General features: G+C 66.9%; 19 protein-coding genes (1 of these 19 cut by a window edge). 16 read left to right on the top strand and 3 right to left on the bottom strand.

The features are described from left to right. The 3 genes from dnaG to NTY77_02415 all read left to right on the top strand — a co-directional run. Positions 1–1,533: DNA primase (gene dnaG / locus NTY77_02425; protein ID MCX5794338.1), on the top strand; the 1,533-nt coding region annotated here is incomplete at its 5' end. 17 nt (positions 1,534–1,550) lie between these two features. Then, complete coding sequence (locus NTY77_02420; GenBank protein ID MCX5794337.1) at positions 1,551–3,266, top strand: sigma-70 family RNA polymerase sigma factor; 1,716 nt, start codon at positions 1,551–1,553, stop codon at positions 3,264–3,266. A gap of 2 nt (positions 3,267–3,268) precedes the next feature. Beyond that, positions 3,269–3,574, top strand: a complete 306-nt coding sequence (locus NTY77_02415; GenBank protein MCX5794336.1) for a hypothetical protein — start codon at positions 3,269–3,271, stop codon at positions 3,572–3,574. Positions 3,575–4,042: 468 nt separating this feature from the next. On the opposite strand, the gene NTY77_02410 is transcribed toward NTY77_02415, so the two are convergent. Continuing rightward, positions 4,043–4,717, bottom strand: coding sequence for a hypothetical protein (locus NTY77_02410; protein MCX5794335.1), 675 nt, complete (start codon positions 4,715–4,717; stop codon positions 4,043–4,045). Between the two features lie 206 nt (positions 4,718–4,923). On the opposite strand from NTY77_02410, the gene NTY77_02405 reads away from it, so the two are divergent. The 6 genes from NTY77_02405 (at position 4,924) to NTY77_02380 (ending at position 33,214) form a co-directional block, all read left to right on the top strand. After that, entirely contained in the window at positions 4,924–6,471 is a 1,548-nt protein-coding gene (locus NTY77_02405; GenBank protein MCX5794334.1) for a FecR family protein, read from the top strand. Next, positions 6,468–7,712 (top strand): hypothetical protein, encoded by a 1,245-nt coding sequence (locus NTY77_02400; protein MCX5794333.1) that lies wholly within the window; start codon positions 6,468–6,470, stop codon positions 7,710–7,712. The genes NTY77_02405 and NTY77_02400 overlap by 4 nt, the downstream gene beginning before the upstream one ends. 1 nt (position 7,713) lies before the next feature. Further along, a complete protein-coding gene (locus NTY77_02395) occupies positions 7,714–8,181 on the top strand; it encodes a cyclic nucleotide-binding domain-containing protein (protein ID MCX5794332.1) in 468 nt (155 codons plus the stop codon). A 68-nt stretch (positions 8,182–8,249) separates the two neighbouring features. Continuing rightward, the gene (locus NTY77_02390) at positions 8,250–23,822 is read left to right on the top strand and encodes a right-handed parallel beta-helix repeat-containing protein (protein MCX5794331.1); all 15,573 of its coding nucleotides are present in this window, start codon (positions 8,250–8,252) and stop codon (positions 23,820–23,822) included. A 1,491-nt stretch (positions 23,823–25,313) separates the two neighbouring features. Continuing rightward, complete coding sequence (locus NTY77_02385; GenBank protein ID MCX5794330.1) at positions 25,314–32,267, top strand: hypothetical protein; 6,954 nt, start codon at positions 25,314–25,316, stop codon at positions 32,265–32,267. After that, positions 32,264–33,214 carry a PorV/PorQ family protein gene (locus NTY77_02380; protein MCX5794329.1) on the top strand — a complete coding sequence of 317 codons (951 nt, stop codon included), beginning with the start codon at positions 32,264–32,266 and terminating at the stop codon, positions 33,212–33,214. The genes NTY77_02385 and NTY77_02380 overlap by 4 nt, the downstream gene beginning before the upstream one ends. Positions 33,215–33,238: 24 nt before the next feature. Here the strand turns inward: NTY77_02380 and NTY77_02375 are convergent, their stop codons facing one another. Together NTY77_02375 and NTY77_02370 are read right to left on the bottom strand one after the other, a co-directional pair. Beyond that, entirely contained in the window at positions 33,239–33,727 is a 489-nt protein-coding gene (locus NTY77_02375; protein MCX5794328.1) for a hypothetical protein, read from the bottom strand. 133 nt (positions 33,728–33,860) lie between these two features. Beyond that, a complete protein-coding gene (locus NTY77_02370) occupies positions 33,861–34,952 on the bottom strand; it encodes a hypothetical protein (protein ID MCX5794327.1) in 1,092 nt (363 codons plus the stop codon). A 262-nt stretch (positions 34,953–35,214) separates the two neighbouring features. On the opposite strand from NTY77_02370, the gene NTY77_02365 reads away from it, so the two are divergent. The 7 genes from NTY77_02365 to NTY77_02335 form a co-directional block, all read left to right on the top strand. Next, positions 35,215–36,687 carry a phosphoglucomutase/phosphomannomutase family protein gene (locus NTY77_02365; protein MCX5794326.1) on the top strand — a complete coding sequence of 491 codons (1,473 nt, stop codon included), beginning with the start codon at positions 35,215–35,217 and terminating at the stop codon, positions 36,685–36,687. A gap of 1 nt (position 36,688) precedes the next feature. Next, entirely contained in the window at positions 36,689–37,987 is a 1,299-nt protein-coding gene (eno, locus tag NTY77_02360) for a phosphopyruvate hydratase (GenBank protein MCX5794325.1), read from the top strand. 102 nt (positions 37,988–38,089) lie between these two features. After that, entirely contained in the window at positions 38,090–38,386 is a 297-nt protein-coding gene (locus tag NTY77_02355) for a septum formation initiator family protein (protein ID MCX5794324.1), read from the top strand. After that, entirely contained in the window at positions 38,383–39,018 is a 636-nt protein-coding gene (locus NTY77_02350) for an MBL fold metallo-hydrolase (protein MCX5794323.1), read from the top strand. Before NTY77_02355 ends, NTY77_02350 begins: the two co-directional genes overlap by 4 nt. A gap of 3 nt (positions 39,019–39,021) precedes the next feature. After that, positions 39,022–39,813, top strand: a complete 792-nt coding sequence (locus NTY77_02345; protein ID MCX5794322.1) for a prolipoprotein diacylglyceryl transferase — start codon at positions 39,022–39,024, stop codon at positions 39,811–39,813. After that, positions 39,798–40,583, top strand: coding sequence for a prolipoprotein diacylglyceryl transferase (locus NTY77_02340; protein MCX5794321.1), 786 nt, complete (start codon positions 39,798–39,800; stop codon positions 40,581–40,583). The genes NTY77_02345 and NTY77_02340 overlap by 16 nt, the downstream gene beginning before the upstream one ends. Next, positions 40,580–41,141 carry the 5' portion of an RluA family pseudouridine synthase gene (locus NTY77_02335; protein ID MCX5794320.1) on the top strand. It continues 377 nt past the right edge of the window, so the window shows 562 of its 939 coding nt (coding positions 1–562); its start codon is at positions 40,580–40,582; its stop codon lies beyond the right edge, outside the window. The genes NTY77_02340 and NTY77_02335 overlap by 4 nt, the downstream gene beginning before the upstream one ends.

Raw genomic sequence — 41,141 nt, 5'->3', positions numbered from 1 at the left:
TTCGCCTTCCTGATGAAGATGGAGTCCCTGAGCTTCACCGAGGCGGCGGAGAAGCTCGCGGGGCGCGCCGGCGTGAAGATCGTCAAGAGCGAGGAGGCCCTGGGCCCGGCCGAGCAGGAGCGCCTGAAGATCAGGGAGCTCCTGGAGCTGGCGGCCGCTTTCTACCACCAGACCTTGCTCAAGTCCGCGGCCGCTGCCGCCGCCCGGAAGTACCTGGCCGAGCGCAAGGTGTCCGCCGAGAGCCTCGCGGCCTTCCGCCTGGGCTATGCCCCAAAGGACGGCGACGTGGCGGCCCGGGCCCTGCGCAAGGGCTTCGCGCCGGAGCTCGTGGTCAAGGCCGGGCTGGCCCGCAAGACCGAGCGCGGCGGCCTGCGGGACTATTTCTTCGACCGGGTCCTCTATCCCATCCAGGACGCCAAGGGCTCGGTGGTGGGCTTCGGAGCGCGGGCCCTGGGCGAGGCCATGCCCAAGTACCTCAACTCTCCCGAGTCCCCCGTGTTCTCCAAGGGGCGCGTCCTTTACGGACTTTTCCTCGGCCTGCCGGAGGTGCGCAAGCAGCGCCGCGTGGTCCTGATGGAAGGCTACATGGACGTGATGGCCGCGCACCAGCACGGCCTCAAGACCGCCTGCGCGCCGCTGGGCACCGCCCTGACTGTGGACCAGGTCGCCTTGGTCAAGCGCTACGCCGGCGAGGCGGTCGTGGTCTTCGACGCCGACCAGGCCGGCGAGAACGCCGCCCTGCGCAGCGCGGAGCTGCTGCTGGCCGAGGGGCTGGGCGTCTGCGTCGCGACCGTGCCCCAGGGCAAGGACCCGGACGAGTTCCTGCATGCCCACGGCCTGCCGGCCTTCCAGAAGTGCCTGGCCGGGGCCGTGGACCTCGCCCAGTTCCAGACCGAGCTGGCTTTGAAGCGCCGCCCCGGCGCCCTGGGTCCGACCGAGAAGTCCGCCGTGGCCCGGGAGGTGCTGGAGACCATCAGCCGCTGCCCGGACGAGATCGTCAAGAGCGGGTGGCTCACGCGCCTGGCCCAGCGGCTCAAGATCGACGAGGGCTCCCTGCGCCTGCAGCTGTCCCGGCGCGGACCGGGCGAGCGCGCGCCGCGGTCCGCCTCCCCCGCCCCGGCGGTCCCGAGGGCGGAGCTGGCCGGCGGCGAAGAGGAGATCCTCACCGACGTCTTCATGGAACCGGGACTCTTCGCGCTGGTGCGGGAGGCGGATTTTTCGTCCGAGACCGGCCGGCGCATATGGCGGGTCCTGGCCAAGCTGCAGCCTTGGCCGGGCGATTGGTCCCTGAGAGTGCGCGAGACGCTCGCGCCGGAGGAGAACTCTTTGGTCCAGAGGCTCCTGCTCAGGGCGGATGAGTTCGACCGGACCGAAGTGGCGTCGCGCCTGCAGGCGACGCTGGCCCGGCGTCGGGGACAGACCCGTTGGGAGGAACTCCGCCAGGCTTTGAGCCGCGACGGCAAGCTGGGCGCCGCCGAGCACGCCGAGTACGCGCGGCTGCTGGGGGAATTGAAAGGCTCGCCGAAGAAGTAAACCAGAGGAAAACGATTATGGCACTGCACGCAAGTCAGGCGATGGGCAACCTCATCAAGCTGGGCAAGGAGCACGGCTATCTCACTTTGGAGGAGATCAGCCGCACCCTGTCCATGTCCAACGTGAAGTCCGAGGAGGTCGACGAGCTCATGAGCACGCTCGAGGACCTCGGCATCGAGATCGTGGACCGCAAGAAGTCGGCTTTGGCCCCGGTGGTGGAGAAGGAGCGCTTCGCCGAGGAGTGGAGCGCGGGCTCGGACATCTCCAACTCCATCCGGATGTATCTCTCCGAGATGGGGCGGGTGCCGCTGCTCAACCGCGAGGAAGAGGTCACCTTGGCCCGGAACGTCCGGGAGCGCGAGAAGGAACTGCGCCTGCTGGTGCTGGAGTCGCCGGTCACCCAGCGCGAGATCCGCTCCTGGGAGACCTTGATCGAGGCCCAGGAGATGACGCCCAAGGAGCTCATGCCGCGCGGCCGCAAGACCGCCTCGGAGCTCTCCGGAATGCGCCGGCGCATGAAGTCCGTGGCCGACTTCATCGAGAAGTCCGAGAAGGTGATGAGCGCCCTGCGCGAGAAGCTCAAGAACCCCAGGCTCAAGCCCCTGGCGCGCATCAAGCTGACCAAGGCCATCGAGGCCCGCAACAAGCTGGTCATCGCCAAGATCGTGAGCCTCAACCTCAACCAGGACAAGATCAAGCGCCTCACCAACAAGATCAAGAACCTGGCCGCCAAGATCGAGGAGTGCCATGACGAGCTGGAGCGCTACGACCGGCGCTTCGGGATGAAGTTCGAGCAGCTGCGCGCCTACTACAACCAGGTCAAGAAGGGGCGCATGAAGTCCGACGCCTTCCGGGCCAAGACCGGCTATTCGCCCACGGCGGTGGAGGCGGCCCTGGAGAACATGCAGGGCGTGGCCGACCGCCTGCAGCGCACTCAGCACACCTTGCCCGTGCCGGTGGACAAGTTCCTGGAGCTCAACGACAAGATCGTGGCCCTGGAGGAAACGATCCTGGCCGACAAGCTCAAGCTCATCAAGGCCAACCTGCGCCTGGTGGTGTCCATCGCCAAGAAGCACGTCAACTCCAACCTCGAGCTCTCCGACCTCATCCAGGAGGGAGGGCTGGGATTGATGAAGGCGGTCGAGAAGTTCGAGTACAAGCGGGGCTTCAAGTTCTCCACCTACGCCACCTGGTGGATCCGGCAGTCCATCAACCGCGCCATCGCGGACCAGGCCCGCACCATCCGCATCCCGGTCCACATGAAGGAGCTCATCAGCAAGCTCACCAAGGTGACCCGGCGCTTCCGGCAGGAGCTCGGCCGCGACCCGAACCTCGAGGAGTACACGCGCAGCCTGCACATCAGCATGGACAAGGTCAAGAACGTGCTGAAGATCATGCAGGAGCCGGTCTCCTTGTCCACGCCCATCGGCGAGGACGAGGATTCCTACCTGGAGGACTTCATCGAGGACCGCGCCACGGGCGCGCCGTCCAATTCCGCCAGCACCTTCCTGCGCCGCGGCGAGGTGGAGAAGGTGCTCGCCACTCTGACCGACCGGGAGGCCAAGATCATCAAGCTGCGCTTCGGCATCGACTCGGGCTATCCCCGGACCTTGGAGGAGGTGGGGCGCATCTTCCGGGTCACGCGCGAGCGCGTGCGCCAGATCGAGGCCAAGGCCATCCGCAAGCTGCGGCACCCTTCCCGCAGCAAGTCCCTGCGGGACTATCTGGAGTAGAGATGAGGCGCAGCGAGAACAACCGGCATCCGCTCTTCGAGAACGTCGTCTTCGGCTTGGCGCTGCTTTTGGTCGCCATCCTGGTCTTCTACGCGGCCCGCGGCCTGCTGGCGCGGCGCTTCCAGGTCCCGCCGCACGCTTTGAGCGGCTACACGCCCGAGGCCAGGCCGGCCCAGACGTCGGAGGCGGGCTCGGCGACCGAGACGGCGGTGAGCTCCATCCCGCCCATCAAGCTCTCCCATACGGGCAGCCCGCGCGCCTGGCGCGTGGAGGTCCCGTCCCCGACGGGGAAGAAGCCCAAGAAGTAGGTCCCGGCCGGAGCCGCGCTCCCGCGGCTAGGCCCAATGCCGGTCACTTAGCGGCACGCAGTTTTTGTGCTATGACGAAAGACGGCGACTTGATGTGCCAATCTTTCATATTTTCCTATCACTTCTAGCCCCTCCACCTCCAGCGCTGGAGGTATTGCTAGATTTAGCGTTATTTCATAAATAGAATCAGCATTTCAGGTCGCCATCCGATCACTGAGACTTCGGCCCAATACTCTCTCTTCGTGCGCTCGCGGCGCTTGGCGCCGCGAGCCGCGCGCGCCCCATTCCGCCTGCGCGCGCGACTTCATGAAGATCCAAGGGATGGGGAAGTGACTCAGCACTCAGAATCCTCATAGGGTCGGCGCGACAGAGGAATATCGTCGCGCCGGCCTCGGAACCCCTACGGGGTTCCGAGGGTCTTAACGGCAGCGGCCGACGGAAGCGGACCTTAAGTGACCGGCATTGCGGTTAGGCCTTCCGGTCGAGCAGGTCGCGCAGGATCTCCGCTGCCACGTCCTTGCCGCCGATGCCGAAGGCGATGGCCGCGGCCAGGCCGACCGAGCCCAGCAGGATCTGGATGGCGGCGGAGATGAAGTTGAGCTTCATGCCCAGCTGCTCCATGGCGGTCATGGCGGAGAACACCACCACCAGGATGTAGGCGGCGTGGGCCAGGACCCTGCCGCCGCGCACGTTGTTGGCCGCCGCGGCGTTGAGCACGATCTCGTTGAGGAAGCGCGCGAAGAGCAGGCCGCCGAAGAGGATGAGCAGGGCGCCGATCAGGATGGGCAGGAAGAGCGCGAAGCGCTCGAGCAGCTCCGAGACCACGTTGAGGTTCACGGCGTTGGCCGCGGAGACGAAGAAGACGAAGAGCACGAACCAGTAGGCCAGGAAGGAGAAGATGTAGACCGGGGACTTGCCCAGGCCCAGGCGGGCCACGACCTCGTTGATCCCGACCTTGCTGGTGTAGTCGTCGAGCTTGGCCTGGCTGAGGAGCCGGTCGATGACGGTGCGCAGGACCCGGGCCGTGAACATCCCCAGCAGGAGCAGCAGCAGCGCCGCGGCGATGCCCGGGATGTGCGCCGCGATGCGGCGGTAGGCTTCCACGAACGGGTCCGGCAGGAGGGCCAGAGGGATGTTCTTCATAGAGGGCGATTCTAGCAAATATCCCCGGCGGCAAGCCCGGGGCTCCAGGCCGGTTCCCGGATGTGACTAAAGTCACACTCGATGTGACTGATATTACATTGACAGTAAATAAGGTAACTGTTATCCTAAATGCCAAGCCGTAATCTATGCCGTATTCTCTACACGCCGAGGAGAATAGGCCATTCCGCGGGAGCTACGCCCGCGGAATGGCTTTCATCGTCTGGGCGTTCCTGGGCCTGGCCTCCGCCGTGCAGGCCGCACCCACGGTCTCCGCGCTCTCCGGCAGCGTCTTCATCCTGAAGTCGGGCACCAAGGTCTGGCAGGGGGCCGGCGAGGGCCACGTCTTGTACGCCGGCGACCAGGTGCGCACCGCCTCGGGCTCGAGCGCGACCATCGGCTTCGATGATGGCTCGCGCATCAACCTGGAGGCCAACGGCTCCTTCATCCTCCAGGAGGCCACCTCCGGCGGGACCTCCCTGAAGCTTGCCATCGGCGTCCTGCGGGCCTGGGTGGACAAGGCCCTCTCCCGCCGCTTCGAGGTGCGCACTCCCACCGCGGTCTGCTCGGTGCGCGGCACCGAGTTCTCCGTGGACGTCAACGTCCAGGGGCACACCAGCATCCAGATGTTCTCCGGGATGCTCGCCGTGGCGGACCAGCACGGCAACGAGACCGTGATCCGCGACCAGCAGAGCCTGCGCGTGACGGACCAGGGCTTCACCGCCGGGCAGACTTCCCAGGGCCAGTCCGGCCGGGACGCGCTCAAGGAGCAGGCCAGGCGGGAGGTGGGCCTGGAGATGTCCAAGGAGGCGGTCCAGAGCGCGGCGGCGTTCGAGTCCATGAACGCGGTCTACAAGGAAGGCAAGGCCATCATCGACGTGGGCGGCAACCGCGTGCGCATCGAGGAGTACATCGTGCGGCCCGCTGCGGACCAGTTCAAGCTCGTGGTCCTCAACGAGCGCGAGCAGCGCTTCGATTATTTCTATTACAAAGGCACCTTCAACACCACCTTGCCCGACGACCTCTCCATCGCCCTGCGCCAGCTGCCCGGCTGCATCGGCGCGCCCTGCGGCTATTACTTGAAGGACTATGAGACCGGGCGCTCGAACACCCAGGACAGCATGCTCGAGGTCACCTCGGGCGGGCACCAGGTGGACGTGAACCACGACGGCAACCCGGACGACGCGGTGTCGGCGGCCTTCGACCCGGTGACGAACAGCTTTGTTGCGCTCGCGCCTGGGACGAATTTCTATCAGACGCTCTACGACTACAACAAGCTGACCTTCAATGGCGTGCCCCATGGCGGCTGGGTGCCGGCCAATCCTGCGGATGCCATCGTCAACGGCGGCCCCGGGATCGCCAACTACGGCTCCAAGATCAATTCCGGCTCGGTCCTCCGGGACTGGAGCGATCCGACGAGCTCGTATAGCCCGGCGTCGCTGACCACGGTGCGCAGGTCGCCGGCCTGCGACCCGCCCGACTGCACCTACGACGAGGCGGGCGTGGAGCACTCCGTCGTATACGCGTCCAACGGCGACGGCTCCGTCTGGGAGAAGTACGACAGCTACGTGATCTCGGACGAGGGCCGCGTGGCCAACACGGGCGATTTCGCCGGCTCCTACAGCGGCACGGACTACAAGCAGACCTTGCTGCACTGGAACTTCGAGACCATCGTGACGGCCTCGGAGTTCAGCGGACGCAAGATCGACCTGGCGGTGGAGCCCAAGATCTTCATCCAGTCCGGGTTGATCCAATGAGGAGGGCCGCCTTGATCCTGACGGCGCTGGGCCTGGTCTCGGCGGGGGCCAGCGGGGCGGAGTACGCCCCGGTCTTCAACGCCACGTTGCTCGGCGGGCAGTACTTCTACCAGGGCAGCAACTCCAACGTGGCCGGCAACGCCTCGGTGGTGGCCGGCGCCATGATCAAGGCCAACGAGCGTTGGTCGCTCCTGCCGACCTATGCGGGGAACTACCAGGGCACCAAGGGCGTGACCGACGCGGTCCCGGCCGGCAGCCTCTTCCAGCAGGAGATGGACCACCGGGCCTCGCTGACGGGCATCTATTCCGTGGCGGGCACGAAATGGAGGCTCAAGCCTTCGGCCAGCTACAAATACGAGTTCCTCAAGCAGACCCGCGACGAGACCTGGGGCCACGGGCTCTTCGATTTTGAGAAGATCGCGGTGGGCTTTGAGGCCGAGAACGTGTACAAGGAGCCTTTCTCCTACCGCCTGGGCCTCGACGTGTACCGCATCCGCTTCCCGGACTACCAGTCCTTGGAGTCCCAGGCCCCGACCGACCCCCTGGGCAACCCCTTGAACCGCGCCGGCTTCAACCGCAACGTCCTCGACACCTACAACACCCAGCTCACGGCGGCCGGCACCATGCCTTATCCCGCCAGCGAGCCGGTGCTCGCCCTGCAGGGCAGCTACAGCCTGCTCTACCAGCGCTTCAGCGACCAGAACGTGATCGACGCGCGGGACCAGATCGGCGGCGCGGGCCGGGCCGATTACTGGCAGTCCGTGGGCGGTTCGGCGGGCTATCCGCGCCCGGTGCGGCTCTTCGACACGGACTGCCGCCTGGACTCCAAGCTCAGCGCGAGCTTCGCCTACAACCTGTCCAACCAGAACTACTTCGATGCCAAGACCACGCAGTTCTTCGCCGACGCCTACAGCTACTACAGCTTCGGGATGGGGCCGAGCCTGAGCCTGGCTTGGGGCGAAGCCAAGCATCCGACCGCGGTCTCGGCCTCTTTCAGCTACACGCGGTTCCAGTACGTCGCCCGGCAGGCCCAGGACGGCAACGGCACGTACACGGGCAGCCGCCTGGGCCAGAACCTCTATCAGGCCGGCTTGAGCGGCGTCTATCCCATCGCGCCCGGGTTCTCCCTGAGGGCGCAGGTCAATCTCCTGTGGGCGCGTTCCAACAACCAATTCGAGCAGAGCTATGCGTACAACTACCGCACCGCAAACTACCTAATGGGGTTCACCTATGAATACTAAAATGAGCAGTGATTCCGGAAACGGCTTCGTGACGGTCCCGGTGGGCGAGAAGGAATACCGCTGGCTGGAGAAGGGCCTGCGCGGGCTGGGCTTTTTCGCCCGGCTCGACCTGAGGGCTCTCTCCGGGATCCTCCCTTATGTAAGCCTGGTGGAATTCGCCAAGGGGCGTCCCGTGTGCCGGGAGGGCGACGAGGGCGACGGCTTCTACCTCATCTACCAGGGCGCAGTCGAGGTGCGCAAGGCGGGCTGGGACAAGCCGGTGGCCACGCTGGGGCCGGGGGAGTTCTTCGGGGAGATGGCGCTTCTTTTCAAGCAGCCGCGCAACGCCACGGTGCGGGCGCTGAAGAGCACCAGGCTGTTCTGGCTGCAGACGCGGGACTTCAAGAAGGTGCTGGGCAAGAACCCGAGCGTGGCCCGGACCATCCGCAAGGTGGCCGAGGAGCGGCGCAAGGCGCTGGCGCGGCATTAGGCAGTGTGATGAAGACCACAGGGCCCGGCAGCGGGCTCTGTGGTAAGACGACGGACCCGTAGGAAGCAGTGACGCCGAGAAGAACGCCGAGACTCGCCGCGTTATTGGCCCTGGGAGGGCTCTTTCTGCTCGCCCCCCAGGCGTGGTCCGTCGTCTGCCCGGGCTACACCTACACCGTCAAGCCGTCGTCCTATACGACCATACAGGCCGCCGTCAACACGCTGCCTCCGGTCCTGCCCGCCAACTTCTGCATCAACGTGGACACCTCTCCCCACAGCGAGCAGGTGACGGTCATCGGCCTCAACACCAACAATCACCGGCTCTTCATCCAATTGGACCCCGGCATCTCCTCGGTCAACCCCAGCACCCACACGCCCATCAATCCGCCGGCCTTCTCCACGGCCGCGTTCGTGATCAAGGTCGCGTCCGTGTCCATCTTCGGCTTTGACATCGTCTCCACCAATGCGGTGACCTACGGCATCTTGGCCTCTTCTCCGAGCGTGGATATCTCCAGCCTCAACCTGACGGACTTTGGCGGCATGATCGGGTACGCAGGCGTGAGCCTTTCGGGCGGCAAGCAGGTCCTGGCCTCCACGATATCGGTGCAGAACGCCTACGGCCTCTACCTTGCGGGCTCGGCCCTGACCGTAGTGTCGTCCTGCGCGATCCAGGCCAACAGCACGGCCTTCTCCGCTCTCTATCTCAACAACGCCTCCTCGAACACCATTTCCGGTTCCTTCATCTCGAACCCGCAAGGCAATGGCGCTTATCTTGTCAACGACTCCAGCCAGAACAGCATCACGTACTCCACCATCACCACCAACAGCGGTGGCGCGCCTTCTCTTTACATCGCGTCCTCTTCCGGCAACACGATCTCCTACAACTACATTTACAACGACGGCGGAGGCCCCGGCGGCCGACTGGACGCCAACGCCAACGCCACCAAGATCAGCTACACCGCATTCATGGGCCCCGGCAGCCTGAGCTCAAGGTTGTTCCTGAACGGCGCCTCTTCCAATGTCGTGACCCAGTCTTTCATCAATGGGGTTTCCATCAACAACGACTCCAACGGGAACCTGATCAGCTACAGCACCATGGCCGCCAACGGCACCGGCAGCACGACCTGGGGTCTGAGCATCTCCGGCTCCTCCAGCAACACGGTCAGCAACTCCTTCATATTCAATCCCTCGGCCGACGGCGCCTTTCTGAGCGGCGCCAGCAACAACACCATCACCCTCTCCACCATCACCACCGCCAGCACCTTCGGCAAGCCCGCGGTCGAGTTTTCGATGGCTTCCTCGAACACCATCTCCAGTTCCTTCATCTCCAACCCGCTGGGCCAAGGCCTCTACGGCTATGGCTCCAAATACAACACCATCACCCTCTCCACCATCACCGGCGGCGGCAGCTCCCCGGGCTCCGCCGCGCTTTGGTTCAGCCAGTGCTCCTCGAACACCATCTCCAACACCTACATCCAGGGCTCCACCGGCGTCTTTCTCGGCAACGTCTCCAATGGCACCGTCCTCAAGTCCAATATGATCGTCTCGACCCAGACCGGGGGCGTGGGCCTGCAGTTGGACTCTTCAGGCAACATCAACCTCTTCCTGTCCTCCAACACCATCAGGGGCGGTCCCGGCGGCGCGGCCATCTTCCTGGACCAGGGCAACGCCGGCGCGATCACGCTGTCTTCCAACGTCATCACCGGACCTGCCTCCGGTCCCTACCATGGCCTCGACATCTCCACCCAGGGGACCGGCGGCGTCTTCACCGGCCTCTCCATCGCCAGCATGACCTTTTCAAGCCTGGCCCCCGGCGCCACGGCCATCAATTTCCTGAGCGGGCAGTTCGTCTCCACGTTCTCCAATGTGGCCTTCCTGGATCCCAACATCTCGGTCAACGTCAACGCGGGCGCTCTCTCCTCGGACTCAGCCATCATCATGGCCGACGCCGCGGGCTCGCGGACTGGGCCCCGTTATGCGAATGACCCGAGCGGCCATGTCTATTGGCCCGGCTATGTCGGCGCCGGACTGCCGGGCGGCTGCGGGGCCGGCTTCAACGTCGCCAAGACCGGCGGGGACTATGCGACGATCCAGTCGGCGCTGGACCATCTGCCGAGAAGCCTCGACACGACTGCCTGCGTGGTCATCCGCGACACGGCCACCTACGCGGAGCAGGTCACCGTGCAAGGCTTCACCTTCACGGACCCCAGCTACCGGCTCAAGCTCATGGCCGACCCCAGCTTCGTCAGCTCCGCGCCCGTGGTCAGCCCGCCGCCCTCGTCGAAAGCCGGCTTCGCGATCCTCAACGACAGCGTGACGCTCCAGGGCATCAACGTCGTGGCCACCAACCCCATGTCGTACGGGGTGCAGGCCTCTTCCGCGTTCGTGACCATCTCCAGCGTCAATGTGGACGGCGGTGCGAACCTCGACACGGCCGGGATCGCTCTGGCCGGCTGGGACACCTTGACCGGGTCGAGCGTCACGACGCTGTCCTCGCATGCCATATCCATTTCGAGCGTGGGCAACACCGTGAGCTATAGCACGGCCCAAGCCGGCAACGCCTCAAATTATGGGCTCTATCTCTACCAGACCTCCTCGAACACCATCTCCCATTGCTACATCTCCAACTTATCGGGCGTGGGCGCCAGGCTAGAAAGCGGCTCCACCGACGTCGTCGAATTCTCCACCATCAGCGCCAACGGCCCCAACGCGCTGGAGATATACGACGGCCAGTCCGAGACCATTCGGCAGTGCCTCGTCTCCAACACGGCTGCCAGCGCCGACAGCGCCGCCTTCTTGTCCTATTCCGGGAATACCAGCATAATCCAAAGCACCGTCACTTGCTCGGCTGGGACGAGTTCCGCGGGGGTCTATCTCAACACCGCCTCGAGCAGCAGCATCATTTCCTCCTACATCCAGGCCGTCGACGGTGTGGACATCGCCGCCGGGTCCATCCGCACCAAGGTCAGCTCCAGCACCTTGGTGGGCACGGGCAGCGGCTTGGACATGAAATATGGGAACTCGGACCTCATCATGGCGGGCAACACAGTGAGCGGAGGACCCTCGGGCTACGCGATATACATCGAGAACGCCAACACCGGCCAGGTCAGCCTTTCCTCCAACGTGATCCAGAACTCGTCGTACGGGCTTGAGGTCGCCAACGGGCCGACGGCGGCCTTTGCCATAGATTCCATGACCTTCCTGTCCATGCCGTCGGGTTCCACGGCCATCGACTTCTCGGGGTCTTGGAGCAATCCGTTCGTCGCCACCTTCACCGCCATCAACTTCGCGGACGCCAACATCCAATACAACATCAGGACCGGCTCCCTCCCCTCAGGCTCCAGCATCTCCATGTACGGCTCCACGGGGACCAAGGCCGGCGCCACTTACGCCGACGACACCGCCGGCTACGTGCACTGGCACGCGGCGGCCATCGAGACGCCGACCAGCGTGTATTTCGACGAGATATCCACTTCCGCGATCACGGCCTCGGCCTATGCGCCCACGCCGGCATTCACGGGCCTGGGCGGCGGCACGGCGGGAACCAACGTTTCCATGACCCCCGGCCCGGGCTACGCGGGCTGGCACACCAACGGCAATTCATGGTCCACTATGGCGGCCAGGCCGACTGCGACAGGCGAGACGGCTGGCGTGATCGGCGGCAAACTATACGGCGTAGGCTGGTCCGGCAGCGCTGTGGTGACGGAAGTTTACGACCCGGCAAGCAACAGCTGGACCACCAAGACTCCTATCCCGACCGGGCAGTCGGCTGAGGGGGCGGTGTTAGGCGGGACGCTCTATATTGTCGGAGGGTGCATCAACGCCGACTGCGCCAACTGGACCGACAAGTTGGAAGCATACGACGCGGCGGCCGACGCCTGGACGGCCAAAAAACCCATGCTGACAGCGCGTAACGGCATGGCGGTCGCAGCGATCAACGGCAAGCTCTATGCCGCCGGAGGCCGGATCTTCCCGTCTCAGACCAGAGTCGCTACGCTGGAAGCGTACGATCCCGCCGCCGACGCTTGGGCTACCAAGAGCCCCATGCCTACGGCCAGAGAAGCCTTGGCTGGAGCCGTGGTCAACGATCTATTCTACGTCCTCGGGGGCACCCCCGGCAGCGGGACTCTGGATACGGTCCAGGCCTACGATCCCGCGACCGATGTCTGGTCGACCAAAGCCAGCATGCCGACGGCTCGGTACATCTTCAATGCCGCAGCGCTGGGAGGAAAGATCTTCGCCGTGGGAGGCTCGGCGACGGGGAACACCGCGGTGAACGAAGAATACGACCCGCAGGTGAACGCTTGGGCGACCCGTGCCCCCATGCCTACGGCGCGCTATGGGGCGAATGTGGCTGCCCTGGGCGGCAGGGTCTATGCGGTCGGAGGCAATGCAGGGAGCGCGCAGACGGTCAACGAAGCCTACGATCCCGGCGTGGGGAGGGTCTTTGCGGGCCTGACCCCAAACACCCTTTACAGCTTTAAAGCCAAGGCGCGCGACAGTTCCGGCGTCGAGACCGGAGAATCGCTTGGCGTCTCCACCTACACCCTGGCCGCGGCGAGCTCGCCGCTGGCCGGCACGCCGCTTTTCAGCGCGGTCAACGCCGCCGACATCACGGTCAACTGGTCCTCAGGCACCTATTCGGGCGGGTTCAACGGCGCGGGCGCGAGCTACCTGGTCCAGGCCTCGACCATGCCGGGCTTCGTCCCCGTAATCGCATCCTCCTTCACTCGGAACATCTCCGCCACGCTGACCGGGCTCTCCGCCGGCACGTCGCATTATTTCCGCGTGCAGGCCTACAACAGCCTGGGTGTCAGCAACTTCTCCTGGTTCGTGCTGGGTTCCACCTTGACCCCCGCCATAGAGACGCCGACCAGCGTGTACTTCGACGAGATATCCACATCCGCGATCACGGCCTCGGCCTATGCTCCTAGTCCGGCTTTTACGGGGTTGGGCGGCGGCACGGCCGGGACCGACGTCTCCATCACTCCCGGTCCGGGCTATGCCGGCTGGCACACGGGCGGCGATGCGTGGACGAGCAAGACGAGCATGCCGACGGCGCGGAGCGAGTTGGCCGCGGCCGCGGTTGGAGGCCGGCTCTACGAGGTCGGAGGCCGGGACTTTTCAGGGAACAGGTTCTCGCAGAATGAGGAGTTCGACCCCGTGGCCAACGCCTGGGCGACGCGCGCGGCGATGCCCACGGCCCGCGGCCAGGCTGCCGCCGCGGTCTTTGGCGGAGTGATCTACGTCGCGGGCGGCGCCAACGGCGGGGGGCGACTCGCGGTCAATGAAGCCTACGACCCCGTCGCCAACGCTTGGGCCACGCGAAGTGCCATGCCCACGGAGCGAGGATACCCTGGAGCGGCGGTGTTGGGCGGCAAGATATACTTTGCGGGCGGAGAAGTCGGAGCCGGGATACAAACGAACGAAAATCTGGCCTACGATCCCGCTTCGGACGGTTGGTCGGCCCGGGCCCCGATGCCCACGACGCGCTTCATTCTTGGGCTGGCGGCCCTGCGGGGGAAGCTCTACGCCGTCGGCGGCTCCGGCGGCGGCGCGGGCCAGTCGCAGAACGAGGAGTACGATCCCGCCGTGGATGCATGGACGACCAAGGCGCCGCTGCCGGCGACGCGCGCTGCATTCTTCGCCGTGGTGATAGGCGGGAAGATTGTGGTGGCAGGGGGCAATGCGAACGGGCAGGTCATAAGCCCGAAGCCCTCGACGCTCGAGTACGATCCTGCCACCGACCAATGGACGGTCCGGGCCGTGATCCCCACTGGCCGCGCCAACTACGGCGCCGCCGCCATAGATGGACGGCTCTACGTGGTCGGAGGCGAGCAGTCTGACAATGGCAATCTGCGCGTGGCCACCAACGAATCCTACGACCCCGGCGTCTTCGCCAAGTTCGCCGGCCTGACCCCCAACACCCTCTACACCTTCAAGGCCAAGGCCCGTGACAGTTCCGGCGTCGAGACCGGAGAATCGCTTGGCGTCTCCACCTATACCTTGGCCGCGGCGAGCTCGCCGCTGGCCGGCACGCCGCTTTTCAGCGCGGTCAATGCCGCCGACATCACGGTCAACTGGTCCTCAGGCACCTATTCGGGCGGGTTCAACGGCGCGGGCGCGAGCTACCTGGTCCAGGCCTCGACCAAGCCGGGCTTCGTCCCCGTGCTCGCCTCCTCCTTCACCGGGAACGTCTCGGCCACGCTGAGCGGGCTCTCCGCCGGCACGTCGCATTATTTCCGCGTGCAGGCCTACAACAGCCTGGGCGTCACGGACTACTCCTGGTTCGTGTTGGGCTCCACAGCGACCAGCGGCCCGGCGTATTCCCTGCCGGCGGATTTCATCGCGAGCCAGCGCAGCAGCGGCACCATCACCGTCAGCTGGCACGCCAACGGAAACCCGCCGGGGACGCTCTACGGCGTCGCCATCGGGACCGACCCGGGCTCAAGCTGCATGTGGGTGGGAAGCGGCACGTTCCAGGACAACTTCAACACGACCGGCACGTCGCTCGTCATCTCCGAGATCAACGGCCTGCCCCTGCAGCCCGGCACCACGTACATCATGGACATCTGCAACACCTCCTGGGCCATCGCGGGATCCACCGACGCCTGCACCGGCATGATGAACGTGGCCACGCGGGAGACCAGCTTCGCGGGCACGGAGAGCAATCCCCCGTTTACTGCATGCAGCAGCCAGGGGACATACGGCGAGGCCCTCGGGATAGACGCCTCCGGCAACATCTGGATGGTGAGGGCGAATTCCACATCCGGCTCGCTGGATAAGTACAGCTCAGCCGGCGTGTTCCTGTCCTCAACCTCTTTGCCCGATGCCACGGATAAAGGCGGCTGGAGCGTGCAGTTCGACGCCGCAGGCAACGCTTACGCGGTGGGCGTCGCCTCGGGCCCGCTGACCTTGGGCCGGGATGTGGCGGTCTATAAGGTCGCCGCGGCCGGGACCATCCTGCTCTCCAGCCGGACCTTCGACGACGGCTTCGGGCTCGACGACATGGTGGTGGGCAGCACCGTGGACGCGGGCGGCAACATCATCATGGCGGGCACTTATGCGACCGGTTCGGCTTCGGTCGCCGCCCTTTGGAAGTACGTGTCGGCCACCGGCGTCATCTCCCGGACCGCCTCCTACTCCGGCTCCGGCAATTTCGACGCGTTCTTCGACGTCAGGTTCGCTATGAGCGGCGACCTTTGGACCATGGGCTACTCATCGAATCCGGCTACGTCCGGGGCCAACCGGCTGGACTTGGCGCTCTGGAGGTACGACGGCGCGGGCACCAGCCTCCAGGCCGGGCCGTTCCTCCAGCACGGCTACTTGAAGACCGCCGATGACCGGAACGTTGCCGCGCACCTCGGGGTCAACGGCAACGGCATCTACGTGGCCGCCAGCCGGCTCAACAGCCAGGGCCGGATGGACTCCGCTTTCCTGAAGTACTCGCTGGCCGGCGTCACGCAGGTGGTGACGGGCTGGACCATCCCCGGCTCAGACGAGAACCCCAACGGCTTGGGGTTCGACTCCGCGGGCAACGTCTGGGTCGGGGGCTGGGCCGATGTCTCGGGGAACATCGCGGCGGTCTGGAAATACGACCAAAACGGCAATCTCCTGCGGGCCGAGCAGGCCTCCGGTCATGCCAGCGCCAATGACCTGGCCATCGACTCCAGCAACGGCGTGTGGCTGGCGGACAGCGGCGGGCCCTACCTGTTCAGCTCCGGGCCGAACCTGCCCGGCCGCGCCACCGGCGTGGGGACCTTCGCCGGGAGCTTCGGCACGGCCGGCGGCGCCACTTACGACAACGACGATTTCGACTACGGCAACGGCGTGGCCGTGGACACCTTCACCGTGGGCGGGCCGTACATCTACGAGATCATCGAGTCCTCCCAGGGCGTCGTGCCGCAGGCCATCCTCGCCAAGTACAGCTTCGAGGGGATACTGCTCTCCTCCGCGGCCTTGGGCAGCGGCTGGGGGATGGACGTGGCGGTCAATCCCAACGGGGTCTATCTGACGGTCCAGCAGCCCTCGCCCGTGGGCTGGGCCATCGATCGCTTCGACAAGGACCTGGTCTTCATCTCCTCGTCGCTCTACACCGCGGCCGGCAATTACAGCAACAAGGCCATCACCCTCGACATCCACGGCAATGTGTTCGTGACCGGCTGGTTCCAGGCCGTTTCCAAGAAGTACAGGGTCGTGAAGTACGACAAGGACCTCAACTATGTCACCTCAGCGGACTTCGCTGACGGCACCAACAACGACATGCCCGCTGACGTCGATACCTGCGGCCAGGGCTACGTCTACGTCACGGGCGTGAGCCTGCAGGGGGGGACCACCCGCTACCTGACGGTCAAGTGGGACAACAACCTGAGCCCGAGCCCGATCCTCTCCAGCGTCTACACCACGGGCAATCCGGGCTACGACCCGGCCCACTACATGATGAGCGTGGCGGTCAACAAGGCCAACGGCGACGCGTACGTGGTGGGGACCAACGGCCACTCCGACAGCCTGCTCGCGATCAAGTACGATTACAACCTCAGCCAGATCACCACGGCCACCTACTCCTCCAATATCTACGGCGCGGGCGTCGCGTTCAGCCCGGCCGGAGACGTGTACGCCAGCGGCGCCGCCTACAACGCCGCCACCGGCGACGACGAGGTGATCGTCAAGTTCGACTCGAACCTGGTCTTCCAGTCAACCAAGGACTACGTGGCGGCGGGCGCTGACGAGGCCGGCCGCATCGCCCTGGACGAGGCGGGCCATGCGTACATGGCCTGCGGCGCGGGCGACGCGGGCGCGCCCTTGGAGACCTTCAAGGCGCGGCTCATCCGGTTCGATTCCTTCGGCGGCGCGCTGGTGGGAGGCGCCATAGACTTCACCGGCGCCTTCCCCGACGCATTGCGGGCGGCGAGCTACGCCGGCAAGAACGAGTACGGCGCCTGGCTGGCGATAGACACCGTCACGGTGGGCGGGCCTTTCCTTTATGAGATGTTCATGTCCACCTCGGCCGGCATCTACAGCTCGCCGCAGGACCACTACCTGGTCAAGTACCAGGCGCAGACCGGCAGCATGCTCGCCAATGTCCTCATCAGCACCACCTACGCCCAAGGCTTGGCCGTGGACCGCCACGGCAGCGTGTACGCGGGAGTCTCCGACGTGGTCGGCGGGGGCCTGGGCCGGCTGGTCAAGTACGACTCCGGCCTGAACCTGGTCCAGAGCGCGGACGTTGACCCGGCCGGGGACATCCTGGACATCATGCGCCTGGCCTCGGACGGGGACTTCATCTACGCCAACGTCAACGGGAGAGACCTGGCGGTCTCGAAGCTCATCAAGTACGGCGTGAATCTGGTCGCGGTGGCCACGGCCACCATGCCCTCCGGTTACCACGCGGCCAACGCCGGCGTGGCCGTGACTCCGGACCGCAGCCGGGTGTACGCGGTCACCGCGGACAGCTTCTCCGCTGGAGCCAACAAGAAGATCTTCAAGCTCGATTCCAGCCTGGCCAGCCCCATCGAGGCCACCGTCACCTCCCTCTTCAACGAGGAGGTCGAGCTCGCGGCGACCAACGACGCCGTCTACGCCGCTGAGGCTCGGCTGGTGGCTGCCAGCACCTATGTCTATGTGCGCAAGTTCGACGCGAGCCTGAATTACACCGGGGTATCCTCGACCCGCCAGGTCGTGGGGCCGATGCTGGCCCTGGGCTGCCAGATCCAGGCCGGCCCGGACGGCTACGTCTACGTTTCTGGCGTCGGCTCCGGCGCGGACGCGGGGAAGGCCGCGGTCTTCAAGCTCGATCCGAACAGCCTGACCCAGGTCTCCTCGGCCACGTTCGCGGCCGGCACCCAGGAGTTGGCCATGGGGCTGGCGGTGCTCAGCTCCACGCAGGTCTTCGTCGCGGCCACGTCCTTCAACGGCACCGATTACGACGCCGTGGTCGAGAAGATGATCCTGGGCACGCCGCTCGTCCACGCCAGAGGGCCCAACGAATTCGTCATCACGGAGACCGACGACAACGAGCTGGACGTCAGCGTGGCCTACGGCGGCGGGAAGTTCCTGACCGCCTGGCAGGTCAAGCAAGGGGCGCACCCTGTCGACTTGTCCGGTTACGGCATGCACGCCCGGCTCATGAACCCGGACGGTTCGCTCTACGGGGCGGAGCTCTTGGTTTCCTCAGCCGACGCCTGCGGGGGAGGGTCCCCGGTCGTTGGAAGCAACGGCACGAATTTCCTCACGATTTGGAACACGGGCGGCAACTGCAACTACAACGCCAGGGGAATGGTCGTCAATTCGGACGGCTCGACGGGCTCGATGTTCACCATTTCCATCTCCACGACCAACGACGGCGTGATCGCTTTCGACGGCACGAATTACCTCTACGTCTGGGTGGACAGCCGCACCGGCGACATGGATATCTACGGCCAGAGGGTCGCTCCCGGCGGCACGCTCGTCGGCGGGGAGATCATGATCAGCTCGGGCCCTTACAACCAGAAGGACCCCAGGGTCGCTTACGGCGGCGGCAAGTATCTGGTGACCTGGAACGACGGCCGGCGTCTGGCTTCGGGCCACGGCGAGGATGTCTTCGGGCAATTCATCAACCCCGACGGCAGCCTGGGCGCGCGCATGACGATCGACTCGGATGACGTCCCGAGCGACGACCCGGGCTCGGTCACCTACGACGGGACGAACTTCCTGGTCCTCTTCCCCAACGAGGACGGCGGCTACGGCAGCGGCCGGTGGAACACCTACGGGCGCTTCGTCAGCGCGGCCGGAGCGGTCGGTCCTCGCGCGATCACGATCACCGATGCCGGCGGGGCGGGCGCCCTTTGGGACGGCTCCAAGTACGGGGTGGGTTGGAGCACCGCGGCCGGGACCGCGAACGCGAAGGCGTACCAGCGCTTCTTCGACTCCAGCGGCAACGCGCTGAGTGCTGCCGAGGAGATCGCGGCCCCGGTCAGCGGCAAGGGGCCGTACATCGGGGGGGCGGCGTTCGGCTCCGGCAAGTACCTCGCCGTGATCGACCGGCAGGAGCCCGGCTCGACCGACAACGTGAGCAACAACGACGTCTACGGCCTCTTCCTGAGCAGCGCGAACGTCTCGGGCGGCGGGAGCGGCACCTGGGGCGCGGCCGTGGCCGTGGACTGGGCCGGCAACGTGTGGGAGGTCGCCAAGCTCAACGGACTTTGGCAGCTCGCGAAGTTCAGCTCGGGAGGCGTGTTCCTGTCCTCGACCTCGCTGCCTGACGCCGCAAGCAAGGGCGGCTGGGGCATCCAGTTCGACTCCTCCCACAACGCCTACGCGGTGGGCACGGCCAGCGGGACGAGCACCAACGGGAAGTCCGCGGGGGCCGTATACAAGGTGGCTGCCTCAGGCGACCTCGTGTTGTCCTATTCTACCACCACAGCGGAAGCCGACCAATCCGAGGTCGAGGCCAGCACCCAGGACTCCTCTGGCAACATCTGGATGACCGGCCTGAAGGGGCCGGACTTCGTCACCTACGCGGGAGCCAAGCTCGGCCTTTGGAAGTACGCCGGCGGCCTCATCACCCTGACCACCTCCTACAGCCGCTACTCCGGCGGCTCGGACGCGGGCCTCGGCATCCAGGTCAGCCCGACGGCCATCTGGGTGGTGGGCTTCTCCTCGAACCCGGCCAGCCCCGGGTCCAACAAAGTGGACTTGGCGCTCTGGAAGTTCGCGCCGGCCGGGGCCAGCCTGGTCGCGGGCCCCTTCACCCAGCAGGGCTATCTCCAAGAGTTCGGTAATTACGGCAACGCGGCCACGGCCTTGACGAGTTCCTTCATCTACACCGCCGCCTCCAAGCTCAACGCTCAGGGCCGTTTCGACATGGCCTTCTCGCAGTACGACCTCTCCGGGAGCACCGTCCTGGCCAAGGGCTGGACCGGCTCGGGCTACAGCTTCATCCCCAACGCGATGAGATCGGACTCCTCGGGAAATCTGTTGATCGCGGGCTCCCAGCAGGCTGACGCCGCGCCGCAAAGGACCCTGGCGGCCTGGAAATACGGCGCGGCCGGCGCGCTGCAATCCGCCGACACGGTCAGCGGGGTGGAGGAGGGCAACAGCCTGGCCCTGACCCCGGCCGACGTCGCGTGGCTGGCGGTGGGCTACTCCACCGCGCCCTACCAGTTCAACGCGGGCTCGGCCTCCGTCTTACCCGGCGAGGAAGTGAACTGGGGCGGAGGGATGCAGTTCGCCTTCTCGGGAGATTTCTCGGCCGCGGGCGGTGCGAACATCTCGGCGACGCCGCAGCAGAACGTCTGGGGCTTCCACGTGGCCGTGGACACTCATTCCGTGGGCGGGCCTTACACCTACGTGGCGTTCTTGTCGACCACGGCCTCCAAGGCCGCACCCCCCTGGGTGTCAGGCATCGTCAAGTACGACGTCTTCGGGGTGAAGCTGGCCTCGGCCGCGCTCACGCCGCAGGCCAGCTCCGCCGGCGACGGCTTCACCCTGGACGACAGCGGCAATCTCTACGTGAACGAAGGCGCCGATCACGGCCCCTGGACCATCACCAAATTCAATCCGTCCTTGCAGCGCCAGTTGTCGGTGAGCCCGGGCATCGCCTACGACCCCATGCGCATGCTGGCCTCCGGCGCCTACCTCTATGTGCACTTCGACACCGCGACCATCGCAAGATACGACCTCGCCACCTTGAGCTTGGGGCCCAGCCTGCAGGAGCCGGCGGACTACGTCTATCCCTGCGGCGCCCCGGTTCGGGATGACTCGGGCAATATCTACGTGCTCGTCAGCACGCAGGCCCATGTCGCCGCCGCTGCCACGCTGCTGCGCAAATTCGATGCGGGGCTGACCACGGTCCTGGCCTCCGTGAACGTCGGCGGCCTGGTCAGCGCCACCGGCCCGCTTGAGACATTGGCGTATTCCAATGGCAACATCTACTCGGTGGACGCGAGCACCCATGGCGATTGGGTGGCGGTGCGCCAGTTCGCCGCTTCCAACCTGGCCTATACCGGGCTCTCTTCCACCTTCACCACCAGCGGCGCCATGGGCGCGGTCTCCATCCGCGCGGGCTCGGACGGCAACCTCTACTTGGCCGGGACGGTCTCGGGCGCGGGCGGCGGGAACTACCTGGCTTTGAAGTTCGACCCCGCCCTCAACCTCATGTCTTCCGCCACTTTCAACGGCCCCGCCAACGGCATGGACTCGCCGCTGGGCCTGGCGGTCTTGAACTCATCGACCGTGTTCGTGACCGGAGCTTCCTCCAACAGCGTGGGCAATTTCGACGCGGTGACCGCGCGGCTGGATCTGAGCGGCGGGAGCGTCAGCCCTGTCTTCAGCTTCACCGGCAACATCTTCTCCGGCGGCGCCGTGGTCTCGGCCCCGGGGTTCAACGTCAGCGGCACGCAGGTCCTCATCGACACCATAACGTCCGGCGGGACCTACTACCACATGCTGTTCCTCTCCACCACGAGTCCCACGGGCAGCCATCCCAACGACTCTCATATCGCCAGGTACGGCAACACGGGCGTCTTCATGAGCTCCGTCGCGCTGGCGGGAAACAGCTCCGAGCACAATGCGTTCGCCATGGACAGCACCGGGAACATCTATGTCGGGGACCGGCAGGACCTGCAGCCGGGCGAGAAGTGCTGGATCAGCAAGTTCAGCCCCCAGCTCGTCTTCGTGAGCTCCAGACCGCTCAGCGTCTGCGGCAACCAGATGGTGTCGGACGGCGCTTATCTCTACGGCGCTTACGCCTCGGAGACCGCGCCGCTGGTCAAGTACAACACCAACCTCGTCCCTCTGTCGACCGCGACCTACACGGGCCTCCCGGGAGGCTACGCAGGAGCGCTCACCGTCGATGCGCAGGGATTCCTCTATGTGGTGGTCTCCACGAGCAACGAGAAGGACGCGGGCGCGGACAGGCATCTGCTGAAGTACTCGCCCAGCTTCAACGGCGTCCCTCCGTCCAACGACACCTTGGTCACCGGGTTCGCGACCCTCGATCCGGCGCTGGCCGCGCTGGGCGGTTCCGTGTACCTGGCCTACATGAACGCGGCCGAGAACCAGCTCTATATCCGGAAGTACGATTCGAGCCTCAACTACACCGGCATCTCGTCGACCCGCACGAACGTCGGCGCCACTCAGCCCAGGCTCCGCGCGGGGCCGGACGGGTACCTGTACGCGGTCACGACCGATTCCAGCCCGGTGACGGGCGGGCCCAGCCTGCTGGTCCTGAAGTACGGCCAGAACCTCGTCCTGCTGGGCACGGCGACCTTCCACGACAGCGGCGGAGGCGGATTGGCCGTGGCGGGTCCGGACAGCGTCATCGCGGCGGGCGGCACCTACGGCGGAGCCAATAACAACGCCGCCCTCGTCAGCCTCAATATAACCGCCAGCGGCGCAGGCGGCGGGACCTTCAGCGGGCTGTTCAGCGATGCCTCCGGCGCGGTCTTCATCCCCGTCGCCCCCTTCAATGCCGGAGTCGTGGTCAGCACGGCCACCGGCGACGTCTACGTGGCCGGCGCCAGCTCGTCGACGGGCCGCTCGCTCGGAGTTCTGGTGCGCTACGACTCGCTGGGCAACAAGATCTCGTCCACTACCGTGTCGGGCTCCGCGTCCTGGGGGGGGGAATTCAACAACATCGCCTTGGACCCCGGCTCGGGCAACCTCTACCTGTCCGGCTATTCCTCGACGGACACCCCGCCCTACAGCACGTACTTCGTCAAGAAATACAGCCCGAGCCTGCAAGAGCTGGCCTCCCGTGACTTCAGCGGGCCTGGCGGCGAGCACGAGTTCCGTCAGATCGTCGGCATCAACGGCGGCTTCGTGTACGCGGCCCACTCCTTCGGCCCGCCCTTCTTGCTCGACCTCTACAAGCTCAACCCCCTGGACCTCTCGGTCGCGAACCAGACCTCCTTGAGCCTCCCCTCCACGGACATCTCCTCGCACTCCCAGCTCGGAGGCGGCGCCATGGGCTTCGGCGGCGGCGGCGACGTGTTCCTCGCGCTGGCCCCCGGGGAGTCCAACGAGCAGCCCAATTCCCTGGCGGTGCTGAGGTTCAGCTCCTTGCCGGTGTTCATCTCCTCCGTCGTGCCGCCGCAATCAGGCCTGTCTCCGGAAGGCTCCGCCGGCGTGACGGCCGACCCGGCCAGCGGCAACGTCTACGCCGCTTACACCAGCGGCACCACCGGCTACCTGGCCAAATACAACGGCAGCCTGGGCCTCGTCGCATCCGCCACCCCCGCGCTGCTGCCCAGGGGGATGCTGCTCCTGCCGGACGGGACGATCGGCTTGGGCGGCGATCCGAACTATGCCATGCAGCACTTCGATGCGTATCTCAATCCCTTGGGCGGAGTGATCCAGGGCTTCCCGGCGGGCTCCGCCCAATCCTATATGGGCGGCGCCGCCGCAGTGAGCTCGACCACGGTGATGTTGACGGGCAGGGACTTCGACGGGACGGACTGGGCCTGGCACACCGTGAAGGCCCAGATCTCCGGCGGCGGCGGCATCCAGGGCACGGTCTCCTACTCGGGCACCCAGCCGGGCAGGCTCTGCGTGGCGATATCCACGCAGTCGCCGGACATCTATCCCTCATCCGTCACCTACAGCTCGCAGGCCCTCGCGGCGCAGGGCCCCTTCAGCTTCGCCGGCCTAACACCTACTACATGACGGCCTGGCTGGGCGACGGCAGCTGCGCGGACCACGGCGCCGGCATGCCCAGCGGGGCCTATGGCTCCCTGCACGTCGGAGGCGGCAAGTTCATGTCGGCCCCGCTCCGCCTCGCGGCGGGCGCTACGGCCAGCAACGCCAACATCAACGTCCTCGATTTCGGCCGGATCGAGGGGACCATCGCAGCGTCCCTCGACGGCGAAGTCCTCCTCGCCGCCACGGCCAGCGTCTCGGGCTACCCCTACAGCGAGGTGGATCGGCCTTCGACCGGGACGTACAGCCTCTGGGTCGCGACCAGCCCGGCCCCCTACCAGCTCGCCGCGCTGATGGACCTCGACCATAGCGGCCGTGCGGACTTCGGGGAGCCCTACGCCGCCACCGGCGCGACCATCCCCGTCACCGCGGCCCTGCAGGTCCGCAGCAACGTGAACCTCGGCCTGACTCCCTTCAACGGAGGCGCGCCGGGCTTGAGCTTCACGGGCCAGTTCTCGGCCGCCGGCGGGGCGCTGGCCGCCAGCGCCCTGGGCTGGAACGAGCTGGGCTACCACGTGCTCGTAGACACCAGCTCCGTGGGCGGGCCCTTCGCCTACGTCCTCTTCCACTCCACCCCCGACCCGAACCTCGGCTACCCGATGCTCTCGGGCATCGTGAAGTACGACTCCGCCGGCGTGATGCTGGCCACCGCGGCCTTGCTGGGCGTCGGCAGCGGCGAGGCCTTCGCCCTGGACGAGGGCGGCAACCTCTACACCAATGAGCAGGGGCAGGAGCACGCTCCGAACTACCTGGTCAAGTTCAGCCCGTCCTTGCAGCGCCTCGCGACCGCGGCCGTGAGCTCCGGCCTGCCCACCGACCCCTATCCCACGGCCCTGACCGTGTCCCAGGGCTATCTCTACGCTCACCTCGACGGCGGCAACTCCGGCCAGAAGAACTACGTGGCCAAGTACGACCTTAACTTGAGCCTGGTGGCCAGCAAGCAGGAGGCCTACAGCAGCGCCGGCTTCATCGCCAAGAACGAAGCGGGCGACATCTACACCCTCCAGCTCAGCACGTATCCGACCGCGACCAAGCTGCTCATTCGCTACGACCAGGGCTTGGTCTCGCCGCTGGCCTCCGCGGACGTGACCAGCCTGGCCGCGCCCAGGCTATTCGACGGCATGGCCGCCTATTCCAATAACAGCCTCTTCCTGGTGGACGTGAGCACCCCCGGCGCCTGGCTGGCGGTGCGCAGATTCGACGGCACGACCTTGGCCTACAGCGGGAAATCCTCCACCTACACGATCAGCGGCCTCGGCTTCTCGGCGGCCATCAAGGCCGGGCCGGACGGCGCTCTTTATGTCGCCGGCTCGGGCATGGGCCCCGGCGGCGTGGACTACCTGGTCCTGAAATACGACACCGAACTCCACCTGGTCTCATCCGCGACCTTCCGCGGGGCCGGCCAACAACAACGACATTGGGGTCGACCTGGCGGTCCTGGACCCCGCCACCGTGGTCGTGGCCGGGGCTTCCCACAACGGCCACGACTACGACGCGGCCACGGCGCGGCTGAGCCTCAGCGCGCTCATCCCGGGGTCGCTGGCGGGCGCCGTCACCTATTCCGGCAGCCAGGGCGGAAAGGACCTGGTGGCGGTGTACTCCACCTCCACCATCACGGACGCTGTCCCGCTGCAGACCTACACCCTGCAGGGCTCGTCCGGGCCCTACTTGTTCAGCGGCCTGCCGGGCGGCACCACCTACTACCTCGGCGCATTCGTGGACGTCAACGACAACGGCAGGCGCGACGCCGGCGAGGACTGGGGCGCCTACAGCTCCACGCCCACGGCGGCTCCCGTCTTCCTGCCCTCGGGCCAGGGCCTGAGCGGCTATGATTTCGCGATCCTGAGCTCGACCGGAGGCGGGGTGCACGTGACCGGCGTGGTCTCCTATGCCACCGCCACCGTGGCCCCGCCCCACTTGGAACTCTGGGCCGACTCTTCCTTCGAGGGCCAGCCCATGAAGGTGAAGGTCCTGGCGAGCACGGGCGCCTATGACCTGCAACTGCCGGGCGGGCAGCCGCAGCCGTACTATGTCAAGGCTTGGCTCGACGCGGCGGGCACGGGAGTCTTCGACCCCTCCGACCCGTCGGGCATCTACGCCCCGCACGGCCAGGGCGCAGAGGCCGTGTTCGTCCCCTCCTCCGGCACCGTGTCGGGCATCGATTTGACCGTACAGGATCCCGGCTGGAGCGAGGGCGGGGCGGCGGGCGAGGGCTCAGCCGAGCTGCAGCCCTCCACGGCCGCGGCCGGGGCGCAGGTCTTCAGCGCCACCATCACCTACACGGCCGGGCCCAGCGGCATCCGGCCCAGCGGGCGCATCGGCTTCAGCGTGCCGCCCGGCTTCCCGCCCCCGCTGGCCCAGTACATCACCTTCAGCAGCACCGCCTCGGCCACCAGCTTCTCATCCGTCTCCACCACTCCCGTGTCCGCCTTCGTGACCGTCTTGTCCGGCAAGGTCAAGGCGGGCCAGCAGGTGGTCTTCGTCTACACCGCCGGGCCGGTGCCCTGCGTGCTTTCGACGCAGACCTTCACGGTGGTGTCCGCCTCGACCGCTTCGGCCACGATCCAGCCGCTGGTGGCCGGCTCGCCCGCCCTGCAGGCCGGCCCGGGGAGGCCGGCTTCCTTGCAGCCGTCCAACCCCTACCTCTCGCTCACCTTCGGCGTGCCCTCCGACACCCAGACCTTGGTGGCGCGCGATGTCTGCGGCAATCAGACCCCGGCCACCCAGCCCGTCACCGCCTGGCTCAGCGGCCAGAAGTTCGACGTGGCCGCCAGCACCTTCGTCCCGGACGCCTCGGTGACCCTGTCCACCGGGCCGGCTTTCGCCCCGGCGCTGGCCCTGGAGTTCGCCACCGGGCAGTCCTCGGCCGCCTTCTTCGTCCGGGCCTCGGCCGTCGGAAGCAAGAACTTCGCCTTGACCTCCAGCTTGAACGCGGCCGCGACCTCCTACTACGGCCTGACGGTCCTGCCCGGCAACGCCTTGACCGACGTCTCCGTCTCCACGTTCTCCTACGGGCGCGGGCAGACCACGGCCAACATCGCTCCCTTCAGCGGCGGCGCGGCCATGGCCTACGTCAACTTCACGCTGGGAGACCCGGCGCAGAGCTGGCATGTGCTCATCAGCTCCGTGCCCTTGACGGCCGGCGCCGCGCCCTCCGCGATCTGGGAGAGCTGGGGCAGCGGCCAGCCCAACACGGGCCAGATCGCCTGGGACGGGCGCTACAGCCCGTGGCTCAACGGCGGCGCCCGCGCGCCCACCGGGACCTACTACGGGCTCGTCGAGGTCGCGGGCGGCGGCGTGTACAACAACCAGCTGGTCATCGGGGTGAGCATGCCGCAGCTCTCGGGCCAGTTGTTCGACGGGGGAGTGACCCCCAACCGGCCGCTGGCCGGCGCCCGCGTCCAGGTCTACGGGTCCGCGGGCAATGGCTCGGCCCTGAGCGACTCCGCGGGGGGCTACCTCCTGGTGGGGCTTGCGGACGGGTCCTACAACGCGTTCCTGACCCGGGCGGACTTTCTCGACGGGTTCCTGACTTTGACCATGAGGGCCGGCCGGGCCGAGAACGTCACGGCCCTGACGTCCTCTGTGGCGGGCTCCAGCAACGCGGCGGGCGGCCTGGACATCGTCATGAACCGCGCCGCTGTCCTGCTGGTGCAGCCGTCGCTGAGCGTGAGCTACTCGACGCAGGCCGCGGACGCCTGGGGCAGCCTGCAGATCGTCTCCTCCGGCGCCGCGGCCGGAGCCGAGCAGACCTATTACTCCCCGCTGCGCGTGGCGGCCGGCACGAGCACCCTAGACGACGGCGGGCAGTGGGACGCGAGCGCGCAGAAGTTCATCGCCCACACCTCCATGAAGTTCACCTTGGCCCAGGGGACCTACGCGGTGCAGGCCTCTTTGCCGGGCTTCGTCACCTCGTCGACCGCCATCTTCATCAGCCAGGGCCTGATCACGCTGAGCACGAGCACGACGCCGGCCCTGCCGCCCCTGGCCCGCAAGAGCTCCATCTCGGGCCGGGTGCGAGTGCTGTCCAACCCGGGCGGCATGTTCGTCTCGGTCAACGCCGTGCCGCTGACGACCGCCACGGCCACCAGCGGCGGGGGCGGGGTGTATCTGTACGCGGGAGAGTCGAGCGGGACCTATCTGGTCGCCAACCTCGACGCCGGGACCTACCTCCTGCGCGCCAACGCCAACGGCCTGCCCGCCATCTCCTCGGGGCCCATCACCATCCTCGTTTCCAGCGACGTGACGCACGTGGACTTCGACGACTGGGCCAACGTGGGCTCTTCCGTCAAGGCCGCCATCACCTTCAAAGGCAGCACCGCGGGAGACAACCTGCATGTCTGGGTCAGCGCCTGGTCGCCGGGCTCGCTCGACTTCGGCGCCACCGATTTCTACATGGCCGGCGGCCCCGTCGACGAGTCCACGACCAGCACCATCAGCGGCCTCACCGCGGGCTCGACCTACCAGCTTTACGTGAGCGTCGACGGCCACAGCGGGCCCAGGCTGGAGCTGCAGGGCACGCAGCCCGCCGTGGTCGCGGCCCCGGGGACCGCCAATTTCACCTTCGCCACCACCTCCGGGACCTTGCAGGGAGCCATCCTGTTGGGCGACAAGGATTTCGACAAGGTGACCCTCGCGGGGCAGACCATCGCCTCCGCCAACCACCCCGAGGACGTGGGCCGGCAGTTCGACATCGGGGTCGCCAATACCTTGCCCAACTTCACCTGCCAGCCCAGCGGCAGCCCGTGGCCCTGCGCCGCCGGCGACATCTCTTCGAGCTTCACCGTGACCGGGATGGGCACGGAAACCGACGACCTCACCGCCTATTACAGCACCACCGGCCAGACCAAGAAGCAGCGCGTCTCCGTCGTCAACGGCTCGACGACGACATTGTCCATGGACCTCTCCCTGGTGACGTTCTCCATATCCGGGTCCATCAACAACCAGATCACCAACCCCCTGTTCAACACCAACCCCAGCCTCGTGGCCAACGCCACGAATTACGCTCCGCCGGGCTATCCCACCGACAAGTCCTCGACCACGGCCCGGGTGACCGCGGTCCTGCAAGAGATATCCCAGTTCAAGGTGGCCATCTCCACGGTGTTCAGCCCCGCGACCTCGCGCGTGGGCTTCTTGACCTCCGCCGGGACCTGGACCATCAGCAACGTCCCCTCCGGCGTCTACTACGTCAGGACCCTGGACCTGCGCGCCTGCGCGACCTGCGAGGTGCTGGTGCCCTCCATGGGCCAGATCGTCAACGTGGCGCGCGCGAGCGTCTCCAGCGTGACGCTGACCTTGAGCGACGGCCATTCGCTCAGCGGCTCGATCATGCTCGACAACGGGCTGCAGGACGCGCGCATCTTCGACGTCACCATCCGCAACCAGCGGCAGGAGGTCGTGCGCTCCACCACGGTGTACCTGGGGGACCTCAACCTCGGCATCCTGGCCAATGCGGTCGCCTACGGCTTCGCCAACCTGCCTCCGGGCACCGGCTACACCCTCAGCGCCGCCGGCACGATCTACCCCATCAAGTACGTGGGACGGCCGGTCAAGTTCGACCTGCAGTCGGACCTCGCGCTGGACCCCATCAAGATGCAGCGCGCGGCCTACCTCACGGGCCGGATGCAGGACGCCAACACCGGGGAGCTCATCAACGCCAACAACGCGACCATGCTGGCTCCCAATTTCCAGATCACGGCCGCGGCCAATCCGTGGGTGGAGGGCGGCTTCGCGCAGGCCGCCTCCTCCATGGCCGCGCGCCCGGTGCAGGCGGACGGGACCTTCGTGGTCGGGCCGCTGTTGCCCAGCGTCACCTATGACCTCCGGCTGGCCCAGCTCACCTGGGACCCGAGCTTCCTGGCCGGCGGCAGCCAGATGTACGCTCCGGTCACGCGCTCCGGCCTGACCCCCCAGCCGGGCCAGCTCATGGACGTCGGGGTGATCCAGCTCAGCCAGGGCCAGTCCCTGACGGGCGTGGTGCTCTCCACGGTCACGCGCGCGGCTCTGGGCGGGCTCAAGCTGACCGCCTCGCCCTCGTTCGGCTTCACCCAGATGAACGTGGTGACCATGACCAACGGACAGGGCGGCTATTCGCTCTGGGTCGCCACCGCGATCTCCAGCCAGTTCGACGTGACCGTGGCCCCGCGCGACGGCAACCTCGCCTCGGACGGCATGCGCTACGCGCAGGTCACGAAGCGCAACGTGATCATCTCCACCGCGCCGCTCGACTTCCAGCTCCAGCCGCTCGTGGCCGGGGTGACCGCGCAGGTGACGGTGGTCGATTCCGCCGCGGGCGGGCAGCTCTCCTATCCTTTCGGCGACCAGCGCGGCTATCCGGCCGCCGCGGTCAATCTGCAGCCCTACGGCGCGGACAACGTCAACCCGACCGTGCCGCTCAGCGACCCCCTGGGCGACATCGCGGAGTCGAGCGACGGCTCGGGCTACGTCGAGGTGGCGGGGCTCTCCACGGCCACCTACTACTCCATGAACGTGGCCAGCCTGGGCTACAAGGTGTGCAAGGCCACGGTGGTCTTGAGCAGCACCAGCCTGCGCGGCAGCATCTACGCCGAGACCTACGCCACGGACGGCAGCCGGACCTCGGACTGCGTCCAGCCCGGCAACCAGATCGTGCTCCAGCGGGGCGCGTCGCTCTCCGGCAGCATCGTGAAGTTCGACAACACCGCGCCCAACGACAGCGAGGTCGGCGGCATCGCCGCGGCCAAGTTCACCGTCGACCCGGCTACGAAGAAGTACGTGCGGGAGTACGTGGTGGGCTCGGTGGACTTCGACCCGGTGGCCAAGACCGTGAACTCCTACTCCATCTCCGGCTTCAAGCCCGGCATCGACTACGACATCATGATCCTGCCCAAGGACAAGGGCGGCAGCATCATCCAGCCGCTGGACCCGAACGGCAAGCCGGCCGTGGCGAGCTTCGCCGCGGTCGAGTCGACCGCGACCAAGAGCCTCAATCTGACCTACGTCTCCCCGGACCTGGACTGCGTGCCCGCGTCGAAGAAGTCTTTGGGCAACAACCAGTTCCAGATCAAGATCGATTGCAACAAGGGGCTGCGCAAGAAGCTCGACTCGGATGACAACCTCGACCTCATCGTCTCCGTCTCGACCTGCGACTCCAAGGGCCAGAACTTCACGGCTCCCAACGGGACCGGGCAGATGCTGGGTCAGGAGAAGAAGATGGCCTCCGACCGGCGCTCCATCACGGTCATCTATCGCGCCGTGACCAACGAGGTCAGCTTCAGCCTGCACGTCTCCGCCTACGCACAGGAGATGATCGACCCCAACACCAACTTCTGGCTGGGCCGGCTCCAGGGCCGCTCCTACGCGGACGGCCGGGTCTTCGACTTCTACACGGGCCAGGATTCCAATTCGACCTCCAAGTGCACCAACATCCAGGGCTGTTCCATAGAGCTCGAGCCCACGGGCGACGACGAGGCCAGCGGCAACTCCGAGCGCGCCAAGCTGGATCTGCCGCCCGGTTCCTTCGAGGAGTCCGACGCCAAAGGCGAGACCGAGACCGGAGTCGTGATCGCGACCCGGACCTTGGAGGTCGGCCTGGGCAAGGGCAAGAGCCAGGACCAGGCCAAGACCCTGGCCCTGCGCACCATGGGCTACGTTCCGGACGGCGTCAAGGCGCTCGCCAACCTCTCGGCCTATCCGGCCGAGATGGCCGCGGCCATCGGAGCCTACCGGGCCCTGACCTATTCCACGAGCACGGTGGGCGGCGCCAACCCCATCTCCTCCTTCTATAACATCTTCCTGCCCGCGGGCATCCGCCACCAGCTCAAGCAGAGGGCGGACCTGACCCTCTCCTACCTGACCATCTTCTCGACCAGCACGGTCAACCCGGACAACGTCAACGTCTACTTCTACAACGCGACCTTGGGACGGTTCGTCGCGGAGACCACCAACCGCCGCCTGGATCCGCTCAACCAGACCATCACCGTGAGCGTGGACCACTTCTCCGCCTTCGTGGTCCTCGACGGGGCGCCGGCGATCACCGCTGTCGGCACGGTGGAGACGCCCGAGATCCTCGCCTTCAACTTCCCCAATCCTTCCGACTGCAAGGTCCATTCCGGCATCCAGGGTGACTCGCGCTTCAATTGGGGAGCTTATCCGGGAGGACTCATCCCCGACTTCAGCGGGACCATGATCCGCTACTCCCTGCCGGTGGGCGATGCGGCACAGACGGACATCCGGATCTATGACCTCAACGGCGAACTGGTGCGCAAGATAGACCAGGGCCAGGTGGCGGGCCACGGAACCTATTACTTCCCCTGGGACTGCAAGAACAGCGGAGGCCGCGTGGTGGCCTCGGGCGTTTACATCGGTGAAGTCCAGTGGGGCAAGCAGCGCAAGTTCTTCAAGATCGCGATCATCAAGGGTAGCGGGCTATGAGGAGACTCCTGCTGACGGCGGCGGCCCTGGCGCTGGCGGCGCCGGCTCGGGCCATGAGCACCCAGGCCGGCACGGCCGGGGCGCAGTTCCTCAAGCTCGGGGCCGGGGCCCGCGCCGGCGCCATGGCCGACAACTTCGCGGCTCTCGCCGACGACGCCAACGCCGCCTATTACAACCCGGCCGGCCTGACCCAGCTCAAGAGCACCCAGCTCGCCGGGGCGCACACCGCGCTCTTCCAGGGCATCAGCTACGAGGTGGTGGACTTCGCGGTGCCCTTCGGCCGCGAGGCGGGCTACTCCCGCCATGCGGTCGCGGCCGGCGTCTACTACCTCTCCGTGGGGGACATCGAGCGGCGCACGTCGGATTCGACCGAGCCCATCGGGACCTTCAGGGCCTCGGACGGGGCCTACGGCCTTACCTACGCCCACGCCTTCGACCGCAGGCTCAGCGTGGGCTTGACCGGCAAGTACATCGCCCAGAACATCGATTCCTACAGCGCGCGCAGCTTCTGCGCCGACGCGGGCGTCCTCTATCAGATCAACCCGGACGGCGGCCGGCCCGTGAGCGTGGCGGCTGTGGTCAGGAACATGGGCCAGAGCTCCGGCGGCTACGTCGCCGGCAACAGCGACCCCATGCCCTTGGGCATGACCCTGGCCGGGGCCTGGCGGGTGTCCCCCAAGAAGTTCTCCTTGGACCTGGAAGCCTCCAAATATCGCGACACCGACGTCTTCTTCGGCCTGGGCGCGGAGTACACCCATGCCTTCAACGAAGGCATCGCGGGGGCCCTGCGCGGCGGCTACTCCTCGCTGCGCAAGGACAACGACGGCTTGAACGGCGTCGCCCTGGGCGGCGGCATCAGCTTCTACAAGGCGACCTTCGATTTCGCCTGGCAGCCCTTCGGCGTCCTGGGCGACATCTTCCGCTACTCGCTCATCGTCCGCTTCTAAAGGCGGGTGGGTCCGGTGGGATGTTCAGTCGGCCGGTTCCGTCTCGGCCTCGGGGTCCATCTTGACGAGCTCGGACTTGGCCGCGTCGCCCCAATCCTTCCGGGATTCGTCGATCACTTTGAGCTGAGCCGTCGGCTTGCGCGCTTGCGAAGCGTCGGCCGGCACGGGCTGGGCCTGCGCTGCGACCAGGCCGGCTTCCGGCTTGAGGCCGGCGAGAGGGTCTCCGGACGGGACCGCGTTCAAGGCATCCTTGAACTCTTCTGTGGGCTTGGAGTCCACATCCGGCAGCTGGAGCTCGATGGACTGCCCGCTGGCGATGCGGACCGCGGCGGTGATGCCTCCGTTGCGCTGGGTGAGCTGCCGGTGCAGGATCTGGCGCATCAAGGGGTCCTGGCTGGCCATGGCGGACTCCTTGGACGGTGAGGAAGGCACCGGAGCGGACATCCCGGGCTCGCCCAGGGCCGGAGCGGCCGGCGCCGCCATCAGGAGCACCATCAGGACTGTCTGCTTCATGGCTGCCTCTGCTAAGAGGATAGCCTCTCAGGCGGCGCGGGGTCAGTGCCTTTGGGCCTTCAGGCGTCTAGGACCAAGGTCCTAGACGCCTGAAGGCGACGGGGAGGACCGGGGGCGCGGGCCGGGGCGGCCGCTACTTCGGGCAGTTGCTCTGGCCGAAGAAGTTGGTGCTGCACTTGGGCTTCGCGTCTTTGGGCAGGTTGGAGGATTGGCCGTCGAAGGCGGTGCGGCCCGAGGCGCCGTCGCGGCCCGAGGCGCTGTCGCCCAGGACCTGCCGGGCGATCGGGTTGAGGACATCGGAGCCGACCCTTTCCAGAGCGCGCAGGTTGGTGGGGGTGTTGTTGCTGGCCAGGTAGAAGCTCATGTGGTCGTTCAGGAAGGGGGAGGATTTGACGATCGTATCCGTGAGACCGCTCATCCCTGAGTTCGGGTTCCCGGAGAAGCCTCCCCGCAGATAGTTCAGGCCCGGATTGTCCTGCGCGGCGCCGGACCCGGCCAAGTCGCCGCCGGGCCCCATGGTGCCGTCGCTGGGATTGGAGGAGTCCGAAGGATTGGAGGGCCCACCGCCCCCCAGCGGTCCGCCCTGCGAGACGACCAGCCCGCCCGCATCCTTCTTCTGCCCAGGCGGCTGCGATGGCGTTTTCTGCGAGGTGCTCCGAGCCGGCCCCGGCCCGCTGGGAGGGGGATTGGAGTGCATGTCTTCCGACAGGATCGAGACCTGATTCGGATTCTCCAGGAAACGCGCCGCTTGCAGCTGGCCGGTGGCATCGCCTACCTCCGGCGCCTTCTGCGGGTCGGCGGACTTGGCGGCCGTGGCCTGCGCCGCCGCCAGCGTCCCCTGGATGTCCTTCATGCAGTCCGGCGACCCCATGCAGTAGTCCAGGTCGACGCCGGAGCTGCTGGAGCCGCCCGGGCAGTCGCTCAGGCATTGCAGCCAGTTCTGATTGTTGAGGAACGAGTAATTGTTGCCCTTGGAGTCTTTGTACTTGGCCAGGAAATCGGAGGCCTTCTTCTGGCAGTCCTTGTAGTCCTTATCGCCCTCCTTGCACTTTGTGTTGATGAACACCCAGTTGTCCGGCAAAGTGTAAGTGACCGTGCCTATCGTGACCGAGCGCTGCTCGAATTGGGAGGAGCTCGCGGCGGGATCGGCGAAAGCGGCCGGAACCGCGATGCCCGCTCCCAGCAGAAGGGCCAACCCTGCCGTTTGAGCTGTTCGTGGAAGCATTTTTTACACCCTGCTCATTAAGTATAGCGCCCTGCCGGGTCCTGTCAAGGGGCCGGTCCGGCCTTTACCGGTTTTTAGGAAACCGGAGGCGGCGTCCGTCCTGGCGCCGTCATCCCAGTATAGCAGCCTCCGGCCCTTTTGCCATAGGCCGAAGGTCCCGGGTGTCAATGGGCCCAAAGGCCCACTCGCGGCCTGCCGCCGGCCGGCCTAGAAAATCATTGCCTTGTATCCTCCCATATGCTACCATCGCCCGCACGATATGGTGAGGTTCGGAACGGGCGGCTGGAGGGCGCAACTCTGCGACGAGTTCACCTTCCTCAACGTCCGGAAGGTCGCGCACACCATCTCCGCCGCCGTCAAGGAGAACCCCGATTACGGCGTGACCTCGCCGGACTATCAGTCCTGGCTCGGCGAAGGCAAGCGCAGCCCGGTGCCGGTGATCGTGCTCGGCTACGACAGCCGCTTCCTTTCCGAGGATTTCGCCCACGAGGTGGCCGCGGTCTTCGCGCTGGATGGGATCAAGACCGTCCTCTCCGCATCCGACGCGCCCACGCCGGCGGTCGCCGCCGCCGTGCTGGCGCGCAAGGCGATCGGCGGCCTCATGATCACGGCCTCGCAGAGCCCCGCCCAGCTCAACGGCGTCAAGTGGATGCCCTTTTGGGGCGGGGGCGCGACGCCGGCGGTGACCGAGGACATCGAGCGGCGCATAGAACTGCTCGGGGCGCACGCCATCAAGACCATGTCTTTGGACCGGTCCCTGCGCGAGTCCTGGATCGAGACCACGGACCTGCGGCCCGGCTATTTCAAGCAACTCTCCTCCCTTCTGGACGTCAAGGCGATCCGCAGGGCCAGGCTCAAGGTCGCGGTCGACGCCATGCACGGCTCCGCCCGCAACTACATGCGGCCCTTCTTGGAGGGGCTGGGGGTGGAGGTGATCGGCCTCCACGAGCAGCGCGACGTGCTCTTTGGCGGCCGCGCGCCGGAGCCCGCGCCGGAGTCCTTGGCCGAGCTGGCGCAGGTCGTGGCCAAGAAGAAGCTCAGCCTCGGCCTGGCCTGCGACGGCGACGGGGACCGCTTCGGCGTCTTCGACGCCGGCGGGCACTGGATCCCGGCCAACGAGGTGCTGGCCCTGGCCCTGGAGCACCTGGTGGCCAATCGGGGCATGAAGGGCAAGGTGGCGCGCACCGTCATGACCTCCCACTTCGTCGACGCCGTGGCCAAGTCGCACGGCCTCGACGCGCGCGAGACCCCGGTGGGCTTCAAATTCATCGGCGACCTGCTGCGCACCGGGCAATTCATCCTGGGCGGCGAGGAAGCCGGGGGGCTCACCATCCGCGGGCATGTGCCGGACAAGGACGGACTGCTGGCCTGCCTGCTGATGCTCGAGCTCGCCGCCTGCGAGCGCAAGCCGCTGAGCGTGGTGCGGGACCGCCTGTTCAAGCGCGTCGGCACTTTCTACAACACCCGCGAGGATTTTTTCATGTCCCGGCCGCGGGAGATCCAGGAACTCGAAGAGCGCCTGCGCGTGCGGCCGCCGCTGGACCTGGCTGGCGGCTCCGTGTGGCGCATCGACCAATCCGACGGCTTCAAGTTCATCCTGCGCGACGGCAGCTGGCTGGGCCTGCGCTCGTCGGGCACGGAGCCGGTGTTCCGCCTCTACGCCGAGGCCCATGACCCTAAGAGGCTCGCCGCGCTCGTCGAGTCGGGCAAGAGACTGCTGCAAGGGAGATTTTAAAATGGCCAAGATCGAATCCATCCGGGCGTTGGAGATCCTCGATTCGCGGGGCTTCCCCACCGTCGAAGCCGAGGTCCGGCTCGATGACGGGACCACGGCCAGCGCCGCCGTGCCCAGCGGCGCCTCCACCGGCGAGCACGAGGCCGTGGAGCTGCGCGACGGGGACAAGTCCCGGTTCGGCGGCAAGGGAGTGCTCAAGGCGGTCTCGCACGTGGACGGTCCCTTGGCCAAGCTCCTCAAGGGCAAAGACCCCCGCGAGCAGGCGGCTTTGGACCAGGCCATGATCGCGGCGGACGGGACCTCCAACAAGGGCAAGCTGGGCGCCAACGCCCTGCTCTCGCTTTCCATGGCGGTCTGCCGGGCCGCGGCGGCCTCGGCCAAGCTGCCCCTCTACGTCTACCTGCGCAAGGCTTACGGCCTGCCCGTAGATGAGTGGCTGCTGCCCACGCCCATGCTCAACGTGATCAACGGCGGCAAGCACGCTGACTCGGGCCTCGACGTGCAGGAGTTCATGCTCGTGCCCGTGGGCACGGCCTCCTTCCACGACGGCTTGCGCGCCGGCGCCGAGATCTATCAGGTGCTCAAGAAGACCTTGGCCGGCATGAAGATGACCGTGGCCGTGGGCGACGAGGGGGGCTTCGCGCCCCAGCTCAAGGACCACGCCAGCGCGCTCGACGTGCTGACCGACTCCATCGCCAAGGCCGGTTATAAGGACAAGGTCCGGCTGGGCTTGGATTCCGCGGCCAGCGAGTTCTACAAGGACGGCGCCTATGTGTTCGAGAAGAAGCCGCGCACCGCGGCCGAGATGACGGACGTCTACGGCGGCTGGCAGAAGAAGTACGGCATCATCTCCTACGAGGATCCCCTGGCCGAGGATGACTGGGCCGGCTGGAAGGGCATGACCGACAAGCTGGGCGCGGGCGTGACCATCATCGGCGACGACATCTTCGTGACCAACCCCGAGCGCCTCAAGCGCGGCATCCAGGAGAAGACCGCCAACTCCGTCCTCATCAAACTCAACCAGATCGGCACCGTGACCGAGACCGTGGAAACGGTCCTGACTGCCCATAAGGCGGGCTTCTCCACCGTCATCTCCCACCGCTCCGGGGAGACCGAGGACGCCTTCATCGCGGACTTCGCCGTGGCCGTCAACGCCGGCGCGCTCAAGACCGGGGCTCCCTGCCGCTCCGAGCGCCTGTGCAAGTACAACCAGCTGCTGCGCATCGAGCGCGAGTTGGGCGGCAAGGCGCGCTACGCGGGCATGACGTGCTTCAAAGCCGCGGCCGGCGCGGCCCGGTAGCCTTTCTGAAATTCCGCGCCGAAGGCGCGGAATCCGGCCGTCCCCCTATGAGGGGGACGGCCGTTCCGTCAGGGTGGCCGTGCCGTCGTGAGCGAATGTCAAATGTCAAGACCTGACCCCTCCGTCTGGCTGCGCGAGCACTGGGTGAAGGTCCTAGGCACGGTCGGACTGCTCGCCGTCTTCTTCGGCAACCAGGGCTTCCGGAGCCTGGTGCGCAATTGGCTGGAGCTGCGCAGCCTGTCCCGCGAGATCGCGAGCCTGGAAGGTGAGAACACGCGCACCGCCCTGCGGCTCAAGGAGCTGCGCGAGAACCCTTCCGCGCTGGAGCGCGAGGCGCGCAAGGTCGGGTTCACCAAGGCCGGCGAGATCGAATACCGCTTCGAGCCGCCGAAGAAATGAGGACCTCGGCCTACGTCAGGCAGGTGCCGGTCGGGCCCATGCAGAACTTCGCGTATCTGGCGGGCGGGGGCGCCGGCCCGGACTGCGCGGTCATCGACCCGGGCTGGGACGCCCGGTCTCTCCTGGAGGCCGCCCGCCAAGACGGCCGCGCCATCCGAGCCGTGGTGCTCACCCACGGCCATTTCGACCACGCCGGTGGGGTCAAGGACCTGCTGGAGCAGGCGCCGGTCCCGGTCTTCGCGCACCAAGGCGACGCCGCGGCGCTGCGCGCGGCCTTCCCGGGCCTGCGCGCCCTGGAGGACGGCGACACGGTCGACGCGGGCGGCCTGGAGTTGCGCTGCCTGCACACCCCCGGCCACACCCCCGGCTCCCAGTGCCTGCTGGCGGCGGGCCAGCTCTTCACCGGCGACACCCTCTTCATCGACTGCTGCGGCCGCACCGACCTGCCCGGCTCGGACCCGGAGGCCATGCACCGGAGCCTGCGGCGCCTGGCCGTCCTGCCCGCGGCGACCGTGGTCTGGCCCGGCCACGATTACGGCCCTTGTCCGAGCGCGCCGCTGAGCGCGGTACTCGGGATGAACCCCTATCTCGCGGCCGAGACTTTGCAGGACTTCCTCCGGCTGGGGGCCTAGCGCATGCATCCGGTCCTCCTGACCGTGGGCACCTTGCGCGTGTTCAGCTACGGGGTCCTCATCGCCCTCGGCGGCGCGCTCTCCTGCCTCATCTGGTGGGCCAAGCGCGGGCGGATGGGGCTGCGCAGCGAGGACGATTTCTGGCTCCTGGTCAACGTCGTCCTCTTCGGGGGCTTCCTGGGCGGCCGCGGCCTCTACATCATCGAGTACGTCCCTTTCCGCGGCCCGGAGCTGTGGTCGGCGGTCCTCTCGTTGAGCCGGGGTTTCTCGGTGCTGGGCGCTTTCGCCGGCGTCATAGGGGGTGTCTGGCTGCTGGCGCGCAGGCGCGGCATCCCGTTCTTGAGGCTGCTCGACTACGTGAGCCTGGTCGCCCCCTTCTGGCACGTCTTCGGCCGGCTGGGGTGCTTCGCGGCCGGCTGCTGCCACGGCCGGCCCACGCAACTGCCCTGGGCGGTGCGCTTCACGGACCCCGTCTGTCTGGTCGACAGGGCCCTGCTCGGCGCGCCGCTCCATCCCACCCAGCTCTACGAGGCTTTCGGCGACGCCGGCATCTTCCTGGCCCTCTGGTCTTACGTGGTTCCCCGCCTCGAGACCGGCCGGCTGGGCTTCGGGACCCTCAGCGGCCTCTACTTCGCGGCCTACGGCCTGCTGCGCTTCGGCGTGGAGTTCTTCCGGGGCGACACGGTCCCCGGGATCCTCGGACTGACCGGTGGGCAGCTCCTCAGCCTGGGCCTGCTCGGCGCGGGCCTGGGCCTGGCCGCCTGGGCCAACAGGAGACCATGCACCCCATCCTGATCTCGCTGGGGCCTTTCCACCTCTCCACCTACGGCGCCGCCGTCGCGGCCGGCTACCTGGCGGCCATCCTGTTCCTCAAATCCCGGATGGAGCGGCTGAAGCTCGACGAGAAGGGGTTCTGGCGCCTCATCTACTGCCTGTTCTTCGGGGCGCTCTTCGGAGGCAAGCTGCTCTACTGGGCCGTGTCCTACCGGGAGCTGCTCGACGGCCGGCTGAGCCTGGTCGGAGACTTCCGCTTCGGGTTCGTCTTCTTCGGCGGCCTGCTGGGCGCTTTGGCCATGGGCTACGCGGCGAAGCTCTGGGTGGGGCTGGATTACTTCGCCACGGCCGACTACGCGGGGGTGGCCCTGCCTTTCGGCCAAGCCTTGGGACGGCTGGGCTGCCTAGCCGCGGGCTGCTGCTACGGCCGGCCCACGTCCATGCCCTGGGGCATCGTTCTGGGAGGAGACCCGGGCAGCGTGACGCCGCGCGAGCTGTGGGGCGTCCCCCTGCATCCGACCCAGCTCTACGAGTCCGCGGCCGACGCCGCCATCGCCGTCTTCCTGCTCAAGGCCCTGCTGCCGCGCGTCGAGCGCCGGGAGCTGGTGCCGGGCACCGTGTTCCTCGCCTACGTCGGTCTCTACAGCGCGGCGCGCTTCGTCATCGAGTTCTATCGCTTCGACGACCGGGGCGCCTCGTGGCCGCCTTTCTCCATCTCTCAGTGGCTGGCCCTGGCGGGGATCGCGGTCGCCGTCGTGATCATGACCCGGAGGGGGGTAAAGCCGATATGAGACAAGTCCCGGAGTCCTTCGTCGCGGAAACCCCGCGCCAGCGGCTGGATCTGTTCCTGGCCGGGCATTTCCCTCATCTGAGCCGCAGCCATCTCAAGAGGCTGATCGCGCTGGGCGCGGTGCGGGTGGGCGGCGAGCTCGCCGACGCCGACCGGCGCCTGCACGTCGGGGAGGCCGTGGCCGTCGAGTTCCCGGCCCCGGAGTGGGCCGAACCCTACGGGAGGTTCTCGGACTGGGTGCTCCATGAGGACCGCGCGCTGCTGGTCCTCAACAAGCCGGCGGGCCTGCTCATGCACCCGTTGGGCGCCAGCTGGCTCGCGGCGCCCGAGGCGGCGCTCTGCGAGACGGAGCCCAATCTCGCCGGCATCCTGCTGCGGCAGCGCCCGGGCATCAGCGCGGCCGGCACGCCCCGCTGCGGCATCGTGCATCGCCTCGACCGGTGCACGAGCGGGGTCCTGCTCGTGGCCAAGACTCCGGCCGCCTCGGAGGCCTTGATCGGCGAGTTCAAGGACCGGGAGGTCTCCAAGACCTACCGCGCGGTGGTGCGGGGCCAGTGGT

Source organism: Elusimicrobiota bacterium (genome assembly GCA_026388095.1).
In the GTDB taxonomy this organism is placed as follows: domain Bacteria; phylum Elusimicrobiota; class Elusimicrobia; order UBA1565; family UBA9628; genus UBA9628.
Note: the sequence above shows the minus strand (reverse complement) of the source record. Positions and strands in the feature narration are given on the sequence as shown.

What these genes read in the sequence shown, in the direction of transcription:
- NTY77_02420 (MCX5794337.1), top strand. Translation starts at nt 1,551, where the DNA reads ATGGCACTGCACGCAAGTCAGGCGATGGGCAACCTCATCAAGCTGGGC.
- NTY77_02415 (MCX5794336.1), top strand. Translation starts at nt 3,269, where the DNA reads ATGAGGCGCAGCGAGAACAACCGGCATCCGCTCTTCGAGAACGTCGTC.
- NTY77_02410 (MCX5794335.1), bottom strand. Translation starts at nt 4,717, where the DNA reads ATGAAGAACATCCCTCTGGCCCTCCTGCCGGACCCGTTCGTGGAAGCC.
- NTY77_02405 (MCX5794334.1), top strand. Translation starts at nt 4,924, where the DNA reads ATGGCTTTCATCGTCTGGGCGTTCCTGGGCCTGGCCTCCGCCGTGCAG.
- NTY77_02400 (MCX5794333.1), top strand. Translation starts at nt 6,468, where the DNA reads ATGAGGAGGGCCGCCTTGATCCTGACGGCGCTGGGCCTGGTCTCGGCG.
- NTY77_02395 (MCX5794332.1), top strand. Translation starts at nt 7,714, where the DNA reads ATGAGCAGTGATTCCGGAAACGGCTTCGTGACGGTCCCGGTGGGCGAG.
- NTY77_02380 (MCX5794329.1), top strand. Translation starts at nt 32,264, where the DNA reads ATGAGGAGACTCCTGCTGACGGCGGCGGCCCTGGCGCTGGCGGCGCCG.
- NTY77_02375 (MCX5794328.1), bottom strand. Translation starts at nt 33,727, where the DNA reads ATGAAGCAGACAGTCCTGATGGTGCTCCTGATGGCGGCGCCGGCCGCT.
- NTY77_02370 (MCX5794327.1), bottom strand. Translation starts at nt 34,952, where the DNA reads ATGCTTCCACGAACAGCTCAAACGGCAGGGTTGGCCCTTCTGCTGGGA.
- eno (MCX5794325.1), top strand. Translation starts at nt 36,689, where the DNA reads ATGGCCAAGATCGAATCCATCCGGGCGTTGGAGATCCTCGATTCGCGG.
- NTY77_02355 (MCX5794324.1), top strand. Translation starts at nt 38,090, where the DNA reads ATGTCAAGACCTGACCCCTCCGTCTGGCTGCGCGAGCACTGGGTGAAG.
- NTY77_02350 (MCX5794323.1), top strand. Translation starts at nt 38,383, where the DNA reads ATGAGGACCTCGGCCTACGTCAGGCAGGTGCCGGTCGGGCCCATGCAG.
- NTY77_02345 (MCX5794322.1), top strand. Translation starts at nt 39,022, where the DNA reads ATGCATCCGGTCCTCCTGACCGTGGGCACCTTGCGCGTGTTCAGCTAC.
- NTY77_02340 (MCX5794321.1), top strand. Translation starts at nt 39,798, where the DNA reads ATGCACCCCATCCTGATCTCGCTGGGGCCTTTCCACCTCTCCACCTAC.